The 57,671-nt window shown below is 71.2% G+C and carries 50 protein-coding genes and 1 tRNA gene (2 of these 51 only partly in view); 35 read left to right on the forward strand and 16 right to left on the reverse strand.

What is annotated here, in order from left to right:
- A protein-coding gene (locus FCH28_RS35080; protein ID WP_136744430.1) for a (Fe-S)-binding protein crosses the window boundary here: on the reverse strand, nt 1-1,208 show its 5' portion. The gene continues 1,069 nt to the left of window position 1, outside the view; the window shows 1,208 of its 2,277 coding nt (coding positions 1-1,208); it begins with the start codon at nt 1,206-1,208; its stop codon lies beyond the left edge, outside the window.
- Between the two features lie 309 nt (nt 1,209-1,517).
- Between FCH28_RS35080 and dnaK the strand changes: the two genes are divergently transcribed.
- Genes dnaK through FCH28_RS35100 form a run of 4 tightly spaced genes read left to right on the forward strand, consistent with a single transcriptional unit; the run spans nt 1,518 to nt 5,726 of the window.
- Entirely contained in the window at nt 1,518-3,368 is a 1,851-nt protein-coding gene (gene dnaK, locus FCH28_RS35085; protein WP_136744432.1) for a molecular chaperone DnaK, read from the forward strand.
- On the forward strand, nt 3,365-4,045 hold the full coding sequence (gene grpE, locus FCH28_RS35090; RefSeq protein ID WP_136744434.1) for a nucleotide exchange factor GrpE: 681 nt from the start codon (nt 3,365-3,367) through the stop codon (nt 4,043-4,045). The genes dnaK and grpE overlap by 4 nt, the downstream gene beginning before the upstream one ends.
- A gap of 45 nt (nt 4,046-4,090) precedes the next feature.
- Complete coding sequence (dnaJ, locus tag FCH28_RS35095) at nt 4,091-5,266, forward strand: molecular chaperone DnaJ (RefSeq protein ID WP_136744436.1); 1,176 nt, start codon at nt 4,091-4,093, stop codon at nt 5,264-5,266.
- 1 nt (nt 5,267) lies between these two features.
- On the forward strand, nt 5,268-5,726 hold the full coding sequence (locus FCH28_RS35100; protein WP_136744439.1) for a heat shock protein transcriptional repressor HspR: 459 nt from the start codon (nt 5,268-5,270) through the stop codon (nt 5,724-5,726).
- Nucleotides 5,727-5,813: 87 nt separating this feature from the next.
- On the opposite strand, the gene FCH28_RS35105 is transcribed toward FCH28_RS35100, so the two are convergent.
- The 3 genes from FCH28_RS35105 to FCH28_RS35120 all read right to left on the reverse strand — a co-directional run bounded on the left by FCH28_RS35105 (nt 5,814) and on the right by FCH28_RS35120 (nt 7,781).
- Nucleotides 5,814-6,218 carry a hypothetical protein gene (locus tag FCH28_RS35105; protein ID WP_136744440.1) on the reverse strand — a complete coding sequence of 135 codons (405 nt, stop codon included), beginning with the start codon at nt 6,216-6,218 and terminating at the stop codon, nt 5,814-5,816.
- Nucleotides 6,219-6,765: 547 nt separating this feature from the next.
- Nucleotides 6,766-7,170: a pyridoxamine 5'-phosphate oxidase family protein gene (locus FCH28_RS35115; RefSeq protein WP_136744444.1), complete on the reverse strand. Its 405-nt coding sequence runs from the start codon at nt 7,168-7,170 to the stop codon at nt 6,766-6,768.
- 29 nt (nt 7,171-7,199) lie between these two features.
- Nucleotides 7,200-7,781 carry a Uma2 family endonuclease gene (locus FCH28_RS35120; RefSeq protein WP_136744446.1) on the reverse strand — a complete coding sequence of 194 codons (582 nt, stop codon included), beginning with the start codon at nt 7,779-7,781 and terminating at the stop codon, nt 7,200-7,202.
- Nucleotides 7,782-7,962: 181 nt separating this feature from the next.
- Here FCH28_RS35120 and clpB point away from each other — a divergent pair, with 181 nt between their 5' ends.
- Complete coding sequence (clpB, locus tag FCH28_RS35125; protein ID WP_136744448.1) at nt 7,963-10,608, forward strand: ATP-dependent chaperone ClpB; 2,646 nt, start codon at nt 7,963-7,965, stop codon at nt 10,606-10,608.
- A gap of 137 nt (nt 10,609-10,745) precedes the next feature.
- Entirely contained in the window at nt 10,746-11,282 is a 537-nt protein-coding gene (locus FCH28_RS35130) for a YbjN domain-containing protein (RefSeq protein WP_136744450.1), read from the forward strand.
- A gap of 181 nt (nt 11,283-11,463) precedes the next feature.
- Here FCH28_RS35130 and FCH28_RS35135 read toward each other — a convergent pair whose 3' ends face one another.
- Nucleotides 11,464-12,642: a pyridoxal phosphate-dependent aminotransferase gene (locus FCH28_RS35135; protein ID WP_136744452.1), complete on the reverse strand. Its 1,179-nt coding sequence runs from the start codon at nt 12,640-12,642 to the stop codon at nt 11,464-11,466.
- A gap of 176 nt (nt 12,643-12,818) precedes the next feature.
- On the opposite strand from FCH28_RS35135, the gene FCH28_RS35140 reads away from it, so the two are divergent.
- The 14 genes from FCH28_RS35140 to FCH28_RS35205 all read left to right on the forward strand — a co-directional run bounded on the left by FCH28_RS35140 (nt 12,819) and on the right by FCH28_RS35205 (nt 27,690).
- Nucleotides 12,819-13,091 carry a hypothetical protein gene (locus tag FCH28_RS35140; protein WP_136744454.1) on the forward strand — a complete coding sequence of 91 codons (273 nt, stop codon included), beginning with the start codon at nt 12,819-12,821 and terminating at the stop codon, nt 13,089-13,091.
- A gap of 493 nt (nt 13,092-13,584) precedes the next feature.
- Nucleotides 13,585-14,106: a DUF2617 family protein gene (locus FCH28_RS35145; protein WP_136744456.1), complete on the forward strand. Its 522-nt coding sequence runs from the start codon at nt 13,585-13,587 to the stop codon at nt 14,104-14,106.
- A 190-nt stretch (nt 14,107-14,296) separates the two neighbouring features.
- A complete protein-coding gene (locus tag FCH28_RS35150) occupies nt 14,297-16,084 on the forward strand; it encodes a polyamine aminopropyltransferase (protein ID WP_136744458.1) in 1,788 nt (595 codons plus the stop codon).
- Between the two features lie 155 nt (nt 16,085-16,239).
- Nucleotides 16,240-17,157: an SRPBCC family protein gene (locus FCH28_RS35155; RefSeq protein WP_136744460.1), complete on the forward strand. Its 918-nt coding sequence runs from the start codon at nt 16,240-16,242 to the stop codon at nt 17,155-17,157.
- A 158-nt stretch (nt 17,158-17,315) separates the two neighbouring features.
- Nucleotides 17,316-18,182: an aldose epimerase family protein gene (locus FCH28_RS35160; protein WP_136744462.1), complete on the forward strand. Its 867-nt coding sequence runs from the start codon at nt 17,316-17,318 to the stop codon at nt 18,180-18,182.
- Between the two features lie 10 nt (nt 18,183-18,192).
- Nucleotides 18,193-18,735 (forward strand): orotate phosphoribosyltransferase, encoded by a 543-nt coding sequence (gene pyrE, locus FCH28_RS35165; RefSeq protein ID WP_136744464.1) that lies wholly within the window; start codon nt 18,193-18,195, stop codon nt 18,733-18,735.
- Nucleotides 18,736-18,968: 233 nt separating this feature from the next.
- Nucleotides 18,969-20,066: a class II fructose-bisphosphate aldolase gene (gene fbaA / locus FCH28_RS35170; protein ID WP_281289782.1), complete on the forward strand. Its 1,098-nt coding sequence runs from the start codon at nt 18,969-18,971 to the stop codon at nt 20,064-20,066.
- A gap of 120 nt (nt 20,067-20,186) precedes the next feature.
- Nucleotides 20,187-21,701: an MFS transporter gene (locus FCH28_RS35175; protein WP_136744468.1), complete on the forward strand. Its 1,515-nt coding sequence runs from the start codon at nt 20,187-20,189 to the stop codon at nt 21,699-21,701.
- 94 nt (nt 21,702-21,795) lie between these two features.
- Nucleotides 21,796-22,209 (forward strand): DUF3151 domain-containing protein, encoded by a 414-nt coding sequence (locus FCH28_RS35180; protein WP_136744470.1) that lies wholly within the window; start codon nt 21,796-21,798, stop codon nt 22,207-22,209.
- 345 nt (nt 22,210-22,554) lie between these two features.
- Nucleotides 22,555-23,379, forward strand: a complete 825-nt coding sequence (locus tag FCH28_RS35185) for a tryptophan 2,3-dioxygenase family protein (RefSeq protein ID WP_136744548.1) — start codon at nt 22,555-22,557, stop codon at nt 23,377-23,379.
- Nucleotides 23,372-24,736: a kynureninase gene (gene kynU / locus FCH28_RS35190; RefSeq protein ID WP_136744472.1), complete on the forward strand. Its 1,365-nt coding sequence runs from the start codon at nt 23,372-23,374 to the stop codon at nt 24,734-24,736. Before FCH28_RS35185 ends, kynU begins: the two co-directional genes overlap by 8 nt.
- On the forward strand, nt 24,733-25,584 hold the full coding sequence (locus tag FCH28_RS35195) for an alpha/beta hydrolase family protein (RefSeq protein ID WP_136744474.1): 852 nt from the start codon (nt 24,733-24,735) through the stop codon (nt 25,582-25,584). The genes kynU and FCH28_RS35195 overlap by 4 nt, the downstream gene beginning before the upstream one ends.
- A 145-nt stretch (nt 25,585-25,729) precedes the next feature.
- A complete protein-coding gene (locus FCH28_RS35200) occupies nt 25,730-27,037 on the forward strand; it encodes a sensor histidine kinase (protein WP_136744549.1) in 1,308 nt (435 codons plus the stop codon).
- On the forward strand, nt 27,034-27,690 hold the full coding sequence (locus FCH28_RS35205; RefSeq protein ID WP_136744476.1) for a response regulator: 657 nt from the start codon (nt 27,034-27,036) through the stop codon (nt 27,688-27,690). Before FCH28_RS35200 ends, FCH28_RS35205 begins: the two co-directional genes overlap by 4 nt.
- A 40-nt stretch (nt 27,691-27,730) precedes the next feature.
- Here FCH28_RS35205 and FCH28_RS35210 read toward each other — a convergent pair whose 3' ends face one another.
- From FCH28_RS35210 to FCH28_RS35220, 3 genes are all read right to left on the reverse strand, one after another.
- Nucleotides 27,731-28,192: a BP74-related protein gene (locus FCH28_RS35210; RefSeq protein WP_136744478.1), complete on the reverse strand. Its 462-nt coding sequence runs from the start codon at nt 28,190-28,192 to the stop codon at nt 27,731-27,733.
- Between the two features lie 309 nt (nt 28,193-28,501).
- Nucleotides 28,502-30,142 (reverse strand): ABC transporter permease, encoded by a 1,641-nt coding sequence (locus FCH28_RS35215; protein ID WP_136744480.1) that lies wholly within the window; start codon nt 30,140-30,142, stop codon nt 28,502-28,504.
- Nucleotides 30,139-31,065 (reverse strand): ABC transporter ATP-binding protein, encoded by a 927-nt coding sequence (locus tag FCH28_RS35220; protein ID WP_136744482.1) that lies wholly within the window; start codon nt 31,063-31,065, stop codon nt 30,139-30,141. The genes FCH28_RS35215 and FCH28_RS35220 overlap by 4 nt, the downstream gene beginning before the upstream one ends.
- A 105-nt stretch (nt 31,066-31,170) precedes the next feature.
- Between FCH28_RS35220 and FCH28_RS35225 the strand changes: the two genes are divergently transcribed.
- Nucleotides 31,171-31,719: a GbsR/MarR family transcriptional regulator gene (locus FCH28_RS35225; RefSeq protein ID WP_187364002.1), complete on the forward strand. Its 549-nt coding sequence runs from the start codon at nt 31,171-31,173 to the stop codon at nt 31,717-31,719.
- 167 nt (nt 31,720-31,886) lie between these two features.
- Here the strand turns inward: FCH28_RS35225 and FCH28_RS35230 are convergent, their stop codons facing one another.
- The gene (locus FCH28_RS35230) at nt 31,887-32,930 is read right to left on the reverse strand and encodes a diacylglycerol kinase catalytic domain-containing protein (RefSeq protein WP_136744486.1); all 1,044 of its coding nucleotides are present in this window, start codon (nt 32,928-32,930) and stop codon (nt 31,887-31,889) included.
- Between the two features lie 230 nt (nt 32,931-33,160).
- Here FCH28_RS35230 and FCH28_RS35235 point away from each other — a divergent pair, with 230 nt between their 5' ends.
- From FCH28_RS35235 to FCH28_RS35250, 4 genes are all read left to right on the forward strand, one after another.
- A complete protein-coding gene (locus FCH28_RS35235) occupies nt 33,161-34,447 on the forward strand; it encodes an adenylosuccinate synthase (RefSeq protein WP_136744488.1) in 1,287 nt (428 codons plus the stop codon).
- A 105-nt stretch (nt 34,448-34,552) separates the two neighbouring features.
- Nucleotides 34,553-35,413, forward strand: a complete 861-nt coding sequence (locus FCH28_RS35240) for a helix-turn-helix domain-containing protein (RefSeq protein ID WP_136744490.1) — start codon at nt 34,553-34,555, stop codon at nt 35,411-35,413.
- Between the two features lie 4 nt (nt 35,414-35,417).
- Nucleotides 35,418-35,606, forward strand: coding sequence for a DUF397 domain-containing protein (locus FCH28_RS35245; protein WP_342781684.1), 189 nt, complete (start codon nt 35,418-35,420; stop codon nt 35,604-35,606).
- Between the two features lie 352 nt (nt 35,607-35,958).
- Nucleotides 35,959-36,237, forward strand: a complete 279-nt coding sequence (locus FCH28_RS35250; protein WP_136744492.1) for a hypothetical protein — start codon at nt 35,959-35,961, stop codon at nt 36,235-36,237.
- Nucleotide 36,238: 1 nt separating this feature from the next.
- On the opposite strand, the gene FCH28_RS35255 is transcribed toward FCH28_RS35250, so the two are convergent.
- The 3 genes from FCH28_RS35255 to FCH28_RS35265 all read right to left on the reverse strand — a co-directional run bounded on the left by FCH28_RS35255 (nt 36,239) and on the right by FCH28_RS35265 (nt 41,715).
- Entirely contained in the window at nt 36,239-37,801 is a 1,563-nt protein-coding gene (locus FCH28_RS35255; RefSeq protein WP_136744494.1) for a hypothetical protein, read from the reverse strand.
- Between the two features lie 223 nt (nt 37,802-38,024).
- Nucleotides 38,025-39,941: a serine/threonine-protein kinase gene (locus FCH28_RS35260; protein ID WP_187364000.1), complete on the reverse strand. Its 1,917-nt coding sequence runs from the start codon at nt 39,939-39,941 to the stop codon at nt 38,025-38,027.
- A 196-nt stretch (nt 39,942-40,137) separates the two neighbouring features.
- The gene (locus FCH28_RS35265) at nt 40,138-41,715 is read right to left on the reverse strand and encodes a serine/threonine-protein kinase (RefSeq protein ID WP_136744552.1); all 1,578 of its coding nucleotides are present in this window, start codon (nt 41,713-41,715) and stop codon (nt 40,138-40,140) included.
- 520 nt (nt 41,716-42,235) lie between these two features.
- Between FCH28_RS35265 and FCH28_RS35270 the strand changes: the two genes are divergently transcribed.
- Both FCH28_RS35270 and FCH28_RS35275 read left to right on the forward strand, forming a co-directional pair.
- Nucleotides 42,236-42,910 (forward strand): DUF4956 domain-containing protein, encoded by a 675-nt coding sequence (locus FCH28_RS35270; protein WP_425472066.1) that lies wholly within the window; start codon nt 42,236-42,238, stop codon nt 42,908-42,910.
- Nucleotides 42,907-43,701: a polyphosphate polymerase domain-containing protein gene (locus FCH28_RS35275; RefSeq protein ID WP_136744498.1), complete on the forward strand. Its 795-nt coding sequence runs from the start codon at nt 42,907-42,909 to the stop codon at nt 43,699-43,701. The genes FCH28_RS35270 and FCH28_RS35275 overlap by 4 nt, the downstream gene beginning before the upstream one ends.
- Here FCH28_RS35275 and FCH28_RS35280 read toward each other — a convergent pair.
- Nucleotides 43,698-45,026 carry a sensor histidine kinase gene (locus FCH28_RS35280; protein WP_136744500.1) on the reverse strand — a complete coding sequence of 443 codons (1,329 nt, stop codon included), beginning with the start codon at nt 45,024-45,026 and terminating at the stop codon, nt 43,698-43,700. The two genes, FCH28_RS35275 and FCH28_RS35280, sit on opposite strands and share 4 nt — an antisense overlap.
- Before the next feature lie 2 nt (nt 45,027-45,028).
- A complete protein-coding gene (locus FCH28_RS35285; RefSeq protein WP_136744502.1) occupies nt 45,029-45,784 on the reverse strand; it encodes a response regulator transcription factor in 756 nt (251 codons plus the stop codon).
- A 128-nt stretch (nt 45,785-45,912) separates the two neighbouring features.
- On the opposite strand from FCH28_RS35285, the gene FCH28_RS35290 reads away from it, so the two are divergent.
- The 4 genes from FCH28_RS35290 to FCH28_RS35305 all read left to right on the forward strand — a co-directional run bounded on the left by FCH28_RS35290 (nt 45,913) and on the right by FCH28_RS35305 (nt 49,733).
- The gene (locus tag FCH28_RS35290; protein WP_136744504.1) at nt 45,913-46,443 is read left to right on the forward strand and encodes a hypothetical protein; all 531 of its coding nucleotides are present in this window, start codon (nt 45,913-45,915) and stop codon (nt 46,441-46,443) included.
- 266 nt (nt 46,444-46,709) lie between these two features.
- Complete coding sequence (locus tag FCH28_RS35295) at nt 46,710-48,089, forward strand: aspartate aminotransferase family protein (protein WP_136744505.1); 1,380 nt, start codon at nt 46,710-46,712, stop codon at nt 48,087-48,089.
- 224 nt (nt 48,090-48,313) lie between these two features.
- Nucleotides 48,314-48,991, forward strand: coding sequence for a GntR family transcriptional regulator (locus FCH28_RS35300; RefSeq protein WP_136744506.1), 678 nt, complete (start codon nt 48,314-48,316; stop codon nt 48,989-48,991).
- A 91-nt stretch (nt 48,992-49,082) separates the two neighbouring features.
- Nucleotides 49,083-49,733 (forward strand): hypothetical protein, encoded by a 651-nt coding sequence (locus FCH28_RS35305; RefSeq protein ID WP_136744507.1) that lies wholly within the window; start codon nt 49,083-49,085, stop codon nt 49,731-49,733.
- 136 nt (nt 49,734-49,869) lie between these two features.
- On the opposite strand, the gene FCH28_RS35310 is transcribed toward FCH28_RS35305, so the two are convergent.
- The gene (locus tag FCH28_RS35310; RefSeq protein ID WP_136744508.1) at nt 49,870-50,634 is read right to left on the reverse strand and encodes an SLATT domain-containing protein; all 765 of its coding nucleotides are present in this window, start codon (nt 50,632-50,634) and stop codon (nt 49,870-49,872) included.
- A 297-nt stretch (nt 50,635-50,931) separates the two neighbouring features.
- Here FCH28_RS35310 and purD point away from each other — a divergent pair, with 297 nt between their 5' ends.
- From purD to FCH28_RS35330, 4 genes are all read left to right on the forward strand, one after another.
- The gene (gene purD, locus FCH28_RS35315) at nt 50,932-52,221 is read left to right on the forward strand and encodes a phosphoribosylamine--glycine ligase (protein ID WP_136744509.1); all 1,290 of its coding nucleotides are present in this window, start codon (nt 50,932-50,934) and stop codon (nt 52,219-52,221) included.
- Between the two features lie 533 nt (nt 52,222-52,754).
- Complete coding sequence (locus FCH28_RS35320; protein WP_169314334.1) at nt 52,755-54,797, forward strand: M48 family metalloprotease; 2,043 nt, start codon at nt 52,755-52,757, stop codon at nt 54,795-54,797.
- 208 nt (nt 54,798-55,005) lie between these two features.
- Complete coding sequence (locus FCH28_RS35325; RefSeq protein WP_136744510.1) at nt 55,006-56,484, forward strand: N,N-dimethylformamidase beta subunit family domain-containing protein; 1,479 nt, start codon at nt 55,006-55,008, stop codon at nt 56,482-56,484.
- 119 nt (nt 56,485-56,603) lie between these two features.
- Nucleotides 56,604-57,503, forward strand: a complete 900-nt coding sequence (locus FCH28_RS35330) for a phosphoribosylaminoimidazolesuccinocarboxamide synthase (protein ID WP_136744511.1) — start codon at nt 56,604-56,606, stop codon at nt 57,501-57,503.
- A gap of 101 nt (nt 57,504-57,604) precedes the next feature.
- Here the strand turns inward: FCH28_RS35330 and FCH28_RS35335 are convergent.
- A tRNA-Gly gene (locus FCH28_RS35335) sits at nt 57,605-57,671 on the reverse strand (it continues 6 nt past the right edge of the window).

The raw sequence follows: 57,671 nt of genomic DNA on the forward strand, positions 1-57,671 counted from the left end.
CACTGCTCGACGCAGGCACCGCAGGTGGTGCAGGACCACAGCACGTCCGGGTCGATGACACCGTTCTCTTCGAGGGTGCCGATCAGCGGGCGCTCGGCCTCGGCCAGTGCCGACGCGGGAACGTCCTTCAGCGCCTCGGCGGAGGCGGTCTCGTTGCCCTCGGCGTCCTTGCCACCGCCGGCCAGCAGGTACGGGGCCTTGGCGTGCGCATGGTCCCGCAGCGACATGATCAGCAGCTTCGGGGAGAGCGGCTTGCCGGTGTTCCACGCGGGGCACTGCGACTGGCAGCGGCCGCACTCGGTGCAGGTGGAGAAGTCCAGCAGGCCCTTCCACGAGAAGTGCTCGATCTGGGAGACGCCGAACTGGTCGTCCTCGCCCGGGTCCTCGAAGTCGATCGGCTTGCCGCCGGAGGTCATCGGCTGCAGCGCGCCGAGCGCCACATCGCCGTCCGCCTCACGCTTGAACCAGATGTTGGGGAAGGCCAGGAAGCGGTGCCAGGCCACGCCCATGTCGGTCTTGAGGGAGACCGTGATCATCCAGATGAACGACGTCGCGATCTTGATCATCGCGAAGAGGTAGGTGAGGTTCTGGAGGGTGCCGATGCTCAGGCCCTTGAAGGCGGCGACCAGCGGGTACGAGGCGAAGTAGGCGGCCTCGTAGTGGTCGACGCCGTGCTGGGCGCCCTCCAGGGCGTGCAGCGTCACGATGCAGATGCCGACGATGAGGATGACGGTCTCGACGAAGTACGCCTGGCCGATGTTGGAGCCCGCGAAGCGGGACTTGCGGCCCGCCTTGCCCGGCCGGCTCAGCTGCCGGATGACGATCAGGGCGAGGATGCCCACGGTCGTCATCGTGCCGATGCCCTCGACCCACAGCTCCCACGGCAGCCAGGTGCCGATGACCGGGATCAGCCAGTCGGCCTTGAAGAGCTGGCCGATGGCGTTGACGATCGTCAGCAGCAGGGAGAAGAAGCCCACCGCGACGAACCAGTGCGCCACGCCGACGACGCCCCAGCGGTTCATCCGGGTGTGGCCGAGGAATTCCTTGACCACGGTGACGGTGCGCTGCGCGGGATCGTCGGTCCTGGTGCCGGCGGGTACCGACTGGCCGAGCCGCATGAGGCGGTAGATCTGCAGGATGGCACGGCCGAACAGCGCGACGCCGACCGCGATTAGGACCAGCGACACAATGATCGCGGCGAGTTGCATTGGGGGCTCCTCGAACCTGCGAGAGCGGAAATCTAGGCGGAGCCGCTCATCGATCGAGCGGAACTACTAAGCGGTAACTTTTTGGGTCTGCGCTGAGGTTACCCAGTATCCCCGGCCCCATGAAGCCGCGCGGCCGGTGATCTGCGTCGCGCAGGCAACCCTCTCCGGAGCCGCGACGTCTACGGAAATGACCCGGTGAGGATAAGGCCGACATAAAAGTTGAGCGGCCCCGACTCAGCTCTGTTGACAGGTTTTCGGCGATGCTGCACTCTTGAGCCTGTTCCACTCAAGTCAGCTGGAGGAATTGAAATGGCACGTGCGGTCGGCATCGACCTGGGCACGACGAACTCCGTCGTCAGTGTTCTCGAAGGCGGTGAGCCCACCGTCATCACCAACGCCGAGGGCGCCAGGACCACGCCGTCCGTCGTCGCCTTCGCCAAGAACGGCGAGGTGCTGGTCGGCGAGGTAGCCAAGCGCCAGGCGGTCACCAACGTCGACAGGACCATCCGGTCGGTCAAGCGCCACATGGGCACCGACTGGAAGATCGACATCGACGGCAAGGGCTTCAACCCGCAGCAGATGAGCGCCTTCATCCTGCAGAAGCTCAAGCGTGACGCCGAGGCGTACCTGGGCGAGAAGGTCGTGGACGCGGTCATCACCGTCCCTGCCTACTTCAACGACTCCGAGCGCCAGGCCACCAAGGAGGCCGGTGAGATCGCGGGTCTGAACGTCCTGCGCATCGTCAACGAGCCCACCGCCGCCGCGCTGGCCTACGGCCTGGAGAAGGACGACCAGACCATTCTGGTCTTCGACCTCGGTGGCGGCACCTTCGACGTCTCGCTGCTGGAGATCGGCGACGGCGTCGTCGAGGTGAAGGCCACCAACGGCGACAACCACCTCGGTGGTGACGACTGGGACCAGCGCGTCGTCGACTACCTGGTCAAGCAGTTCCAGAACGGCCACGGCGTCGACCTCGCCAAGGACAAGATGGCGCTCCAGCGTCTGCGCGAGGCCGCCGAGAAGGCGAAGATCGAGCTGTCCTCGTCCACCGAGACGACGATCAACCTGCCGTACATCACGGCCTCCGCCGAGGGCCCGCTGCACCTGGACGAGAAGCTCACCCGGGCGCAGTTCCAGCAGCTCACCGCGGACCTCCTCGACCGCTGCAAGACCCCGTTCCACAACGTCATCAAGGACGCCGGCATCCAGCTGTCCGAGATCGACCACGTGGTCCTGGTCGGCGGCTCGACCCGTATGCCGGCCGTCGCCGAGCTCGTCAAGGAGCTGACCGGCGGCAAGGACGCCAACAAGGGCGTCAACCCGGACGAGGTCGTCGCCATCGGCGCGTCGCTGCAGGCCGGTGTCCTCAAGGGTGAGGTCAAGGACGTCCTGCTCCTCGACGTCACCCCGCTGTCCCTCGGTATCGAGACCAAGGGCGGCATCATGACGAAGCTCATCGAGCGGAACACGACGATCCCGACCAAGCGGTCCGAGATCTTCACCACCGCCGAGGACAACCAGCCCTCCGTGCAGATCCAGGTCTACCAGGGCGAGCGCGAGATCGCGGCGTACAACAAGAAGCTCGGGATGTTCGAGCTGACCGGTCTGCCGCCGGCCCCGCGCGGTGTCCCGCAGATCGAGGTCGCCTTCGACATCGACGCCAACGGCATCATGCACGTCGCGGCCAAGGACCTCGGCACCGGCAAGGAGCAGAAGATGACCGTCACCGGCGGCTCCTCGCTGCCGAAGGACGAGGTCGACCGCATGCGCCAGGAGGCCGAGCAGTACGCGGACGAGGACCACCGCCGCCGCGAGGCCGCCGAGGCCCGCAACCAGGGCGAGCAGCTCGTCTACCAGACCGAGAAGTTCCTCAAGGACAACGAGGACAAGGTTCCCGGCGAGGTGAAGACCGAGGTGGAGACCGCCGTCAACGAGCTGAAGGAGAAGCTCAAGGGCGACGACACCGCCGAGATCCGCACCGCCACGGAGAAGGTCGCGGCCGTCTCCCAGAAGCTGGGCCAGGCCATGTACGCCGACGCCCAGGCCGCGGGCGGCGCCGAGGGCGCTGCCGGTGCCGGTGAGCAGGCCAAGGCCGAGGACGACGTCGTGGACGCCGAGATCGTCGACGACGAGAAGCCCAAGAAGGATGGTGCCGCGTGACGGAGGAGACCCCGGGCTTCGACGAGAAGCCCGACGTCCCCGCCGACACCGAGTCCGCAGGAAGCCCTGACGACACGGCGCAGGGTGCCGAGTCCGCCGAAACGGCGGGCTCGGCCCCGGCCGGGGACGACAAGCAAGGAAGCCAGCAGGACGTGGCTCTCACGGCGCAGCTGGACCAGGTGCGTACGGCGCTCAACGAGCGCACGGCGGACCTCCAGCGGCTCCAGGCCGAGTACCAGAACTACCGCCGTCGGGTGGAGCGGGACCGGGTCACGGTCAAGGAGATCGCCGCGGCGAACCTCCTGTCCGAGCTCCTGCCCGTGCTCGACGACGTGGGCCGGGCCCGTGAGCACGGCGAACTGGTCGGCGGCTTCAAGTCGGTGGCCGAATCGCTGGAGACCGTGGTCGCCAAGCTCGGTCTGCAGCAGTTCGGCAAGGAGGGCGAGCCCTTCGACCCGACGATCCACGAAGCGCTGATGCATTCGTACGCACCGGACGTCACGGAAACCACGTGCGTTGCGATCCTCCAGCCCGGGTATCGCATCGGTGAACGGACCATCCGCCCCGCGCGGGTCGCCGTCGCCGAGCCGCAGCCGGGCGCGCAGAGCGCCAAGTCCGGATCCGAGGACGACGCCAAGGCTGCGGACGAGGAGAGCGGTGGCCCGGACGAGGGCTGACGTGACGACAGCAGAGAAAAAAGAGCGGAAGGAGGGACGTCGGGGATGAGCACCAAGGACTTCGTGGAGAAGGACTACTACAAGGTCCTCGGCGTCCCGAAGGACGCCACCGAGGCGGAGATCAAGAAGGCGTACCGCAAGCTGGCCCGGGAGAACCACCCGGACGCCAACAAGGGCGACGCCAAGGCCGAGGAGCGCTTCAAGGAGATCTCCGAGGCCAATGACGTCCTGGGTGACGCCAAGCGCCGCAAGGAGTACGACGAGGCGCGCGCGCTGTTCGGCAACGGCGGCTTCCGCCCGGGACCCGGCGGCCCCGGCGGCAGCTTCAACTTCGACCTGGGCGACCTCTTCGGGGGCGGCTCCCAGGGCGGCGGCGGAGCCGGCGGCTTCGGCGGCGGGCTCGGGGACGTCTTCGGCGGCCTGTTCAACCGTGGCGGCGCGGGGACGCGCAGCCACGCGCGGCGCGGTCAGGACATCGAGTCCGAGGTGACGCTCAGCTTCACCGAGGCGGTCGACGGGGCCACGGTCCCGCTGCGGATGTCCAGCCAGGCGCCGTGCAAGGCGTGTTCGGGCACCGGCGACAAAAACGGTACGCCTCGGGTCTGCCCGACGTGTGTCGGCACCGGACAGGTCAGCCGGGGCGCGGGCGGCGGCTTCTCGCTCACCGACCCGTGCGCCGACTGCAAGGGCCGCGGCCTGATCGCCCAGGACCCCTGCGAGGTCTGCAAGGGCAGCGGGCGCGCGACGAGTTCCCGCACCATGCAGGTCCGCATCCCCGCGGGCGTCTCCGACGGGCAGCGCATCCGGCTGCGCGGCAAGGGCGCCCCGGGCGAGCAGGGCGGCCCGGCCGGCGATCTGTATGTCGTGGTGCATGTCGACGCCCACCCGGTCTTCGGCCGCAAGGGCGACAACCTCACCGTCACGGTGCCGGTCACCTTCCCGGAGGCCGCGCTGGGCGGCGAGGTGAAGGTGCCGACGCTGGGCGGCCCGCCGGTCACGCTCAAACTGCCGGCCGGCACCCCCAACGGACGCACCATGCGGGCCCGAGGCAAGGGCGCGGCCCGCAAGGACGGCACCCGGGGAGACCTCCTGGTCACCATCGAGGTGGTCGTCCCCAAGGACCTCAGCGACAAGGCGAGGGAGTCGCTGGAGTCCTATCGCGAGGCGACCGCGGGGCAGGACCCGCGGGCGGAGCTGTTCCAGGCCGCGAAGGGAGCTTGAGATGGACAGCCGGGGCGGGCAGCGTCGTAACCCATATGAACTGACCGAAGAGTCGCCGGTGTACGTCATCTCCGTCGCGGCTCAGCTCTCCGGGCTGCATCCGCAGACCCTGCGGCAGTACGACCGGCTGGGCCTGGTCTCTCCCGACCGCACGGCCGGCCGGGGGCGTCGCTACTCGGCCCGCGACATCGAACTGCTGCGCACCGTCCAGCAGTTGTCGCAGGAAGAGGGCATCAACCTCGCCGGCATCAAGCGCATCATCGAGCTGGAGAACCAGGTCGCGGCCCTCCAGCAGCGGGTCGTCGAGCTGCAGGGCGCCCTGGAGGGCGCGGCCAGCGCGATGCAGCAGCGGGAGGCGGCGGTGCATGCCTCGTACCGCCGTGACCTGGTGCCGTATCAGGATGTGCAGCAGACCAGTGCGCTGGTGGTGTGGCGGCCCAAGCGGTCGTCGTCGGAGTAGGCGGGGCGCGCCGCTGCCGACAGGGACCTCTCATGCGGGGAAGGGCCGGGGAAACCCGGCCCTTTTCGTGTCCTGCCGGTGGTGGTCTCAGCAGCCGTTGTAGCCGGCGGTCGGCATCGAGAGCCGGCGGTGCACATGCGACTTCATCGCCAGGGTGTAGACGGGCTCGTCGAGATCGGCGGTCTCCAGGCGCACGCCGGCGGCGGCGCAGCGTGCGGTGAATTCGTCGGCCCCGTCGATGGCGTTCTCCAGCGCCCGGCGGTTGGGCGTCACGAACACATCGACCAGGCCTTCCTCCACATCGCTCCACAGCGCACTGTGGTCGGCGCGCAGCTGGTGCAGGCTGAGCTGGCAGGTCAGGTGGTAGTCACGGGCCGCCGCCCACTGTTTGCACATGTCGTGCTGGCTGCGGTCGTCGACCAGGAACGGATCCTCGTCCAGCTCGGACAGCGGCATCAGGCAGGCGATCGCCGTCACTCGGACCGAGTTCATCGTGCCCTCCGGGGCGTGGCGACTGTGGGGGCGACGATACCCCCGCAGACGGCCCGGGGTGGAGGGGCTGTACCGGGTGGCGAGGCGTAACCGCAGGCGTGGCAGATCTTCCATCCGTCCTGGTTGACCGCGAGCTGGCCGCCGCAGCGCGGGCAGAGCTCGGCGTGTGGCGGTGGCCATGGGGGTCCTCCCTGTTCATGGGGGTCCCCCCGCTCGAACGAAGTTGAGAGTGGGGGAGAAGTCGAGACCTTGGGGGAGGGTTCGGGGTGGCGGGGAACGGTCGTCGCGATGCGCAGTGCAGACGCCATGCGGCCTCCAGCTGCCGTGTATTGCCCGGGAGAGGTCCGAAGCGGTCCGCTGTCTGCGCGGGGCTGTTCGGTTTCCTACGGTCCTGGGTACCAGGCGGGGACCAACGGATGCGTAAGGAAGGGCGATTTCCAGCCAGGTCCGGACCGCGTACCGGCTGTGTACGAGCCGCCTACGGGCCGTGTGCGGGCCGGGCGCGGCGCATGTCTGGAACCCGGGACCCGCAGGCGTCGGCTCGGCGTCAGGCCCGCCCGAGCGCCTTGGTCACCGCGATCTCGATCATCACGCGATCGGGGTTGGGCGTCGGCGTCCGCCCGTAGCGCGCGGCGTACCGGTTCACCGCGTCCGCCACCGACTCCGCGTCCGTACGCACCCGCGCGACGCCCTCCAGCGTCGCCCAGCGGCCGCGGTCCACCTGGCAGACGGCGACGGCGGCCCCGTCCGGACCTGCGGCGAGGATGTTCTTGACCTTGGTGCTGTCCTTGCGGGTGATCACCCGCGCGATCCGCTGCCCGGCGTCGAAGGTGACACCGACCGGCACGACATGCGGGGTGCCGTCGGTACGCAGCGTGGTCAGCGTGCACATGAAGTACTCGTCCCAGAAGGCGAGGTACGCGGGGGCGAGGGCGGTGAGGTCGTGGGCCATGGGGGGGAGGGTAGTCGGGGCCCGGCAGATCAGAGGAAGTCGGAGGTCTCCAGGTCGAAGGAGAAGGGGGCGGGGAGGGGGACGGGTTTGCCGAAGGGCGTGGAATGGCTCTCGCGGTAGTCCCCGTCCTTCGGCTCGCTGAAGAGCGTGACCGTGGACTTGTCGCGGTCGACGAGGAGGTAGAGCGGAATGCCGGCGCGGGCGTATCCGTGCCGCTTGGCGACGCGGTCGTTGCGTGGTCTGGTCGACGTCACCTCGATGACCATGGCTACGCCGTCGCTGGCCATCCAGGGGCTGGCACCCCGGAAGAGGCGCAGAGCGCGCGGGGCAATGGTGGCATCGGGGATCACGTGGTCCGCGGGGTTGGGTTCCAGGCCGGGAAGCTTGAGTCCTTTGCCGCCGTACCAGCGCATGGCGGTCGCTGACGCGCTCACCACCTGCTCGTTCATCGCGGCCAGGTACTCCTCGTGATCGCCGTCCGTCGGCGGTGTCACAACAATGTCCCCCTCGATGAGCTCGGCCCGGAACCCCGTCGGGGTTTCCAGGGCCAGAAAGCCTTCCAGGAGGATGTCGTCGTGCGTGGGCATCGGCTCGTGTGCCATAGCCGTCATGCTGCACCTCCTTGTGGTCGAAGGCCAGTGTTGCCAGGGGATGCCAACGGCGAAGGCGCGTTCGGCGTCGTTCACCCGGAAGAGTCGCCTTGAGTGGAATAGACTCAACTTATCGCACGTTAGAACAAGCAAGACCCTTCAAGACCGTTGTCAGGCACCGCACGAGGAGGAGTACGGGCACGTGGACGCCGAGCTGACCAACAAGAGCCGGGAGGCGCTGAGCGCCGCCAACGAGCGGGCGGTCACCGCCGGGCATGCGGACATGACGTCCGCGCATCTGCTGCTCGCGCTGCTGGCCGGGCAGGACAACGACAACATCATGGATCTGCTGGCGGCCGTCGACGCGGACGCCGCCGCGCTGCGCGACGGCGCCGAGCGGCAGCTCGCCGCGCTGCCCAGCGTGCAGGGCTCGACCGTCGCGCCCCCGCAGCCGGACCGCGATCTGCTCGCCGTCATCGCGGACGCCTCGCAGCGCGCCAAGGAGCTCGGTGACGCGTACATCTCCACCGAGCACCTGCTGATCGGCATCGCGGCCAAGGGCGGCAGGACCGGTGAGCTGCTGGCGCAGCAGGGCGCCACCGCCAAGAAGCTGCTGGCCGCGTTCGAGGAGAGCCGGGGCGGGCAGCGGGTGACCACCGCGGACCCGGAGGGCACCTACAAGGCGCTGGAGAAGTTCGGTACGGACTTCACCGCCGCGGCCCGCGAGGGCCGGCTCGACCCGGTCATCGGCCGGGACCACGAGATCCGCCGCGTGGTGCAGGTCCTCTCGCGGCGTACGAAGAACAACCCGGTGCTGATCGGCGAGCCGGGCGTCGGCAAGACCGCCGTCGTCGAAGGGCTTGCGCAGCGCATCGTCAAGGGCGATGTGCCCGAGTCGCTGCGCAACAAGCGGCTCGTGGCGCTCGACCTGGGCGCGATGGTCGCCGGCGCGAAGTACCGCGGTGAGTTCGAGGAACGGCTGAAGACCGTCCTGGCGGAGATCAAGTCCAGCGACGGCCAGATCATCACCTTCATCGACGAACTGCACACGGTCGTCGGCGCGGGCGCCGGCGGCGACTCGTCCATGGACGCGGGCAACATGCTCAAGCCGATGCTGGCCCGCGGCGAGCTGCGGATGGTCGGCGCCACCACCCTCGACGAGTACCGCGAGCGGATCGAGAAGGACGCGGCGCTGGAGCGGCGCTTCCAGCAGGTGCTGGTCGCCGAGCCGACCGTCGAGGACACCGTGGCGATCCTGCGCGGCCTCAAGGGACGTTACGAGGCGCACCACAAGGTGCAGATCGCCGACTCGGCCCTGGTCGCCGCGGCCACCCTCTCCGACCGCTACATCACCTCCCGTTTCCTCCCGGACAAGGCCATCGACCTGGTCGACGAGGCCGCGTCCCGGCTCCGTATGGAGATCGACTCCTCGCCCGTCGAGATCGACGAGCTCCAGCGCGCCGTCGACCGCCTCAAGATGGAGGAACTGGCGCTCAAGAACGAGACCGACGCCGGCTCCGTCCAGCGGCTGGAGAAGCTGCGCAAGGACCTCGCCGACAAGGAGGAGGAGCTGCGCGGCCTGACCGCCCGTTGGGAGAAGGAGAAGGAGGGCCTCAACCGGGTCGGTGAGCTGAAGGAGCGGCTCGACGATCTGCGCGGCCAGGCCGAACGCGCCCAGCGGGACGGCGACTTCGACACCGCGTCCAAGCTGCTCTACGGCGAAATCCCCAGCCTGGAAAGGGAGTTGGCGGAGGCCGCCGAGGCCGAGGCGGAGCAGGAGGCGACCAAGGACGCCGCGGGCGGCAAGGGGCCCATGGTCAAGGAGGAGGTCGGCCCGGACGACATCGCCGACGTCGTCGGCTCCTGGACCGGTATCCCCGCCGGCCGTCTCCTCGAAGGCGAGACGCAGAAGTTGCTGCGTATGGAGGAGGAGCTCGGCAAGCGGCTGATCGGGCAGGACGAGGCGGTGCGCGCCGTGTCGGACGCGGTACGCCGTTCCCGCGCGGGCATCGCCGACCCCGACCGGCCCACCGGCTCGTTCGTCTTCCTGGGCCCGACCGGCGTCGGCAAGACCGAGCTGGCCAAGGCGCTCGCGGACTTCCTCTTCGACGACGAGCGGGCGATGGTCCGTATCGACATGAGTGAATACAGCGAGAAGCACAGCGTTGCCCGGCTGGTCGGCGCGCCGCCCGGCTATGTCGGCTACGAGGAGGGCGGCCAGCTGACGGAGGCGGTCCGCCGCCGCCCGTACAGCGTCATCCTGCTGGACGAGATCGAGAAGGCGCACCACGAGGTCTTCGACATCCTGCTCCAGGTCCTCGACGACGGCCGGCTCACCGACGGCCAGGGCCGCACCGTCGACTTCCGCAACACCATCCTGATCCTCACCTCCAACCTGGGCTCCAACGTCCTGATGGACCCGTTGCTCAAGGAGGACCAGAAGAAGGAGAAGGTCCTGGAGACGGTCCGCGCCTCGTTCCGCCCCGAATTCCTCAACCGCCTCGATGACCTGGTGGTCTTCCATCCGCTGGGCACCGAGCAGCTGCAGCGGATCGCCCGCATCCAGATCGATCATCTCCAGCGCCGGCTTGCCGACCGCCGCCTCGCCCTGGACGTCACCGACCGCGCCCTGACCTGGCTCGCCTGGCTCGGCCAGGAACCGGTCGTCGACGCCCCCGCCCCCGACCTCTCCTATGGGGCCCGCCCACTGCGCCGTCTGGTCCAGACGGCCATCGGCGATCAGCTCGCACGCGCCATTCTGGCCAGCGAGGTGCTGGACGGGGACACCGTGCGGGTGGACGTGGACGGCGACCATCTGTCGGTGGAGGCGGTGCGGGCGGCGGCCTGACCTGCCCGCCGAGGACCGGGCCGGGCCGCCGGCGTCCGCCGAAACGGCGGCGTGTCCCGTCCCGTCCGGCCGGGGCTTGCCAGAACGGGGCGGAGATGGTGGAGGATGGCAATTGACCATACGAAGGGAATTCCACGGTGAGCATCGACCCGTCCTCGATTCCGAATTTCGGGGGCCAGCCCGAGCCCGAACCGCAGCCGTCGGGTCCTGAGGGGCCCGTCGTGCCCGACCAGGACCTGGTCAAGCAGCTCCTCGACCAGATGGAGCTGAAGTACGTAGTCGACGAGGAGGGTGACCTCGCCGCCCCGTGGGAGCAGTTCCGCACGTACTTCATGTTCCGTGGCGAGGAGGAGCAGCAGATCTTCTCCGTCCGTACGTTCTATGACCGCGCCCACGGCATCGACGAGAAGTCGAAGCTGCTGGAGGCGATCGACGACTGGAACCGCCGGACGCTGTGGCCCAAGGCCTACACCCACACCCACGACGACGGCACCGTCCGTCTGATCGGTGAGGCATCGATGCTGATCGGCACCGGTGTCTCGCTCGAACACTTCGTTTCGAGCACGGTCAGCTGGGTCCGCGCCTCGATCGAGTTCGACAAGTGGCTCGTCGAGCAGCTGGGCCTGGAGGCCGAGATCGACCCGGACAGCAAGCCGGGCGACGACGAGGACTGATCCTCGGCCGTCCCGAACCCGGCTGCGCGGGCCCCTGGAGCGATCGGCTCCGGGGGCCCGTGTCTTTGGGTGAGCGGGTGGCAGCCGGGAGTGTCTGCGGCCCCGGGCGGCGAATTCTCCCGCCGCCTGCGCACCAGCCTCGAATGCCTCCGGTCACCGCCGCGGAGCGGCCCGGGGCCGTTCAGAGAGCCCGGAGTCGGCTGACGGCCTCCTCCAGCACCTTTTCCTGTTTGCAGAAAGCGAAGCGTACGAACGGCGCTCCCTGGTCCTTGTGGTCGTAGAAGACCGCGTTGGGAATCGCGACGACGCCGGCCCGTTCCGGCAGGGCGCGGCAGAAGGCGAAGCCGTCGTCGTAGCCGAGGGGCCTGATGTCGGTGGTGATGAAGTACGTGCCGGACGGCCGGAATACCCGGAATCCCGCCTCGGTCAGACCGCGCGCCAGGATGTCGCGTTTTCTGCGCAGGTCGTCCCGTAGCGCGGTGTAGTAGCTGTCGGGCAGTGCGAGGGCCTCGGCGACCGCGTATTGGAAAGGGCCCGCGGAGACATAGGTGAGGAATTGCTTGGCGGAGCGGACGGCGGTCACGAGTTCCGGGGACGACGTCACCCAGCCGACCTTCCAGCCCGTGAACGAGAACGTCTTGCCGGCCGAGCCGATGGTGACGGTGCGTTCGCGCATGCCGGGAAGCGAGGCGAGGGGGATGTGCTCGCCCTCGAAGACCAGGTGTTCGTAGACCTCGTCGGTGATGACGAGGAGGTCGCGTGCCACGGCCAGCTCGGCGATCGCGGTGAGTTCGTCGCGGGTGAGGACGGTGCCGGTCGGGTTGTGCGGGGTGTTGAGGAGGATGAGGCGGGTGCGGTCGGTGACGGCGTCCCGTAGTTCGTCCAGGTCGAGGGCGTACGCACCGGTCTCCGGGGCCGGGCGCAGGGTGACCGGGACGCGGGTGCCGCCCGCCATCGCGATGCAGGCGGCGTACGAGTCGTAGTACGGCTCCAGCGCGATGACCTCGTCGCCCGGTTCGAGGAGGGCGAGCAGTGCGGCGGCGATGGCCTCCGTGGCGCCGGCGGTGACCAGGACCTCGGTGTCGGGATCGGAGGCCAGGCCGAGGTGCCCGTAGAAGCGCTTCTGGTGCTCGGCGACGGCGGTACGGAGTTCGGGGATGCCGGGGCCGGGCGGGTACTGGTTGCCGAGGCCGTCGCGCAGGGCGCGTACGGCCGCCTCGCGGACTTCCTCGGGGCCGTCGGTGTCGGGGAATCCCTGGCCGAGGTTGATGGAGCCGGTGCGTACGGCGAGCGCCGACATCTCGGCGAAGATCGTGGTGCCGAACTCGGCGAGGCGGCGGTTGAGCAGCGGTCGGTCCATGTGCGCCATCCTCCGCCGAACCTCTGGACTTCCTCAACTGTGCTTTGAGCTGTTTCGGGCCAGGGCATCAGCCCCGCACGAAGGACAACGACGGCCGTCGACGACGGCCAGCGGCGCACGGGGCGCCGGACGGAGCGGATGCCTCGCTTCGGGGGAAGGAAAGGAGTGTGAGGCAGATGGGGATCGTGATTTTCCTGGGAATCTGCGTGGTGGTGATCGTCCTGGTGGCGGCGGCCTCGCGGAGCGGTTCTGGCACGGGGGGCAAGCGTGGCGGCCGGTACTCGGGATCGAGCGGCGGCAGCTGGTGGGCCGGCGGCGCCAGCTCCGGATCGAGTTGCTCGACCAGCGGGCACCACGGCTGCGGCGGTGGCTCCTCCTGCGGCGGTTCCTCCTCCTGTGGGGGCGGCGGTGGCGGTGGTGGCTGCGGTGGCGGCGGGGGCGGTTGCTGACGGAGCCGGGACGGTTCCACAGGGGACCACGTGGTTTCTGAGGGAATTGCGGCCTCTCGTGCGGGTCGTGCTCATGGTGCGCTTGATGCCGTGAGTACGACGGTGCGGGAGGCCTTTTCCGCGCCGGTAATCACCACCGTCCGCCGGTCTTCCGCACGGCGCTCACCCCCGCCGCGAAGCCCCTCCCGAGCTGCACACATGCACGCGGCTCATGCCCCTCCGCATATGCTCCCGGCGGGCGTCACAGGCAGCTCCAACGCCTTTTGTCAGATTGCCAGTTGAACAACTGAACTGCTTAGCCCTCTAGGGGATGGAAACCCGGCGAAGATGGGTAAAAACGCTGTGGGCGAGGCCCCTTTCATGATTCCCTCTCCTTTGAGAATCCCCCAGTTCTCGCATCCCACGTGGGCACGAGCCGGCAGGCAGTCATACATCCCTGATCCCTTTCGGGCGGGCCGGCCCACCATCCACTGCGTGTTTGCGGAGCCGACCCATGCTCACGACCCTGAAAACGGCTTACACCGATACCCGTGCATCTGATCTGGCCTGGGCTCTGGACAGGGAACCCCTGCCCGCCCTGGCCGTGCTCGACCTCCAACTAGACGACGCCCGGGTCCAGTTGAGACTCCTGGGGGCTTCTCATCAGGTGCTTCTCGAAGAGGAGCACGGCAGTTGTTCCGAGACGGTCGCCTGTATGCCGGGAAGCAGTACGCCGCTTCCGCTGGGCGTGGCGAAGCGGCTGGGCGACTGGGAATACGAATTCGCCGCGCATGTCGAGACGCTGTCGCGCGGCTCGTTCGCGGGGCGCGCACAGGAGTTGCTCGCGCTGGTCGCCGAACACCCGCACGGCCTCGCCGGTACGTTTCCCGGCTCGCCGCACGCCTTCACCGCGATGCTCGCGCAGCGCCAGCCCGGACAGGTGCACTGGCGGACCTGGCATGCGTACCCGCAGGAGGGCCGGTTGGTGGCCACGCGTACCCGCGTCGGCGTACGGGCGGCGGTCGCGGCGGTCTAGAGGTGCCGCAGTGGTGGTGGGGGCGGGTGTCCCGGGGGATGCCCCAAGTGGTGTGCGGCGGGAGTCCTACGGGGTGCGGGCGGCGTGTCTATCCGCGTCTCCAGGCGTGTCTCCATCCCGTGGTGTGGACCGCAGAGTGCACTCGTGTGGGTGACAAAGAGGTACCGAACCCTCACGTAGCGTTCATTTCATGATCGACCCGCCAGAGCCCGCTCTCACCGGCGCCCTCAGGCCGCCGGAAGCCATGGAACCGGCGCGGCTGCCCGTGTCGTCCGGGCTCGGCCGGCTGCTCGTCCTCGCCGTCGTCTTCGTCTGCGCCGCCTGCGGTCTGGTCTACGAGCTCGAACTGGTCGCCCTGGCCACGTACTTGGTCGGCGACTCCGTCACCCAGGCCTCCGTCGTGCTGTCCGTCATGGTCTTCGCGATGGGCGGCGGCGCGCTCCTGGCGAAGCGGCTGCGCTGCCGGGCCGCGGTCGGGTTCGGCACGGTCGAGGCCGCCCTCGCGCTCGTCGGCGGCACCTCGGCGATGGCGCTCTACGCCTGCTTCGCGTGGTTCGGCCAGTCCCGCTCCGCGCTCGTCGGCTTCTCCCTGGTCATCGGCGTACTGATCGGCGCCGAAGTGCCGTTGTTGATGACGCTGATCCAGCGGGTCCGACGCCAGGACGCGGGAGGCGCGGTCGCCGATCTCTTCGCCGCGGACTACGTCGGCGCGCTCGTCGGCGGCCTGGCCTTCCCCTTCCTTCTGCTGCCGTGCCTGGGGCAGTTGACCGGTGCGCTGGTCACCGGCGGCGTCAACGCGGTGGCCGGGGGCGCGCTCGTACTGTGGCTGTTCCGCCGCGATCTGACCGCCCGCGCACGCTGGACGCTGCTCGTCATCAACGCGCTGGTGCTCGCCCTGCTCGCCGCGGGCATGATGCTGGTCACGCCCTTCGAACAGGCCGCCCGGCGCGCGGTGTACGGCTCGGCGGCGCGGGTCGCGGTGCAGACCGACTTCCAGGAAGTGGTGATGACCGGCGGCACGGGCGGCGGAGCCGGTGCGGGACGGGGGAGGAAAGGTTCCGGCCGGCCGCTGGAGCTCTACCTCGACGGCCGGCTGCGGGTCAGCGCGAGCAACGAGTACCGCTACCACGAGGCGCTGGTGCATCCGGCGATGGCGGGCGGCCCGCGCGGCCGGGTGCTGGTCCTCGGCGGCGGCGACGGCCTCGCGGCGCGCGAGATCCTCCGCTACCGCTCGGTCCGCTCGGTGACCGTCGTCGAACTCGACCCCGGCGTCGTGCGGTTGGCGCGTACCGACCCCGGTCTGTCCGCCCTGAACCGGCGCTCGCTGAGCGATCCGCGGGTGCGGGTGGTGACGGCGGACGCCTTCGACTGGCTGCGGCAGCGGGGCGCGTCCCGCGGCGGCCGGCGCCCGGCGCCCTACGACGTCATCGTCTCCGACCTCCCCGATCCCGGGATCACCGCCAGCACCAAGCTCTATTCACAGGAGTTCTACGGCCTCGCGACGCGGCTCCTGGCCGACGACGGGCGACTGGTGGTGCACGCGGGGTCCCCGGTCACACGGCCGCGGACCTATTGGACGGTGGAGGCGACGCTGCGATCGGTGGGCCTGTCGACCGCCGCATACCGCATGACCGGCCGGCCCACGGACTTCTCCGGCGGCCCGGACCGCGAGCTCGGCTTCCCCACGCCCGGCGGTACGCCCAGTTCGCCCGGCCTCGTAGGCCCGGCCGAGCCGGACGAGCCGGACGCGCCCGTCGGCCCGGTGGGCCCGGGCGGCGCCCCGTCCCGGGACGGGGCGCACTACTGGGGCTTCGTGCTCGCCGCCCGTCAGCCGCCGCACCCGTCCCTGGCACCCGACGCACCCCCGCTCGCGGCCATCACCCACCACAGCCTGAACGCCAGCGTCCGCGCCTCCGACCGCGCCCGAATCCCGGGCCTGCCCGCATCGACACTGATGCATCCGCGCTATCGGGAGTAGGGGCGGGGGGCGGGCGAGACTGGAGACGCCTGTCGTAAGGGGCAGGTAGCGCCTTGCCGGGCCCGCGCTGTGCGCCAAGGCTCCTGAGACGCATGTGCAGAAAGTTGGGCGGGAGCGGGCACGGGTCTGGGGGGTGCTGGGTAGGCTCCCATGTCATGGAGCATGAGGTGTACGTTCCGTTTCCCGTCGGGACCGTGCGGCAGGCGCTCACCGAGCCCGAGCGGGTGGCGCGCTGTGTGCCGGGCGTCCAGCTCGACGCCGACGCTGCCCCGGAGATCCCCGAAGGCCGCCTGAGGCTTCGTATCGGCAGCTCCACCATCACCTATCGCGGCACGCTGATGGTCACCGACGCGGGCGCCGAGGGCGGCTCCGGTGACGGCGCCGCGGATGCCGCGGACGGCGCGGTGACGGTCGAGGCGCGGGGCAGCGAGGCGCGGGGTGACGGGTCGGTGGCGCTGACCCTGACCGTCCGGCTGTCCCCGGCCACCGATCCCGGTCCCGGTACGACGCTGGCCTGCACCGGCACGGTCAGCGGCGACGGCCGGTTCGCCGACGTCTCCGCTCAGTCCGCCGAGACCGCGGGCCGTCGCCTGCTGGACCGGTTCGCGGCGAACCTGGCCGTGGACCTGGAGAAGCGCCCTGTGGCCAGGCCGGACGCGGGCGAGGAGGCGGCCGAGGGGCGCGCCGAGCCGTCCGGCCACGGAGTCTTCGACACCGAGGTGCCGCCGCCGTCGCTCGATCCGTTCAGCGACATGGACGAGGCCGCGGATGCGTCGGAGGCCGTGGAAGCCGGCGATCTGGCCGAGGTGGGCGATACGGATGACGCGTACGACTACCGCTACGAAGACGAGCCGGCGAGTGCCGCGCCCGCCGAGGCCGCGCATGCCCGCCGCACGATGATCGGACGCAGCGCGGAGGAGGTCGACCATGCGCCGCCGCGCGGCCGGTACGCCCCGGTGCCCGCGCCCGAGACCAGCGGGACCTCGGCGGCGCTGCGCTGGGCGGCGCCCGCCGCCGCGGTGGTGCTGGCGTCCGCCGTGGTCGTCGGCCGGGTGCTGCGCCGCCGCCGTTGATGTGCGGCCGAGGCTGCAGGGGCCGTAGGGGCCGCCGTTGACGTTGCCTCTGAGGCCGCAGGGGCCGGAGAGGCCGCTGTTGACGCTGCGCCGCCGTTGACGAGCGACCGGCGCCCGAGACCGGGGGACACCGCGTCTCCTCGTCTAGGGTCGGTTCCGTGAGCACCGACAACATCGCGCAGAGCGCGTCGCAGACGCGGTCGGACGGCGTGCGGCTGGCCGCCGGAGATGCCGAACTGACCGTCCATCCGGACAACGGCTGCCGCATCGGCAGCCTGCGCGTCGGCGGGCTGGAACTGCTGCGGCAGGGCGCCAAGTACGGCTGTTTCCCGATGGTTCCGTGGTGCGGCCGGATCGACCACGGGCGGTTCCGCAGCGGCGCCGAGCTGCACCAGATGCCGGTGAACTCCCCGCCGCACGCCATCCACGGCACCGGCCGCAACCTCCGCTGGCACACCGCGCGTTCGAGCGCGACGGCGGCCGCCTTCACCTATGATCTCGCCGATCCGGCGGCCCCCTGGCCGTATCCGGGGACCGTCACCCAGCTCGTCGAGCTTGCCGAGGACGGCCGTTCGCTCACCCTCACCCTGGGCGTCGAGGCGAGCGGCGACTCCTTCCCGGCGCAGGCCGGCTGGCACCCCTGGTTCGTACGGAACCTCGCCGCGGCCGGGGCCGAGAGCGGCACCGGGGCATCGGCGCAGCTCGACTTCGCCGCCGAGTGGCAGGAGGAGCGCGGCGCCGACCACCTCCCGACCGGCCGGCGGCTCGTGCCGAAGCCCGGTCCCTGGGACGACTGCTTCGGCATGCCGCGCGGTGTGGACGTCACCCTGACCTGGCCGGGCCTGCTGGAGCTGAAGATCACCAGCCGCGCCGAGTGGGTCGTGGTCTACGACGAGCAGGACGCGGCGGTCTGTGTCGAGCCGCAGTCCGGCCCGCCGAACGGCCTCAACACGCTGCCGCGCCTGGTCACGCCCATCGACCCCCTGGAGATCTCCACGACGTGGAGCTGGAAGCCGCTGGCTTAAGCTCATGCGCATGAGCGAGGACGTACGTGGCGAGCTGCTGCAGCAGATCAAGGACAAGGCCGTGGTGCACGGCAAGGTGATTCTTTCCTCCGGCAAGGAGGCCGACTACTACATCGACCTGCGCCGGATCACTCTGGACGGCGAGGCGTCGCCGCTGGTCGGCCAGCTGATGCTGGATATCACCGCCGATCTCGACTACGACGCCGTCGGCGGGCTGACGCTCGGCGCCGACCCGGTCGCGACGTCGATGCTGCACGCCTCCGCCGCGCGCGGCCGCCGGCTGGACGCGTTCGTCGTCCGCAAGGCGCAGAAGGCGCACGGTATGCAGCGCCGTATCGAGGGGCCGGACATCAAGGGCCGCCGGGTCCTGGTCGTCGAGGACACCTCCACCACCGGTGGTTCGCCGCTGACCGCCGTCGAGGCCGCGCGCGAGGCGGGTGCCGAGGTCGTCGCGGTCGCCACGATCGTCGACCGCGGTGCCGCGTCGGCCATCGCCGAGGCCGGCGTGCCGTACATCACCGGCTACCAGCTCGGTGATCTTGACCTGGGCTGAGTGGCCTGACGTCCGGGCCGAGTGGCCCGACATGAGTCCGGGGCGGGCGCACATCGGCGCCGGTCGCCTTGTGAGGGAACGGCCGCTGAGTCGTGACATACTCCCCGGCAGTTTGCCCTGGTGGCTCTGACCTGCGACTTCCTCAAAGGGAGGTTGGTTTCACGTGAAACCGACCTCCCTTTGGGTGGGGCTGCAGTGTGGGCGATGTGGAGCAATCCGGTGAGTCTGGGAAGATGACCCCGGCGAAGTCGTCGCCCCCAAGGTCAGGGCCAAGCACGCACACCTCGCACATCACAAGGAGCGGACAGATGCCCATCGCAACTCCCGAGGTCTACAACGAGATGCTGGACCGGGCGAAGGCAGGCAAGTTCGCCTACCCGGCCATCAACGTCACGTCGACGCAGACGCTGCACGCCGCGCTGCGTGGCTTCGCCGAGGCCGAGAGCGACGGCATCATCCAGATCTCCACCGGTGGTGCGGAGTTCCTGGGTGGCCAGTACAACAAGGACATGGTGACCGGCGCCGTCGCGCTCGCCGAGTTCGCGCACGTCGTGGCCGCCAAGTACGACATCACCGTCGCGCTGCACACCGACCACTGCCCCAAGGACAAGCTCGACGGGTATGTCCGCCCGCTGCTGGACGTCTCCGCAGAGCGTGTCGCCAAGGGCCAGAACCCGCTGTTCCAGTCCCACATGTGGGACGGCTCGGCCGAGACCCTCGCGGACAACCTGTCCATCGGCCAGGAGCTGCTCGCCAAGGCCGCCGCCGCCAAGATCATCCTTGAGGTCGAGATCACCCCGACCGGTGGCGAGGAGGACGGCGTCACCCACGAGATCAACGACGAGCTCTACACCACGGTCGAGGACGCGCTGCGTACCGCCGAGGCGCTGGGCCTGGGCGAGAAGGGCCGCTACCTGCTCGCCGCCTCGTTCGGCAACGTCCACGGCGTCTACAAGCCGGGCAATGTCGTGCTCCGCCCCGAGCTCCTGAAGGACCTCCAGGAGGGCGTCGCCGCGAAGTACGGCAAGGCCGCTCCGTTCGACTTCGTCTTCCACGGCGGCTCCGGCTCCACCGAGGAGGAGATCGCCACCGCGCTGGAGAACGGCGTGGTCAAGATGAACCTGGACACGGACACCCAGTACGCCTTCACGCGCCCCGTCGCGGACCACATGTTCCGCAACTACGACGGTGTGCTGAAGGTCGACGGCGAGGTCGGCAACAAGAAGACCTACGACCCGCGCAGCTGGGGCAAGCTGGCCGAGGCGGGCATGGCCAAGCGCGTCACCGAGGCGTGCGCGAACCTGCGCTCCACGGGCACGAAGCTCAAGTAGTCACCAGGCTCACGTAGTACCGAACGGCGGCTCGGCCCCGTACGGCTTCAAGGCCCCGCATCTCCCGAGGTGCGGGGCCTTCGGCGTGCGCGCACCCGCGCCGAAGGGCAAGCTCGCCGTATGAGCGAACGGCTTGTGCCCGAGGTCCCCGGGGTCCGGCTGGCCTCGCGGCAGGGGCACTGGGTGCTGGCGACGACAGTGCTGGGCTCGGGCATGGCGATGCTGGACAGCACCGTCGTCAATGTCGCCCTGCCGAGGATCGGCGCCGACCTGGACGCGGATCTGGCGGTACTCCAGTGGACCGTCACCGCCTACATGCTCACCCTCGCCTCGCTGATCCTGCTGGGCGGGGCGCTCGGCGACCGGTACGGGCGGCGCCGGATCTTCGTGATCGGCGTGGTGTGGTTCGCGGTTGCCTCGCTGTTGTGCGGTCTCGCGCCGCATGCCGGGGTGCTGATCGCGGCCCGTGCGCTCCAGGGCGTCGGCGGGGCGCTGCTGACGCCGGGCTCGCTGGCGCTGATCCAGGCCGTGTTCCGTCCGGACGACCGGGCGCGGGCGGTCGGCGCCTGGTCGGGCCTCGGCGGGATGGCCGCGGCGGTCGGACCGTTCGTCGGCGGCTGGCTGGTGGACGGCCCTGGCTGGCGCTGGGTGTTCTTTCTGAACGTGCCGCTGGCGGCGGTGTGCGTCCCGGTGGCGCTGCGGTACGTCCCCGAGACCCGGGAGAGCATGGCGGACGGGCACCACGGCTTCGACGTACCGGGCGCGGTGTTGGGGGCGCTGTCGCTGGCCGGGGTGACCTATGCGCTGATTGCCGCGCCGGATCGGGGTGCCTCGGCGAGCGTGATCGTTCCGGCGGTGGTCGGGCTGCTGCTCGGCGCGGTCTTCGTGCGCGTCGAGCGGCAGCGGGCGGATCCGATGCTGCCACCGGCGATCTTCGCGATCCGGCAGTTCACGGCCGTCAACGCGGTGACGCTGTGCGTCTATGCGGCATTCAGCGGCTTCTTCTTCCTCTCCGTGCTCCAGCTCCAGGTCGTGGCGGGCTACTCGGCATTGGAGGCCGGTACGGCACTGCTGCCCACGACCGTGCTGATGCTGTTGTTGTCCGCCCGCTCCGGGGAGCTGGGCCAGCGCATCGGTCCGCGAATCCCGCTCACCGTCGGACCTGTGCTGTGTGCCGCGGGCATGCTGTTGATGATGCGGGTGGGTGTCGGCGCGTCGTATCCCGCCGATGTGCTGCCCGCGCTGGTGGTGCTCGGGGTGGGGATGGTGACGCTGGTCGCGCCGCTCACCTCCACCGTGCTGGCTTCGGTGGACGTGGACCGGGCGGGTCTGGCCAGCGGCATCAACAACGCGGCCGCGCGGGCCGCCGGCCTGGTGGCGGTGGCCGCGCTCCCGCTGTTGGTGGGCATGGGCCCGGACGCGTACCGCTCGGCCGACGAGTTCGCCGCGACGTTCCGCCGTGCGATGCCGCTGTGCGCGGCCGTGCTGCTGGTCGGTGCGGTGATCGCCTGGCTGACCGTACGCTCCGACGTACTGCGCGCCGCGAAGGCCGGTGCCGAGGAGCCGTGCCACCCGGAGTGCACGTACCACTGCGGGGTGAGCGCACCCCCGCTGGATCCGGGGGAGTCGGCGTAGTTCTTCGCCTCCACCGCAGGTCAGGCGGAGACGCGGCGGACGCGAGCGCAGCGGACCGACGGGAAAGCCTATGACGCGGGGGACAATAGGACGCATGGCCATTCACGAGAACCTGCTCGGGGGACCGCCCCCGACCCACCTGCCCGACGACCCGGAGCCCCGCGAGCTGCTCGCCGCCGGCACCGCCCCGTCCGATGTCGCCGCGAAGTACCCGACCTCCTCCCTGGCCTGGGCGCAGCTCGCGGACGACGCGTTCGAGGGCGGCCGGGTCGTCGAGTCGTACGCCTACGCCCGCACCGGCTACCACCGTGGCCTGGACGCGCTGCGCCGGGCCGGCTGGAAGGGCCACGGCCCGGTGCCCTTCGAGCACGAGCCCAATCGCGGCTTCCTGCGCGCACTGCACGCCCTCGCCCGCGCCGCGCAGGCGATCGGCGAACAGGAGGAGTACGAGCGCTGCACGACCTTCCTGCGCGACTCCTCCCCGACGGCGGCCGACACCCTCGGCTGACCCGCTTGGCCGCCCGGCGCCGGGGCTGATGCCCTGCCCGGCACCGGGCGGGAACGCCGGGCACGACCCCGCAGCACCGGCACGATCCAGGGGCCGGCCGCATGATCGCGGTCGGCCCTTGCGCGGTCCGGGTCGAGCACCGATGATTTCAATGGGCCGGGTCATCCCGCGCCCGAGGGGACCGGGGCTCCAAAGCCGACAAGGAAGGAGCGGACCGCTACCCGGTAGTTCGCACCTGAGGAGTCCCTCATGTCGCAGCCTTCACCCATTCCTTCCTCGTCCGGTTTGTCCGGTTCCAGCGGTTCGTCTCCCGGTTCGCCTCCCGGTTCCTCGTCTGGCGACACCATGGATCCGCCGTTCGCCCCCGATCTGAGCATCGGCAGCCGGACCACGACCCCGTACGAGGACTACGTCCAGGCGGGCGTGCTCACCCACCTCCAGCACCCGCTCTCCGACGACCCCGGCGAGATGGTCTTCCTGGTCACCACCCAGGTCATGGAGCTGTGGTTCACCGTCATCGTCCACGAGTGGCAGACCGCCGCCGACGCGCTGCGCCGGGACGATCTGGCCGTGGCGATGGACGCGCTCAAGCGCTCCACGTACGAGCTGGAGGCGCTGAACGCCGCGTGGAAGCCGCTGGCCAGGCTGACCCCGGCGCAGTTCAACGCGTACCGTGGCGCGCTCGGCGAGGGGTCCGGGTTCCAGTCCGCGATGTACCGCCGGCTGGAGTTCCTGCTCGGCGAGAAGTCCGCCTCGATGCTGGTGCCGCACCGTGGCGCGCCGCGTGAGTACGCCGAGCTGGAGAAGGCGCTCCAGGAGCCGAGCCTGTGGGACGAGGTGCTGCGGCTGCTCGCGCGCCGCGGGTACCCGATCCCGGATGCCGTGCTGCGGCGCGATCCCACCCTTCGTCATGAACCGGACCCGGCCGTGGAGGCCGTCTGGGCGGAGATCTTCGCCGGTCCGCAGGAGTCCGAACTGGTCCGGCTCGGTGAGGCGCTGACCGATGTCGGCGAGCTGGTCTGGCGCTGGCGCAACGACCATCTGGTGGCGACCCGGCGGGCGATGGGCGCGAAAATGGGCACCGGCGGTTCCGCGGGGGTGGCCTGGCTGGAGAAGCGGGCCCGCAAGAACGTCTTCCCCGAGCTGTGGACGGCGCGTAGCCATGTCTGAGACCCCCGAGACCCCCCAGAACCCTGCGAACGCCGAGACCCCCGAGAACCCTGAGACTCCCGGAGCTCTCGACGACGGGGAACACGCCGCGCACGCCCGCCAGTTGGACGCCGGCGATCCGCTCGCCGCGCTCCGCGACCGCTTCACCCTCGACACTGCGTCTGATCAGGCATCTGGCGATGCGGGCATCTACCTCGACGGCAACTCCCTCGGCGCGCTGCCCCGCGCCGTGCCCGGCCGGATCGCCGAGGTCATCGCCCGCGAATGGGGCGAGCTGCGCATCCGGTCCTGGACGGAGGCCGGCTGGTGGACCGCGCCCGAGCGGATCGGCGACAAGATCGCGCCGCTGGTCGGGGCGGCACCGGGCACCGTCGTGGTCGGCGACTCCACCAGCGTCAATGTCTTCAAGGCCGTGGTCGGCGGTATCCGGATGGCCGGAAAGGGCTGCACGGAAATCCTGGTCGACGCGACGACGTTCCCCACCGACGGCTACATAGCGCGCTCCGCGGCCCGGATGACCGGCCTCGCGGTGCGGCCCGTAGAGCCCGCACGGATCGCCGACGAGGTCACCGAGCGGACCGCGCTCGCGCTGGTCAACCATGTCGACTACCGCACCGGCCGGCTCAACGACCTGCCCGGCATCACCAACGCCCTGCACTCCGCCGGCGCCCTCGCCGTCTGGGACCTCTGCCACAGCGCCGGGGCCCTGCCGGTCGGCCTGGACGCGCACCACGTCGATCTCGCCGTCGGCTGCACCTACAAGTACCTGAACGGCGGCCCGGGTTCGCCCGCGTACCTCTATATACGCGAGGGCCTCCAGGACCGTTTCGAGTCACCCCTGCCCGGCTGGAACTCGCATGTCGCACCGTTCGGGATGGATCCCGCCTATGCCCCCGCCGAGGGCATCGTCCGCGGCAGGGTCGGCACCCCCGACATCCTGTCGCTGCTCGCGCTGGAGGCGGCGCTGGAGGTCTGGGACGGCGTATCCATCGAGGACATTCGCACCAAGAGCCTCGCCCTGACCGACTTCTTCCTCGACTGCGTGGCCGGCTACGCGCCGCCCGGCCGGGTCCGTTCGGTCACGCCGTACGACCACAGGTGGCGCGGCAGCCAGGTCTCGCTGGAGTGCGCGCGGGCCGGCGAGGTCATGAACGAGCTGATCAGGCGGGGTGTGGTCGGCGACTTCCGGGAGCCCGACGTGCTGCGTTTCGGCTTCACCCCGCTCTACACCTCCTTCGCGGACGCGGAGCGGGCGGCGCGGGTGCTCGGCGAGGTGCTCCGGGCGCTCCCGGAGGAGGGGCCGTCGACGGGCCCGGCGACGGACCCGGGCCCTGAGCCTGCCGGGGCCGGCGGGTGAGCGCACCGGACGAGGAGTCGGCGCTGCTGGGGCTCGCCCCGGTGGCGCCGGACCGGACGGTGGCCTACGGGCCGCATCCGGACCAGATCGTGGACCTGTACGGACCCGAGGGCACGTACAGACCCGGGGACATGTACGGGCCGAAGGGCGCGGGCCCTGGCCAGGGCGCCCGCCCGCTGGTCGTCCTGCTCCACGGCGGGTTCTGGCGCGCCGCCTACGACCGCCGACATCTGTCGCCGCTCGCCGCGGCGCTGGCCGGTCATGGTCTGCCGGTCGCGCTGGCCGAGTACCGCAGGGTCGGCGCGGGCGGCGGCGCGCCGCAGACGTTCGAGGATGTGGCGGCGGCGATCGGGGCGGCGGCGCACGAGGCCGGCGCGTCCCGCGGTCTCGTCCTCGTCGGGCACTCCGCGGGCGGCCATCTCGCGCTGCTCGCCGCCGCCCGGCCCGGCACCCCGGTCACGCGGATCATCGCCGTCGCGCCGGTCGCCGACCTCGCCCGCGCCCACGAGCTGGACCTGAGCGAGGGCGCGGTGGCCGAGCTGCTCGGCGCCGGGCGGGGCAAGAGCGCTGGTCAGGGGCTCGCGGACCGGATCGCCGCCGCCGACCCGATGCGTCAACCCCGGCTCTCCCACATCCCCGTCACGATCCTCCACGGCGCCGACGACCCTGACGTCCCACCGGAAATCTCCCGCCGCTACGCCGCCGCCCACCCCGCCGCCACGACGCTCCGCGAGCTCCCCGGCGTCGGCCACTACGCCCCCGTCACCCCCGGCACCCCCGCTTTCCGCACCCTCCTGACCACCTTGCTCGACCCCCGACCGTCGGCCGCCCTACTCCGTAGTACTTGAGACGGACGCTCCGAGATCCCCACTGGTGGGGACGCCTCCGCCGCCTTCTCTGCTTACCGTTGTCAGCGTGAGAGAGACCTCCCAGAAGCAGACCTCCCAGTCCCAGGGCGCCGCGTCGCACGGCGCGCTGGGCTCAGAGGCCCGGATAGCCCGCGGCGCGCTGCACCGACTGCGCCAGGACCTGTTCCTCGACGCCTTCGCCTTCCGCCCGATGCCGCCGTTGGAGGACGCCAAGGTGTCCCGGTGGGTGCCATGGCTGCCGGAGCGGCTGCGGCACTGGGCGCGCTGGCTGCCGCATTTCATCGTCGGCGGCTTCTCGGTGCTGGTCTTCCTCGCGGCCTTCACCATCAGCTACGAGATCGGCCCGGTGCGCGGCGTCCTGGTGGGCGGCTACTGCCTGCTGGTCGCCGCCGGGCCGGCGATCACCCTCTTCCGCCCGGTGGGCGCCTACTGGATTTCGCTGTTCGCGCTGATCGTGGGCTGGTTCGCCACCGTCAGCTTCTCCTCGTACGCCACCCCCTTCGGGGGCGCGGCCTTCCCCACCCACCTCGCCGTGATGACCCTCGTGGTGCTGCGCACCCGGCCGCGGCTGGCGGTGGAGACCTGGCTGGTCACCTTCGGTGTGGCGGCCGTGCTCACGGCGCTGACCGGGGGCGACCCGGGTGAACTGCCGCCGGTGGCGTTCTTCTCCGCCCTGGTGCTGATCTCCGCCGCGGCGGTGCGCGCCTGGCGCGAGGAGCGCCGGCATGTCGTCGAGACGCAGACCGTCACCGCAGAGGAGCGATCCCGGCGCACACTCCTGGAGGAGCGCGCCACCATCGCCCGCGAGCTGCACGATGTCGTCGCGCACCATATGTCCGTGATCGCGATCCAGGCGGAAGCGGCGCCCTACCGCGTCGAGAACACCCCGCCCGAGCTGGCGACCTCCTTCGCGACGATCCGCGAGAACGCCGTCGCCGCGCTCACCGAACTGCGCCGCATCCTGGGCGTGGTCCGCTCCGAGGACCCGGACGCCTTCGTCGAGACCGACCCGGAAGCCCCGCAGCCGACGCTCGCCAGCCTCGATTCGCTGCTCGACAGCGTCCGCAGCGCGGGGCTGACCGTCGAGGCGGTGATCACCGGAGCGCCGCGGCCGCTGCCGCAGGGCGTCGAGCTGTCCGCGTACCGGATCGTGCAGGAGGCGCTGAGCAACGCGCTGCGGCACTCGCCGGGCGCCGATGCCCGCGTCGAGATCTCCTATGTGCTGGGCGGGCTGGGTCTGCGGATCGTCAACGGCGTGCCGAGCCGTCTCGCCAAGCCGTCCCCGGGCGCCGGCCATGGCGTCCTGGGCATGCGTGAGCGGGTACAAATGCTGGGCGGCGAGATGACGGCCGACCACACCGAGGACGGCGGCTTCGAGGTCGCGGCGTTCATCCCGGTGAACAGCACGGCGACGGGGGAGACCACAGCATGATCCGCGTACTGATCGTCGACGACCAGGTCATGGTCCGCGAGGGCTTCTCCGTGCTCCTCAACGCCATGCCGGACATCGAGGTCGTCGGTGAGGCCGTCGACGGGCGCCAGGCGGTGCAGAAGGTCGCGGTCCTCAAGCCCGATGTCGTCCTGATGGACATCCGGATGCCCGAGATGAACGGCCTGGAGGCGACCCGCGAGATCGTCGCCGCCGACGCGGACGCCAAGGTTCTCGTGCTCACCACCTTTGACCTGGACGAATACGTCTACCAAGCGCTGCGGGCCGGAGCCAGCGGCTTTCTCCTCAAGGACGCGTCGGCCGGTCAGCTCGCCGAGGGGGTACGCATCGTCGCCTCCGGCGAGGCGCTGCTCGCGCCCACCGTCACCAAGCGGCTGATCTCCGAGTTCTCCCGCCTCGGCACACCCCGCGCGCCCGCCCAGGAACGCATCGGCGATCTGACGGAGCGTGAGACGGAGGTTCTGGTGCTGGTCGCCCAGGGCCTGTCCAACGGCGAGATCGCCGAGCACCTCGTCGTCGCGGAGTCGACCGTGAAGACGCATGTCAGCCGCATTCTGGTGAAGCTGGGGCTGCGCGACCGGACACAGGCGGCGGTCTTCGCGTACGAGGCGCGGCTGGTGACGCCGGGGGGCTGACGCGGCTGCGCCGGGCCCCCGACGTGTGGCGTGTGGCCGACTACGGCGCGGGCACCTCGCGCACCAGGCGGGAGGACCAGGGGCACCAGAACAATCCGGGCAGGAACGCGCCACCCGCCTCGTCGAGGTGGTCCTCGACATACGGCGTCGAGGCGTCACAGACCTCGATGGCGACGTCGAAGAAGTCGATCGTGTCCTGGTTGTAGTGGAAGCTCCAGCGCGGGTTGTACGGGGCCTGGCGCTTGAGGATCCGGCCGACGACGTGCGGCCTGTCCGTGGTTTCCCCGTTCACGAGGTCCCGCGCGTGCTGGATCTTGGCGGGGTCGGTGAGCTGGATGACGAATTCTTCGTGAGTGATATCGGTCATGACGAAGTAGGCCGCTTCGGCCTTCGTGCGATGCGCGGCGCCGTTCGCCGGCTCCCCCTGGGCGGGCCCGGCCGCCGTGACGGCGAGCAGTGCCGCCGCCGCGAGCACGCCGATCTTGGTGGTGATGCGTCGCATGAACCCCTCCGGTGCGTCAGGTCGTGGTCACGACCTGTCGCCACGAAAAGTAACGTGATGACCACCCAGCGCTCCAGAGTTACTGAGGGTTATCGCACCATCAGGAGAAATGCCAGGGAGTAACTGGCGTGTGGGTGGCCGGCATGCTGCAACGCGTGATTGTCCACAGGCTGTGGATGAAGTGCGCGAAGAGGCAGGAGAGACAAGAGGGGGAGGGGAGGCGCAGGTGTACGCCACCGGAGTCCGCTACAGCTCCGGCGGCGTACGCGTGAGGGGGCGGCCCCGTGCCCTGTCGGGGCCGCCCCGGCGTCAGCCGATATCGCGGCGGCGGAAGCCCGCGAGGCCGGCGACCAGCAAGAGCGCCGAGAGGGCGAGCAGCCACAGGAACGGGGCGGCGGTGACATCCGAGCCGGGGAGCTTGGGCAGGTGGCCGTACGGGGAGAGGTCCAGCACCCAGTCGGGCAGCTTGAGCGCCGGGCCGATCCAGCCGATCGCCAGGCAGGCGCCGACCACGGCCCAGGCTGCGGCCGCCGCCTTGGGCAGCACGCCGAAGAGAAGGACGGTCAGGGACGTGAGGACCCAGACCGCGGGGATCTGGGCGACGGCGGCACCCAGCACCGGCCCGATCTGCGCCCCGACGTCCTCCACCGCGATGCCGTAACTGATGCCCAGGGCCAGGCCGCCCACGGTCAGCACCACGGCCGTACCGAGATAGGCGATCACCAAGTGGCTTGCCGCCCAGCGCAGTCGGCCGACCGCGCCCGCGAGGACCGGCTCGGCGCGGTCGCCGGTCTCCTCGCCGCGCAGCCGCAGCACGGATCCCGCGGCGTAGAGCGCGGCGACCATCCCGAGCATGCCGACCATGGTGGCCAGGAAAGCTTCCGCCAGGGCCTGTTGACCACCCATCCGCTCGAAGATCTCGCGGGTCTGCTCGTTGCCGCCGACCAGGTCGGCCGCGGCGTCCGCGATGCCGCCGAACACGGCGCCGGCGAAGGCGAAGCCGAACGCCCAGCCCAGGAGGGTGGTGCGCTGGAGTCGCCAGGCGAGGCCGAAGGCGCCGTTGAGGGACGCGGGGGCCCGCGCCGGTCCGGGGCGGGCGGGCAGGAAACTCATGCCCAGGTCGCGGCGGGCGGTGAGGGCGTACGCGGCCGAGACCGTCACGGCGAGCGCGGCGAGGAAGAGCAGCAGCACCCACCATCGTTCGTCGGCGAAGGCCCGCAGATTCTCCGCCCAGCCGACCGGCGAGATCCAGGTCAGCGGGGACGAGGCGTTCTGGGACGCGGCGTCGCCGGCCGCCCGCAGGACGAAGGCGAGACCGAGGACGGCCCCGGTCAGGCCCTTGGCCAGCCGCGCGCTCTCGGTGAGCTGCGCGATGATCGCGGCCAGCCCGGCGAAGAGCATGCCGGTCCCGCCCATGCCGAGGCCGAGGGCGAGCGAACCCCCCGCCGGCTGACCGGACGTGGCCATGCCGGCGGTGATGAGCAGGGCGAGCGCTGCATTGGCCACGAGCGCGGCCAACAGGGCGGCGGTCAGCGGGGCGCGACGGCCGACCATCGCGGCGGAGAGCAGCTCCTGACGGCCCGTCTCCTCTTCCTCGCGGGTGTGCCGTACGACGATGAGCAGGCTCATCACGGCGGCGAGGACGGCCGCCATACCGCCGATGCGCCAGGCGACCAGGCCGCCGATGGAGTCGCTGAAGACCGGCCCGTACATCGCGCGCAGCGAGCCGTTGGTGTTCATGGAGTGGGCGACGTCGGCCCGCTGGGCGGCGGTTTCGTACAGCGTCTCCATGGTGGATCCCAGGCTGACGACTGTCAGGCCCAGGGCCAGCACCCACACCGGGATCATGATCCGGTCGCGGCGCAGCGCCAGGCGCAACAGCGCGCCGGTGCCGGCCAGATCGCGGGATCCGCCCCGTCGGACGGCGGGGGCGGCGGTCACGGTGGTCATCGTCCGGTCGCCCCCTCGCGCGCGTCGTCCTGGTAGTGGCGGAGGAACAGCTCCTCCAGGGTCGGCGGGGTGCTGGTGAGGCTGCGGACGCCGGATTCGCTGAGCGAGCGCAGCACGGCGTCGAGCTTGTCGGTGTCCACCTGGAGCTTGACGCGGTGCCCCCGGCCCCCCTCGATCGACTGAGTGGCGAGGTCATGGACGCCGGGGAGGCGGGTCAGCCCGTTGGGCGGGCCCGCCAGTTCGGCGGTCACGCTCGTGCGCGTCAGGTGCCGCAGTTCACCGAGGGATCCGGACTCGACGGTCTGCCCCTTGCGGATGATGCTGACGCGGTCGCAGAGCGCCTCGACCTCGGAAAGGATGTGACTGGAGAGCAGGACCGTACGGCCGCGGTCGCGTTCCCGCTCCACGCAGTCGCGGAAGACCTCCTCCATCAGTGGATCCAGGCCCGAGGTCGGCTCGTCGAGGATCAGCAGATCGACCTCGGAGGCGAAGGCGGCGACCAGGGCGACCTTCTGGCGGTTGCCCTTGGAGTACGTGCGCCCCTTCTTGGTGGGGTCGAGCTCGAACCGCTCCAGGAGGTCGGCCCGGCGGGCGGTGTCCAGGCCGCCGCGCAGCCGCCCGTAGAGATCGATGACCTCGCCGCCGGAGAGGTTGCGCCACAGGGTCACGTCACCGGGGACGTAGGCGACGCGGCGGTGCAGCTCGACCGCGTCACGCCACGGGTCCTTGCCGAGGAGCTGTGCGGCGCCTCTGTCGGCGCGCAGCAGGCCCAGCAGGACCCGGATCGTCGTGGACTTCCCCGCGCCGTTGGGCCCGAGGAAGCCGTGCACCTCGCCGGCCTCGACGTCGAGGTCGAGGCCGTCCAGCGCGTGCGTCCGGCCGAATGACTTGTGGAGGCCAGCCACCGAGATTGCCTTGGTCATGGTTTCGAAGCTACGCTAGTTTCACAAATTTGTGAAGTTAGGAAACCGTATAAAGTTTGCTCGGGGGCTCTGATCTGGGGAGATGATGCGGAGATGGAAGCGGAGATGGACACGGAGACGACCGAGCAGCCACCGCAGGGCCGCGCCGCACGCGAGGGCGGGCGCGACGGCGAGGCGGTCATGACGTTCATCGAGCGGTTCGCCGCACAGCTCGTCGACGCCGGCATGCAGCGGATGCCCTCCCGCGTCTTCGCCTGTCTTCTGGCGTCCGACACCGGCGTCCTGACGTCGGCCGAGCTCGGCGAGCGCCTCCAGGTCAGCCCCGCCGCCGTCTCCGGCGCGGTCCGCTATCTCGCCCAGGTCGGCATGCTCAGCCGCGAGCGCGAGCCCGGCTCCCGCCGCGAGCGCTACCGGGTGCACAGCGACCAGTGGTACGAGGCCCTGACCCGCAGGGACAGCGTCCTGACCCGCTGGGAGGCCACGCTGCGCGACGGCGTCGAGAGCCTCGGCGAGGACTCACGCGCGGGTCAGCGGATAAGCGAGACCCTGGCCTTCATGGAGTTCATGCAGAAGGAACTCTCCGGGATGATGCAGCGCTGGCGCGACCACCTGGAGGAACTGCGCGCGGAGGAGGGCGGGACTTCGCGGGGCTGAGGGGATTGTTTTTTCCCCGCCGCCCACCCCCCTTCGGGGGGTGGGCGGGTGTAGTGAGCGGGTGTACGGGGTGAGCGGGTCGGCCGACGGGGCTGACCGGGCTTCGTCCCGACGGGGCCGCCTGGGGCCGTTGCCTTCGTCCGCCGGGGCCGCCCCGGCCCCACCCCTCACCCCCGAGGCAGCGTCAACCGCCAGGCCCCCGGCTGCACCGTCCACGTACGGGTCCGCACCGGCCCGCCCACCACCGCGTCCGCCCGGTAGTGGAAGTCCGGCCCGGACACCGTCACCGCCCGCGCCCTGGCCCGTACCGGCTGCTCGGAGCCCGGCCAGTGCACCACGACCTCGGCCAGACCGTCCGCACCGGCACCCCCCGCCGCCAGCCCGGCCCCGCCCAGCTCGTCCTCCCCGCCCGGCACCACCGAAACGCCCCGAACCGGCCGGTCCAGATCGGCCAGCAGCACACCGTCCGCCTCCACCCGCAGCCGCAGCCGCTGCGCCGGCACCCGGCCGCGCCGCCCGCCGAGCCCGCCGGCCGGCGACGACAGCAGCGCCAGCGCCGTACGCGCCGTCCTCGCAGCCGGCGCCCACCACGGCCGCCGCCCGTCGCCGTCCACCCCCGCCAGACCGCCCCCGCCCCCGGAGCCGGCCGTACCGCTCGCGCCCAGCGGATGAGCCGCCCCCGCGGCCCACGCTCCGGGCCCCGACCTCAGCGGATGCCCGTTCTGTCCGAGTCCCGCCCCCGAGGACGCCTCGGCGCCGAGCCCGTCCACCTCTCCGATCCTGTCCGCGTCCCCGCCCCCGCAAGGAATCCGCAGCCCGCCCAGCACAATCCCGTCGCTGTCGTCCGTGAGCAGATCCATCGACCGCTCCCCGCCGTCCAAAACGGTCCGCGCCGCGGCCACCGTGTCCGTGGGCACGCCCAGCGCGCCACTCAGCGCGACCGATCCCGGAGCGCCCACCGGGACCATCGACACCGGCACCCGGGCAAGCTCACGCTCCTTGTGCAGCAGGCTCACAGCCCGTAGCAGCGCACGGTCATCGCCGATCACCACCGGGCGCCGCTGCCCGCGTCGGGAAAGAGCCCGCGCGAATTCCTCCGGCCCCTCGGGAAGGCAGATTTTCGCTCCCGCGCCCGCGCACAGGACATCTTTCGCGATACGCACGGATTCGCCGTCCGTACTACGGGCGACCGGGTCGATGACTACGAGCAAGGGGCACCCCCGAACCGACTCCGCGGGAGAGTGCCCAGAAGGCTGCGCCGACACCTCGGTCCTTCCTCAGGTAGCATCTCGGTGCAAGAGCCCCTTGCGCTATTGCGCCAGGGGCTTCGTCTATTCCGGGGCACCGGTCCGACGGCACTAGCGATGACGTACGCGTGAACACGCACGCCGACGCCATCCACGCACGTTGGACATGCCCCGCCCGGAAGGGGTGTACGCCTGTGCCCGCACTTGTGCTGCTCGGTGCTCAGTGGGGTGATGAAGGCAAGGGAAAGGCCACCGATCTGCTCGGTGGATCCGTTGACTATGTGGTGCGCTACCAGGGCGGTAACAACGCCGGCCACACGGTCGTCGTCGGCGACCAGAAGTACGCGCTGCACCTTCTCCCTTCCGGAATCCTCTCGCCGGGGTGTACCCCGGTCATCGGCAACGGCGTCGTCGTCGACCCTGCGGTCCTGCTCTCCGAGCTGAGCGGACTCAACGACCGCGGCGTCGACACGTCCAAGCTGCTGATCAGCGGTAACGCGCATCTGATCACGCCGTACAACATCACCGTCGACAAGGTGACGGAACGCTTCCTCGGAAAGCGGAAGATCGGCACGACCGGCCGCGGCATCGGCCCGACCTACGCCGACAAGATCAACCGCACCGGTATCCGCGTCCAGGACCTCTACGACGAGTCGATCCTGACCCAGAAGGTCGAGGCTGCCCTCGACGTCAAGAACCAGCTCCTGACCAAGCTGTACAACCGGCGCGCCATCGAGGCGGGCCAGGTCGTCGAGGAGCTCCTGGGCTACGCCGACCAGATCAAGGGCTACGTCGCCGACACCACCCTGATCCTGAACGACGCCCTCGACCAGGACAAGGTCGTCCTCTTCGAAGGTGGGCAGGGCACGCTGCTCGACATCGATCACGGCACGTACCCCTTCGTCACGTCCTCGAACCCGACCGCGGGCGGCGCCTGCACCGGTGCGGGCGTCGGACCGACGAAGATCAACCGGGTCATCGGCATCCTCAAGGCGTACACGACGCGCGTCGGCGCCGGCCCCTTCCCGACCGAGCTGTTCGACAAGGACGGCGAGGCGCTGCGCACCATCGGCGGCGAGCGCGGTGTCACCACCGGCCGCGACCGCCGCTGCGGCTGGTTCGACGCCGTTATCGCACGCTACGCGACTCGCGTCAACGGTCTGACGGACTTCTTCCTCACCAAGCTCGACGTGCTCACGGGCTGGGAAGAGATCCCGGTTTGCGTCGCCTACGAGATCGACGGCAAGCGGGTCGAGGAACTCCCGTACAGCCAGAGCGACTTCCACCACGCGAAGCCGGTCTACGAGAATCTGCCGGGCTGGTCCGAGGACATCAGCAAGGCGAAGTCCTTCTCCGACCTGCCGAAGAACGCGCAGGCGTACGTGAAGGCGCTGGAGGAGATGTCGGGCGCGCCGATCTCCGCGATCGGGGTCGGCCCCGGCCGCAACGAGACGATCGAGATCAACTCGTTCCTGTCCTAATCGCGTAGTTCGCATGCTTATGTGCCGTGGTCGGCTGGCGTCATTGTCAGTCGGCCACGGCACAATTGCATTCGGATACGTGGAGTGACGGAGGAGGGGGAGCGGATGCCGGTACGGAAGCCTCCGACGGAGCGGCAGCGGCGGTTGGGTGCGGAGCTGCGCAAGATGCGTGAGCGTTTGGGATTGTCGCTGACCGAGGCCGCCGCGATGCACGGAACGGATCGGACCACCGTCAGCAACATTGAGTCAGGCCGCTTCGGTGTCAGTGCCGACCGGGTGCGGGTCTGGGCTGCCAACTATTCGTGCCCCGACCGTGATTACGTCGATGCGTTGGTCGAAATTGCGAGGGAACGGCGCAGCGCGTGGGCGGGCTGGTGGGACGACTACCGCGAAACACTCGCGGTCGGGAACCTGGACCTCGCCGAGATGGAACATCACGCGGTCGGATTCCGCGCCGTCCAGCTCGCGCACATGCCGGGGCTCCTTCAGCACGAGGACTACGCGCGTGCTGTCTTCGAGGAAGCTGTGCCGCCGCTGACGCCGGGGGATCTCGAACGGAAGGTTGCCTTCCGCGTCAGGCGCGGCACCATTCTCGACAGGGCGGAGCCACCGAAGTGCACATACCTCATCCATGAGGCAGCGCTGCGCATGCGGTTCGGCGGCAGGGATGTGACCAAGACCCAGTTGGATCACCTGCTGAAACAGTCTGATCGTGAGAACGTGACGATTCGCGTCCTACCGTTCGTGGCGGGCGGGGTCCCCAGCGCTGGCCACTCAACTCTCTACGCGTACGGCCCTGTTGGACAGCTGGACACGGTGCAGTCGGACACTCCTGCGGGGCCGAGGTTCCTGCACTCCGAAACACATCTTGCGAACTACCGTGCGGTTCTGGATCGTGTGGAGCAGCGCTCGCTCGACCCCGTCAGTTCGCGCGACTTCATTCGCGACGTGGCGCGACAACTCTGAAAGCGTGAGAACCGTGGATCTTCATTGGCGTAAATCCTCTTTCTCGGACGAACACGAAGGCAGCAACTGCCTTGAACTCGCCTCGCGCGACGGCGAGATCCTGGTCCGGGAGAGCGACAGCCCGGCCGTGGTCGTCAAGGCCACCCAGGAGGGGGTGCGCGCGTTCTTGGCATATGCCGATTACGCGTTTTGAAGTACAACGCGTTGTGAGTGCAGGGTCTTTGTCGCTACCGTAAACGCAAGGCGCCCCGGCGGTGTTGCAGCACCCCGGGGCCTGGCCAACGCCGCGTCAGGAGCGTCAGCATGCGCCAGAGTATCCGCTGTGCCCTCTTCCGGGCACTCGCCCTCCTCCTCACGCTCTTAGTTCCCGCCACCGGGCGGCGGCGCAAGAGCGAGCCCTCGGCGGCCGCAACTCCGGTGCCGCCGCCCCGGCCAGCCCGCCCGGCCCGCTGGTCCCCACGTCTCGACGACCGCCCGATCTTCGTCGACGACAGGCCCATCGTCCGGCCATATCTCCTCGCGTACGAGCGGGCGGTGGGGGCGGCGTGAACAGGAACAACCCCCGCGGGCTGCGCGTCAGCCGCGTCCCCGGCAAGCCCGTCCTGCGCGACGCGGACGGCGACTACGCCATCCACCTCTGGCTGCGACACGACGGCAAGTTCGACGGCGACATCACGCTCCAACTCTCCCCGACGGAAACCGAGTTGCTGCATGCGGAGCTCTGCTTCGCGCTCGACGGGGAGCCGGTGAGGACCTACCCCGACGACACACCGGACTGCCGCAAGGACCCCCGCGGCTTCGCCTCGCGGATGCGGTGGCCGTAGGTCAGCGGCGCGCCCCGGGCGCCGGGGTGTGGGTCGGCGGCGCCGGCGGTGCCGGCGGCTGCGGCGGCACCTGGGGCGGCTCCGGAACGTGGGTGGGCTCGCCCGGCGTGCCGGTCGGAGCCGGCGGCTCGTGCGTGGTCGGCTGCTTCGGGGTGGTCGGCTCCTGCGTGTCTTCCGGCGGCTGTCCCGGCGGGCGCTCGGGCTCGCGTTCCTGGGGCTCACCGGGCGGCTGCCCCGGGCGCTCGGGCGCTTCGGGGGCCGGCGGCCGCGCCGGGCACGACACTCGGCGGCCAGGTCGACTCTTCAGCCCAGTCACGGCCGGCTGCCCGCAGACATGGTCCTTGAGCTCGTTGAATGCCTTGATGACCTGCTGGCGAGAGTCGGTGCCGTCCTGAAGGTAGGTGTTCAGCAAGTGCAGTGTGACGGTGTCTCCCATGTTGGTCGACCAAGCTGAAGGCTGGTTCCCTGTCGGCTCTGCGGTGGGCCTGAGGCGAATGTCATTGATGAGGTTGATGAAATCGCCACGCAGCAGGACATATTTGCTGTCCTCAGTGTTCAGAGAGCTCGTGGTTTCATCTCCGAAAGGGGGTGCAATATAGAGCGCCCCGACGGGAGAGGGGGCGTCGGGTTGTCCATGGTCTTGGCGAAACTTGGCGACTTCCTTGTCCAGGTCCCTCTTGGCCTCTCGGACCGGAAATCCCCCCTCGCTATGGCTGATGAGGATGACCGGCTTCCCGGCGCCCAGCGCTGCGCGTCCCTGGGCCATCAGGGCAGCGTACGCAGTATTCTCCTGGGCCTTCCACGCCTGCCCCTCGTACTGAAGGAACAGGCTGGGCAACTTCTGGGCGAACACATCAACACCCATCGCCCCAGCAGACCCCTTTGCGGGAACTCCCTCTCTCTTGACCATCATGTCGACGTACTGCTTTACTTCCGGAATTTCCTGCTTTTCTCTTACCGCCCGACCCATTGCTTGGCCGTTAGCGAAACTCGTAGCGGCGTCTTTCGCGCTGACGTTGTACGCCTCTTCAATTTTTTGACCCAATGCACCACCCAGCGCGGTTGCGGCCTGGGTGGCTTCCTGGCTCGTGTTGAGGACCCCATTGCCAAAGATCCCCACGACGTCCTGTGGCTTGGTTGGAGTCAGTTGGGCTGCCGGTCCCCGTCCCGCTGCCCGATAACGGCCGACGCCACCGCGTGGCTTGTCGTTCTGACTGGCGGGAGCCGGGACCGTCACCACGTGACCAGCCCGAGCCTGATCGCCCAACGCCTGGTTGTTCGCCAGGGTCTCCTTGATGCCCGCAGGCCGTTTCCAATGGCGGACGTGTGAGGCGAGCACCTCGCCCAGCATTGCGTCCTGTCCCATGCCGGCGTCCCTGGCGGCGGCCATAGCATCGGCAAGAGCCTGGAACGTGGGTAGCACTTCATCGCGCGGCAGTCGCTTCTCGGTAGCGATGAGGCGTTCCTTGAGCACCTCCCTGGGAGACTTCTCCGACGGGGGTTTCTCCTCCGACCCGCACGCCGCAACCAGAGCTCCGGCGCAGACGGCCAGGACCGCGCTCACTGCCGCAGAGTTCCGGCCCCGTCTGCTCTGGGATTGGTGGCGTAGTTCCTGGACGTCCATGCCCGTCAAATTGCCACGCCCCGCAGAGCCGCGCCCGGCGGAATCCGCCGAATGGGCTTCACGGCCGCCAACGCCACTCCACGACACCACTCGGGTGAGGAATACGAACCAGCCCTGGACGACACGGCATTGAGGGTTCGCCAGGTGAAGCGGCCGATTCCGGCTACCCCACCCGCGAATACGTCCGCGGCTCCTTGTCGCCGCCCAGGAATTCGCGGTGCAGCGTGGCGTCGTCGGTGAGGTGGAAGACGGACGGGCTGCTCGGCTCGCAGCCGGGGGCTGCGATGTCGACGACCGAGGGGCCGATGGTCAGGTCGCCCTCCGCGGAGTACAGGTCGGCGTGGGCGGTGCAGCGGCCGTTGCCGTTCTCGACGACGGTGCTGAGGACCGTGCTGCCGACGGGAGCCTGCTTGATGGTGATGCTGTTGGTTCCGCCGTCGGCGGTCGGGCGCTGCCAGGTCCCGAGGTATTCGGCCGGGATCGTCTCGGTGGCCGGGTTCAGGCGGTGCAGCGTCGCGGTGCGGCCCGCCGCCGACCACTTCAGGGTGCCGCCGTCGCCCGGTTCGAGCGTGTGCTCGCCGAGCGCGGAGCAGCGGCCGGAGGGAAGGGAGCGTACGACCTCGGTGTCCAGGCGCAGCGCCGGGCGTCCGTCGTCCGCCGTGACGGAGACCAGCTTGGCGTCGCTCCTGCACTCGTACGTCGGGCCGAGACTGGTGCTGTTCGCGACCACCTCGCCGAGCTTGCCGCGCGAGATCACGAACCGGCGATGCTGCCCGGTGGGCGCGCCGTCCCGAAGGACGCTGCCGGACCAGGTGCCGACGTAGCGGGCGGGGATGTCGGAGGAGGCCTTGGATGTGTCGTCTGTGTCGTCCGCGCCGGTCAGGAGGGGGATGGCGACGGCGGTTGCCGCGGCGGCGACGACCGCCGCGGCGAGCACGGGCAGCCAGCGGCGCCGGGCAGGGGAGCCCACCGTGACCGGGGGCTGCGGTTCTTCGCCGACCGGTGCCCCCATTTCTGGTTTGCCCGGCCGCACCGTCTGCAGGGTCGCCACCCTCACGTCCGGACGCGCCGTGCGGAGGGTCGTGCCCGTGTCGTCGGCACCTCGGCCGTCCGTCGTGCGCGGCGTACGCGACTGGCCACCGGGCGGGGTGTCCGTGTCCAGCAGGCGTACGGCGTGCTGGCCCAGGCTCGCGATCAGCTCGGCCGGCAACCACGGCGGCGCCGCCCCGCCGCTGCTCACCGGCCCGAGCCGGTCCACGATCTCCTCGGGCGCGGGGCGCGCCGCCGGGTCCTTGGCCAGGCAGGACTCGACGAGAGCGCGGATTCCCTCCGGCACCTCGGCCAGGTCGGGCTCGTCCTGCGCGATCCGGAACATCACCGCATGCACGCCCGACGCGACGCTGCCGAACGGCATCTGCCCGGTCGCCGCATACGCAAGCACCGCGCCGACACAGAAGACGTCGCTGGCCGGGCCGATGCGATGGCCCTGGACCTGTTCGGGCGACATAAAGCTGGGTGAGCCGACGATCATGCCGGTACGGGTCTGGGTCTGGTCGCCGACCGCGTCCAGGGCGCGCGCGATACCGAAGTCGATGACCCGGGGGCCGTCGATGGTGAGCAGGACGTTGGACGGTTTGAGGTCGCGGTGCACCAGGCCGACGCCGTGGATGTCGAGCAGGGCGCAGGCGAGTCCGTAGGCGAGGCGCCGGAGCGAGTGCTCGGGGAGCGGGCCGTAGGTGCCGGCCCGGCCGAACGATCCGCCGACGACCTTGCTCAGCGCGGGACCGGCGATGTACCCGGTGGCGACCCAGGGGACGTCGGCCTCGGTGTCGGCGTCCAGAACCGGCGCGGTCCAGGTGCTGCCGACCCGGCGCGCGGCCGCGACCTCGGCCCGGAAGCGGTCCCGGAACTCCTCCTCGGCCGCCAGATCGGCCTTCACCAGCTTCACGGCGACGGTCCGGCCGCCCTCGGAACGGGCGAGGTAGACCCGGCCCATCCCGCCGCTGCCGAGGCGGCTGAGCAGCCGGTAGTCCCCGATCCACGCCGGATCGTCGGCCGTCAGCCCGCGCAGGCCGTCCATCCGAGCGTCCTCCCCCGTACCTGTGTCGTTCTCGTCGTCCAGGGGTTGCTCCCGTGGCTCCGCGGGTTGCTCCCGTGGCTTCGGGGAGCTTAGACATGCGCTGATCGCGCAATGGCAGACGGATCGTTACGAGGGGAGAACGATCGGGGGAGTGCAGTGGAAGGGGAGGTGAATTCCGGGCTGTGGCGAGCGCCCGTCACCCCGCCCTGCGGTACACCGACGGCGCCTTGCCCTTGTCGAAGTCGCGCCGCAGGTTGCCGTCCACCAGCTCCAGACTGCTCCGGGCGCCGGGGTGGCAGCTCGTGGCCGGGCCCGACACCACGGTGGAAGGGCCGAGGCGGACCGGCGGCCCCGCGCTCTCCAAGGTGGCCGCGAACTCGCATTGATACCCGGCCCCGGAGGCCGTCATCTTCAGCACGGTGTCGCCGGACTTGCCCTGTGTGAGCGTGAAGCGCCGGATGTTGTAGCCGTTGGGGTCGAGCGTTGTCTCCCAGGTGCCGAGGTAGGCGGCGGGTATCCCCCCGTTCGTCGTGGGCCGTGTCGACCCCTGCTCCTTCTCGTCCTTCGTGTCGTTTCCACCGTTGCCGGCCTGCTCGTTGCTCTTCTGGTTCAGCAGGACGTACGCGGTGGTCGCACCGGCCCCGGCCAGCAGGAGCGCGCCCGTGACCATCAGGATGGTGCCGATACCGCGACGGCGCGGGGCCGGGGCTGCGCTGCTGCCGGGCGGCGCAGGCGACAACGGCACGGTGGCAGGCGCGGACGCGGGCGAGAGCGTGGGCGGCATGGCGCGTGACCCCGGGCGGTCGGCCGACTGCGCCGCGTCCGGCGGGGCGAGCCGCGAACCGGCCCCGTCCGTATCGCCCTTGGGGTTCTCGGCCTCCAGCAGCTCCAGGGCACGCCGGCCGAGGCGGGCGATCAGCGCTCCCGGAAGCCAGGGCTCGTCGCCGTCGCCGTCCTCGCCGTCCCCCTCCGCGCGGGCCAGCAGCTGCGCCGGGGTGGGGCGTTGGGCGGGGTCCTTGGCCAGGCAGCCGGCGACCAGGTCGTGCAGCCCTTGGGGCAGCGCGGACAGGTCGGGGTCCTCGTGCGCGATGCGGTACATCACCGCGTGCACCCCGCTCTCGGCCGTCCCGAACGGCTGCCGCCCGGTGGCCGCGTACATGAGGACCGAGCCGAGGGAGAAGACGTCGCTGGCCGGGGTGAGCTTCTCGCCGCGCACCTGCTCGGGCGACATGAACCCGGGCGAGCCGACCGCCTCGCCCGTACGGGTCAGGCCGCTGCCGGTCACCGCGTCCAGGGCGCGCGCGATGCCGAAGTCGATGACTCGGGGGCCGTCGATGGTGAGCAGGACGTTGGACGGCTTGAGGTCGCGGTGGATGATCCCGGCGGCGTGGATCGACTCCAGGGCCAGGGCCAGCCCGGACGCCAGGATCCGTACGGTCCGCTCGGGCAGCGGTGTGCCCCCGGCGACGGCCTGTTGGAGCGAGGGGCCCGCTATGTAGCCGGTGGCGACCCAGGGCGTCTCGGCCTCGGTGTCCGCGTCCAGTACGGGCGCGGTCCACTCCCCGCCGACCCGGCGAGCGGCCTGCACCTCCCGCCGGAAGCGCGCCCGGAACTCCTCCTGGTCGGCCAGCTCGTCGCGTACGAGCTTGACGGCGACGGTACGCCCACGGTCCGAACGGGCCAGGAAAACCTGCCCCATGCCGCCCTCGCCGAGCCGGCCGATGATGCGGTAGTCGCCGATCCGCTGGGGGTCGCGGCCCTTGAGCGGGGCCAGCCCGCCGGGCCGCCCCGTTAGTCCGCCGGGCCGCCCCGCCTGCCCGGAACGTCCTGTCTGCCCCGTCCGGTCCCAGCGTCCTTGCTGCTCAGCACGTCCCGGCTGTTCCACGATCCGCCGCCCTTTTCCCGAATCCGCCCTGCGGGAGAGTAGGCGCAGGCGCGTACATTCTGGACGACGTTGGCCGTTCCGTTATGGGTTCCGCCATGGGTCTCCACCACAGGGATCCGCCACGGGGATCCGCCACGGGGATCCGCCATGGATCTGCGTCGGCCGTTACGGGCCGCCGGCACGCTTCTCTTCCGCCCAGAGGATAGCGAGGGGGGTTGGGGCGGGCGGCTGCGGTACGGGCGCGGGCGCGCCGGCGGGCGGCCCGGGGGCGTGGCCCCTTAACCCTGCGCGGGGGCGCGCTTAACCCGGCGGTTCCTAGCGTTCATGGCATATCGGAAATCGCCCACGACATTTCGGCGACGACACAGCGATGTCATGCGTCGTCATGCATCGCCGCAGCAGGGGAGTGGTGGACACCTTGGAAACCTACGGGCAGCTCGTGGCGCGCCTGGCGATCGATCTGACCGCGGTGAGTGTGCTGACCTTCGCCGTGTATTACCCGCGGCACCGGCGCCGCGACCTCGTACCGGCCTATCTGGCGCTGAACGTCGCACTGTTCTCCGTGGTCGCGGCCCTGTCGCAGGTCGGTGGGGGCGGCGGAATGGCGCTCGGGTTCGGGCTCTTCGGGGTGCTGTCGATCATCCGGCTGCGCTCGGACTCCATCCAGCACGAGGAGGTCGCGTACTACTTCACGACCCTGGTGCTGGGCCTGCTGTGCGCGCTGCCGCACCTCCCGCTCGCCGTGGCGGGAGCGCTGGCCGCCCTTCTGCTGCTGGTCATCCATGTCGCCGACCATCCGCGGCTGCTGTCCGGCACCCGCCGCGCCGTGATCACCCTGGACGTCGTGCACGCCGACGAGGCCGCGCTCCGCGCCGATCTCGCCCGCCGCCTCGGTGAGCCGCTCACCTGGACGGTGAAACAGGTCGATTTTGTCCGAGACCTGATGGTGGTGGATGTTCGCTTCCGCGTGCCGGAACTTTCCGGGCGGGTGGCGCGTACCACGCGGAGAACCGCACTGAGCGCTACCCGGTCCCGCACCAACGCCCTTCCCGTTCCCCGTCCGCCCGCCAAGGAGACCGTGTGATTCCCGCCGTACGCGCCATCGCGCGCGCCGCCATGGCCGCGCGTCCCGTACCGCTCGCCGACGTCCAGGCGCGCGCCGAACTCCTCGCCCGCTTCGACCACAGCTACCTCGTCCCCGTCGACGTCTTCGCCGCCTTCGCGGCCGAACTCACCGACCGGAGCCGGCCCGGCGGCCCGTTCGCCGCACTGTGCATCAACGGCCGCCGCTGGTTCAGCTATCACTCCGTCTACTACGACACCCCCGACCTGCGCTGCTTCCACGATCACCGGCAGGGCCGCCGGCTGCGGTACAAGATCCGCGAGCGGCTCTACGAGGACACCGGGGAGCGGCAGTTCGAGATCAAGCTCAAGGGGCGGCGCGGTGAAACGGTCAAGCACCGGCAGCCCCTGCTGCCCGGCGACCCGGCCCTCGGACCGGCCCCGCGCGGTTTCCTCGCCTCCGTACTGCACCGCACCTACGGCATCGAGGCCCCCGCCGAACTCGGGCTCTCCATAGAGACCGACTACCAGCGGACCACCTTCGTGGCGGACGGGCAGCGCATCACCTGTGACGCGGCCCTGGTCTGCCGCGACCTGGAGACCGGCCGCACCGTACGGGCCGACGGCGGCCTCGTCCTCGTCGAGACCAAGACCACCGGACATCTGACCGAGGCGGACCGGCTGCTGCACGGCTACGGTCTGCGCGCCGCCGAATTCACCAAGTACTGCGGGGCACTGTCGGCCCTGCGCCCGGAGCTGACGGCCAACCACTGGCGGCGGGCGGTGCGGACGGCGTTTCCCACGGCGGCCTAAGGGTGCTGGGCTTCGGCGCCCCCAACGGCCTCCGCGCCCCCGAACGACGCCGCGATCCGGGCCCCGCCCCCCGCCGCCGCCCCGAACTCCACCGCGCCGCCCGACTCCAGGGCGGCGCGCCGCACGATGTCCAGGCCCAGCCCGGTCGAGCCACCACCGCTGTTGCCGCGCCCGGGGACATGGCCGTCGGGAAAACCGGGCCCGTCATCCTCGATGACGAGCCGACCGCCGCTGTCCTCCCGTAGGACGCTCACCCGCATCCCCGCCCCCTCCGGCGTGTGGTCGAAGACATTGCCGATCAGCGCGTCGACGACGGCCGCCAGCTCGCCGCCCTCGGCCCGTACGAAGACGGGCGGCGGCGGGGCGACGAAGTCCAGGGCGCGCCCCTGGTCCTCCGCCAACGGCCGCCAGAAATCGGCCCGTTCGCGTGCGACGGCCGCCAGATCGGCGCGTACCGCCCGCGCCGCACCGTCCCGCAGCGGCTTGCGGGCCGTACGGATCACCTCGTCGACACCGCGCTCCAGCGCCGCCACGCCCGCCGCGATCCGCTCCGCCTCCGCCGGGTCGCGCAGCCCCTCCGCGTCCAGCCGCAGCGCGGCGACCGGAGTACGGAGCCGGTGCGCGAGATCGGCGGCGTTCTCGCGTTCGGCGGTCAGAAAGCCGTGGATGCGCTCGGCGAGATGGTTGAGCTGGCGGGCGACGAGGCGGAGTTCGGGCGGCCCGGAGGGCTCGGCGCGGGCCGTCAGATCGCCGCCGGAAAGGCGGTCGGCGACCGCGGCGAGACGGCGGGCGGAGCCGACGAGACGGGCACCGAGACGGTCGGCGAAGAGCAGCCCCAGCAGCATCAGCCCGGCACCGATCCCGGCGAAGGCCAGCGCGGAGGCGAGCGTTCCGGCGTACAACTGCTGGTCGGTGAGGGCGACCTGGACGACGGCGGTACCGCCCGCCACCCCCTGCACCGGGACCACGACGCCGCGGCCGCCCTCCGGCGGCTCGTACGCGAACGCCCGCCCGTAGCGCGCCAGCCGCACCGCGTCGGTGACCGGCGTCGCCGGGCCCAGGACCGCGCCGTCGGCCAGGATCACCGACGTACGGGGCAGGCCGGGGCCGTTGGCGGAGCGGACGATGGTGGCGGCGGCGCGGCGCCCGGAAGCCTCGGCGAGCGGCTGGCCGAGGCCGGCGGCCAGGGAGTGGGCGCGCGCGGTGGCGTCGGCGGTCGCCCGGTCGGCGGCGTGGCTGCGGGCCAACAGAGCCAGCGGGACGAGCAGCGCGGCGAGCACGAGCGCGGTGGTCGCGGCGGTCAGCAGCAGGATGCTCCGGCGCACGGCTAGCGCTCCGACCCGGCGGTCTTCGGCCTGGCGCGCTCCGGGGCGGCGGTCACCGGTCCGTCGAGCGCCTCCCGGTTCTCCGGGGCGGCCAGCTTCACGCCCACCGTACGGACCGTGTGCAGATAGCGCGGCCGCTGCGCAGTCTCGCCCAACTTCCGGCGCAGCCACGACAGATGGACGTCCACCGTCTTGTCGGCACCGCCCAACGGCTGCTGCCACACCTCCGCGAGCAGCTCACGCCGCGAGACCACCTGCCCGGCGCGGCGGGCCAGATACGCCAGCAGATCGAACTCCCGAGGGGTGAGGTCCAGCGACCGCCCCGCCAGCGTCACCTCGCGCGCGCCCGCGTCCAGCACCAACTCACCTACACACAGGGCTGGTTCGGGCTCATCGGGCCCCAGCCTGCGCAGCACCGCCTTGATCCGCGCGTCCAACTGGGCCGCCCCGAACGGCTTGACGATGTAGTCGTCCGCGCCGTCCCCCAGGGCCGCGACCATGTCCGGCTCGTCGTCCCGCGCGGTGGCGACGATCACCGGGACGTCGCTGACCGCGCGCAGCATCCGCAGCACCTGCGCACCGTCCACATCCGGCAGCCCCAGATCCAGGACGACCAGGTCGGGGCGGTCGGTGACGGCGGTGTCGAGGCCGGACATCCCGGTCGCGGCGGTGGCGACGGCATGGCCGCGGTCCCGCAGCGCCCGCACCAGCGCACCACGCAGCCGCGGATCGTCCTCGACGACGAGTAGATGGGGCATGCAGCCACCGTAGCCAGCGCCGGCGCACCAACGGGAGGGCGGGCGGCGGGCCTTGAGCGGGCCTTAACCGGACGTTAGGGAAGGGTGCGGGAGGCTGGCCCGGTCCGGGCGAGGGAGAGGCGACGGCCATGACATGGCGCATTCGGCGCATACGTGGGGTGGCGACGGTGCTGGCCTGGGTCACGGTGATGGCCGCGGCCGCCGGACTGGGCGCGTGGGCACTCGCCGGCACGGCGGACCGGCACGAGCGGGCCGCCCCCTTGGACGATGCCGCGGTACGGCGGAAACTCGCGGCCGCCCGGTCCGCCGCCCCGGACGCGCCGGCCACCCCGTCCGCCGAGCCTTCCCCCTCCGCATCCGCCACGCCTGCCCCTCCGGAGACGCCCCCCGTCGCGCCCACCCACCCCACCGGGACCGGCACCGTACGCGTCACCGGCGGCAGCCTCACCGCCGCATGTCTGGCCGACGGCCGGATCCACCTCACGGCCTGGAGCCCGGCCGCCGGCTTCCACGTCGACGACGATGTCGCCCGCGGTCCGGCCGCCACCGCCACCATCGAGTTCGAGCCATCGGACGACGACGCCGGCGACGACCGCCCGTACGAGATCCACTGCGCCGCCGGCCACCCGAAGGCGGTCCCGGCCCCGGACGACGACTGAGCGGCCACCCGGAACAGCCGGACCCGCCCCGGAACCGCCCCGCCCCGGAACCGCCCCGCCCTGGAGCTTCCTACAGCCCCGCCGCCATTCCGTCCGTGTCCGCCGACACTCTGTCCGCCCGCGTGGTGAGCGCCATACAGGTTGTCGGTACCGGGCAGCACACCGTGATCCTTAGTCTGGGAGCTCCCCCGTAGCCTCAAGGGCACGGGAGGTACCCCCATCGCCGTCCACATGGGGACCCGAGCGACCGATCCGAGGTACTGACCGTGACCACGACGCATCCCGCCTCCGCCTTCGCCGACCCCGCCGCCGGTGCGGCGGTGAAGGCCGACGACCGTGCGCATGTCTTCCACTCCTGGTCCGCGCAGGGCCTCATAGACCCGCTCGCGGTCGCCGGCGCGGAAGGCTCGTACTTCTGGGACTACGACGGCAACCGCTACCTCGACTTCTCCTCGCAGCTGGTCAACACCAACATCGGCCACCAGCACCCCAAGGTCGTCGCCGCCATCCAGGAGCAGGCCGGGAAGCTCTGCACCCTCGCGCCCGGCTTCGCCGTCGACGTACGGTCCGAGGCCGCCCGGCTGATCGCCGAGCGCACCCCCGGCGACCTGGACAAGATCTTCTTCACCAACGGCGGCGCGGAGGCCGTGGAGAACGCCGTCCGGATGGCCCGGCTGCACACCGGCCGCTCCAAGGTGCTCTCCACCTACCGCTCGTACCACGGCGCCACCGCCGCCGCGATCAACCTGACCGGCGACCCGCGCCGCTGGCCGTCCGACACCGCCTCGGCCGGCGTCGTCCACTTCTGGGGCCCGTTCCTCTACCGCTCGCCGTTCCACGCCGAGAACGAGGCGCAGGAGTGCGAGCGCGCGCTGGCCCACCTCGAGCAGACCATCGCCTTCGAGGGGCCGCAGTCGATCGCGGCGATCATCCTGGAGTCGGTCCCCGGCACCGCCGGGATCATGGTCCCGCCGCCCGGCTACCTCGCCGGCGTCCGGGAGATCTGCGACCGCTACGGCATCGTCTACATCCTCGACGAGGTCATGGCGGGCTTCGGCCGCACCGGCCGCTGGTTCGCCGCCGACCACTTCGACGTCACCCCCGACCTGCTGACCTTCGCCAAGGGAGTGAACTCCGGGTACGTGCCGCTCGGCGGCGTCGCGATCAGCGCCGAGATCGCCGCCACCTTCGACCAGCGGCCCTTCCCCGGCGGCCTGACCTACTCCGGCCACCCGCTGGCCTGCGCCTCCGCCGTCGCGACGATCAACGCGATGGCCGAGGAGCGGATCGTGGAGAACGCGGCGGAGATCGGCGAGAACGTCATCGGCCCGGCCCTCCGCGAGATCGCCGAGCGCCACCCGTCCGTCGGCGAGGTCCGCGGCCTGGGCGTCTTCTGGGCGCTGGACCTGGTCAAGAACAAGGAGACCCGCGAACCGCTGGTCGCGTACAACGCGTCCGGTGCCGCCAACGCCCCGATGGCCGAATTCGCCGCGGCCTGCAAGCGCGCCGGCCTGTGGCCGTTCGTGAACATGAACCGTACGCATGTCGTCCCGCCCTGCACGGTCACCGAGGCCGAGGCCAAGGAGGGCCTGGCCCTCCTGGACGAGGCCCTGACGGCCGCGGACGCGCACACGGACGCGGGCTGAGCCCCTCGTAGGCGGTCTGAGGTCCCACCACGCCCCCATGGACGTGGTCTGAGCCCCTCGGACGCGGCCTGAGGCTCCACGGACGCCAGACGGGCACCGGAAGTGACGCCGACGCTTCACCGCACCGGCAGACCGGCAGGACCCGGCCCCCGCGGCCCTCGCCTATCGTGGGCGAGGGCCGCTACCCATCCTGCGGCCATGGAGTGTCGAAGGAGACGCACACGATGGCCGCCGGCGCAGACAGCGGAGTCATACGGCGCAGCACCCTGCGCCAGCAGATCGCCGACGCGCTGCGCGACGAGGTCCTGGCCGGCCGGCTGCCCTGCGGCCACGCCTTCACCGTCAAGGAGATCGCCGACCAGTACGGCGTCTCCGCGACCCCGGTGCGCGAGGCACTGCTCGACCTGTGCGCCCAGGGCCTCCTCGACGTCGAACAGCACCGCGGCTACAAGGTGCACGCCTTCACCGCCGACGACTTCCGCGCCATGGTCGAGGCCCGCACCCTGATCATCGAGGGCATCTTCCGCGGCGGCGCCGACAAGGCGCTGCGCGAGACCCCCGGCGAGGTGCTGGTCTCCATCCGGCGCCGGGCCGAGGAGGCCGAGCGGGCCGCCCGCGCCGGCGACCTGGACGTCCTCATCGGCTACGACCTGCGGTTCTGGCGCGAACTCAGCGGCATCGTGGGCAACCCGTACATCAGCGACTTCCTGGACCGGGTCCGCGTACAGACCTGGATGTTCGCGGTGCCCCTGCTGCGCCGCGAGACCGACCTCAGGGGCCACCTGTGGCAGAGCCACGGCGCGCTGGCCGACGCCCTGGTCCGGCACGACCTGCGCGAGGCCCAGCGGCTGATCGCCGAGTACAACGAGCACTCCCTGGCTCTCGTGGGAACGCCCGGCTAGCACTACGCTGTCCCGACCATCGGCCGTAACGGGCCGTACCCGTAGCCTGTCCGTACGTGCCCCGTCCCCGACCGGAAGCGAGCTCTCACTCGTGGCATGTGACCTGTGGCTGGTACCCCTCGTCGATGTGCTGTGCCACAGCCCCGACAACCCGTTCTCCGAAGAGATCGCCGCCTACGACAAGGCCCTGACGGACGAGGGCCTGCCACCGGTCCCCGTCTTCAGCTATATGCCGGGCCTGTCCGGTGACGTCGCACCGGTCGCCGGCTTCGACTACGACGCGCTGCACTTCCTGCGCCGCGCCTACCTCCTGCACCTGTGCGGCCTGGAGGTCACCCCGGTGGACGAACTGGGCGGCGACTACGAGCAGTTGCTGGAGATGTTCGAGACGACCGCGCAGCAGTCCCACCTGGTGTGGCACTACGACCATGCGGGCGCCTACGTCCCGGTCGACTTCCCGCGGCCGCTCGCCAACGACGAACTGCTGGAGGGCGGCGGCCCGTTGGGCTCCGCGCACGGCCTGCTGCGCGAACTCGAACTGGTCGCGCCGTCCCTGGGCATCGATCCGGCCAATCCGCCGGCCGCGCCCGCCCCGCCGGCCGGTCCCACCTCCCTGGAGGAGCGGGCGGGCGGCATCCCCCTGGACGACAGCCCGTTCGCCAGGGAACGGCACGTCTGGCTGGGGCTGCACGCGGCGGCGACGCGGAGCCTCGGCCAAGGATCCATGATCGTCTTCAGCTGAGGCGCCGGGCGCTGAGCCGGCCGGTCTCGCCCTGGGGCACACCCGCACCACGGGCGCCGGCTCAGCGCACCCGCCACCCGCTCAGCGCACCCGCCACCCGCTCAGCGCACACCCTCCGTCCCCCGTCCGCCTCCGCTCAGCGCGGCGGCTCCGGCGGCCGCTGCCGCGGCATGTTCGGCCGGGCCCCCGGCGGCAGCGCGAACCGACCAGGCTGCCCCGCCCCCTCCTGCCGCGGCGCCGCCCACGGCACCAGCGCATACGTGGCCTGCGGCACCCGCCCGGCCCGGAAGTCCGCCATCCAGTGAGCCGTCTCGGACCGAACGAGCTCCCCGACGTCCTCGTTGAACCGCCGCAGCATCCCCAGACAGCGCTCCGCCGCCTCGCTCGCCGTCCCCTCCGTCGGCCCGAGCACCTCACGCACGCCCTCCACCGCCCAGTCGAACTGCAGCGCCTCCAGCCGCCGGTGCACCGCCTGCGCGGTCGCCACATCCCGCATCCACCCGGCCGTCACCCCGAAATACCGGTCGCAGCCGACACACACCGCCGCCACCAGCAGCGCCAGATAGCCCCACGGCGCCCCGCCGTGCCAGATCCCGGTCAGATCCAGCAGCGGCAACGCCCCGCCCGCCGCCACCCCCGCCGCCGTACCCAGCCGCAGCAGCCGCGCCCCGCGGCGCTTGCCCAGCCGGTCGTGCAGATACCAGTCGGCGGCGCGCAGCGCGCCCTCCTCGGTCCACAGATAGAGCGCGTCCAGGCGGTCGTCCGGCTCCCCCCAGTCGCCGAGCGGAAAGACCCGACCCGACAGATCCCCCCGGGCGCCACCCCGGCCACCGGCCCGTCTCCGGCCCCGCCCGCCCCCCTCCCGAGGGGGCCCCTCGGGCTGCATCTCCGGCTGACTCACCCGTGCACTCCCTCTATACGGATACGTGCGGCGCGCGCGTGACATACGGGACATACGAGACGGCCGTTGCGCGCAGCCCCTTCCTACCGCCGAACGGCTGGCATCAGCCCCAAGATCGCCCGAATTCCGCCCGTAAGTGGTGCGGGATCCGATAAGGGACCAGGAGGCATCTCACCCGAAAGAGTTGCCACCGCCGCGGCGGACCGAGCCCGGCGGCTTCCCGCCGCCGCGCCCCCTTGTGCGATCGGGGCATGCCCGCCGCTCGGCCCCTTGGTGCATTCGTCTAGGCTGCCCTGCGTGAAGGTCCTCGTCATCGGCGGCGGCGCCCGCGAACACGCCCTGTGCCGCTCTCTGTCCCTCGACCCCGACGTCAGCGCGCTGCACTGCGCTCCCGGCAACGCCGGCATCGCCGAGGTGGCCGAACTGCACGCCGTCGACGCCCTCGACGGCACGGCCGTAGCCGAACTGGCCGCCGCCCTGGAGGCCGACCTGGTCGTGGTCGGCCCCGAAGCGCCCCTGGTGGCGGGCGTCGCGGACGCCGTACGCGCCCGGGGCATCCCGGTCTTCGGCCCCTCCGCCGAGGCCGCCCGGCTGGAGGGCTCCAAAGCGTTCGCCAAGGACGTGATGGCCGCCGCCGGCGTACCCACCGCCCGCAGCTACGTCTGCACCACCGCCGCCGAGATCGACGAGGCCCTGGACGCGTTCGGCGCCCCGTACGTCGTCAAGGACGACGGCCTGGCCGCCGGCAAGGGCGTCGTGGTGACGGACGACGCCGAGCAGGCCCGCGCGCACGCCAACGCCTGCGACCGCGTCGTCATCGAGGAGTTCCTCGACGGCCCCGAGGTCTCCCTCTTCGCCGTCACCGACGGCGAGAGCGTCGTCCCCCTCCAGCCCGCCCAGGACTTCAAGCGCGCCTACGACGGAGACGCCGGCCCCAACACCGGCGGCATGGGCGCCTACAGCCCGCTGCCCTGGGCCGACCCCAAGCTGGTCGACGAGGTCATGGACACCGTCCTCCAGCCCACGGTCGACGAACTGCGCCGCCACGGCACCCCCTTCTCCGGGCTGCTCTACGCCGGCCTGGCGATCACCTCGCGCGGCGTCCGTGTGATCGAGTTCAACGCGCGCTTCGGCGACCCGGAGACCCAGGTCGTCCTCGCCCGCCTCAAGACCCCGCTGGCCGGCCTCCTGCACGCGGCCGCCACCGGCACCCTCGGCACCTTCCCGACGCTGCGCTGGAGCGACGGCGCCGCGGTCACCGTCGTCATCGCCTCCCACAACTACCCGGACACCCCGCGCACCGGCGACCCCATCGAGGGCCTCGCCGACGTCGCCGAGCACGACGCCCCCGAGGCGTACGTCCTGCACGCGGGCACCAAGCGCGACGGGTCCGGCGCGGTGCTCAGCGCGGGCGGCCGGGTGCTGTCCGTCACGGCCACCGGCTCCGACCTCACCACCGCCCGGCAGCGCGCCTACCGCGCCGTCGGCCGGATCTCGCTGGACGGCTCCCAGCACCGGACGGACATCGCCGCCAAGGTCGCGGAGGCCGCGGCGGGGGCGGGCGACGAGGCCGCTCCGCAGGCCTGACGCGGCCCGTAGGCAATCGGCGTAGGCCGTAGGGGTTCCACACAGGCAGGCCGCCGCCCCGGGTGCCCATTCCGATGGGACGGGCCACCGGGGCCGCGGTGTATCCGCCACCGCGGGGTATCCGCGAGCCTCCGCCCGCTTTGCGTCATACAGCCGTCATGCGGCTTACGTGCCCCCGTGACAGCGGGCCGCCCGCCACCCGTTCCCGCCTTTACCCAAAGCCATTCCATCGAGTGACCGCACCGGGTATCCGGCTGACGTGAGCCAGCCCCCCAACTAGGGTGCCGCGCAAGCGTCCTGCGGTCGCCGCGCCGGAATCCGGCACGGTTGCCGCGGCGGCGTCCGGCAAGTGGCTCACCGGCATTGCGATGTCAGTGGCCAGTGCGACAGTGGTGGGGGAGTGAGCAACGCCCACGGCGGCCGCCCGCATCCAGCAGGCCCGCAGCGGAGTTCCCACCTACCACTGTTCCGTTCCGTGTTCTCTCCGTCGTCTCCGTCCGGCTCCATCAGGACAGCAGGGGGTGTACAGGCTCGTGGCAGATCCGGAAACAGGCGTCCTGGCGGCGCGTGCCCGCGCCCTCGCGGTGCTGCGGATCCGCGGCACGGCACTCGCCGTGGCGCTGCTGCCGGCGGCCGTGGCCGTGGTGCTGATCGTCGGCGGCGCGACCGGACACATCGGCGGCCCCGGCGCCTCCTGGGGCGGCTGGCCCGCGGTCCGCTGGACCGTGAGCGGCCTCGCCGTGGCCGTCCTCCTCCTGACCGCACTGGTCGCCACGGTCGTCGCCCGCGCCAGACCCGCCCTCAGCCCCTCCGTCCCCATCGCCGAAAAATCGGCCCCCGACCTCTACCGCCTCGTACGCGACCTCGCCGACCGCCTCGAAGTCCCCCCGCCCTCCGCGATAGCCCTCACCCCCGACTGCGACAGCTGGCTCGAGGACCGTACGCACCGCGCCCACGCCCCGCCCCACCACGACCCCTCCCCGAGCTCCGCACCGAGTTCGAGCAGTGAAGAACCCCATCCCGCCCACCGAGCACGCCGAGAACCCGAAGCACCGGTCCTCGTCATCGGCTCACCCTTCCTGTGGTGGATGCGCGTCGCCGAACTACGCGCCCTGCTCGCCCCCGTCGTCGCCGGCACCGGCCCGTCCGCCCACCCCGACATAGCCGCCGCCCGCCGCTTCATCCGCGGCCTCGACGCCGCCGTCGCGGTCGCCGCCCGCGCCCGGAGCGGACCCCGCCGCCTCGCGCTCCGCCTCGTCGGCCAGGTGGCACGACTCCTCCTCCGCGCCTGCCGCGACCACGCCACGATCATGGAACGCGGCGTCGCCGCCGCCGCCTCCGAGCGCGCCCAGGGCGTCGACTACGGCCTGCGGATCGTCGCCCAGGAACAGGTCGGCCTCGCCTACGCCGGCTGGGACCGCCTGCTGACCCGGGTCGCACTGCCCGCCTGGCGAATGGGCCGCTGGCCCTCCCGCCTGGACGCCGGCGTCGTCTCCGCGCTCACCGAACTCTCCCGCCGCGACCGCCTCGCCGAAGGCTTCGCCTCCCGCCTCGGCGAACGCCCCGCCTGCGACCTCCTGGAAGAACCCGGCGACATCGACCGCGCCGCCTCCCTGCTGGCCGCCCGCCTCTTCCACGGCGGCCCGGCCGAACCCGGCCCCGACTGGTCACCCGTCGGCTGGAACCAATACCCGCAGGAAGTCGTGGACCGGAAATGGCGCCTGGAAGCCGCCCGCCTCCACCGCGTCCTCGACGACCTTTCCCCAAGCTCTCAACTGGGTTCGAGCAGGGGAGACCCCTATCCCACCGGCCTGTCCACCACGGACACCGCAACAGCCGCCGCAACAGCACCGACACCCGGCACCACCCCCGCCCCGGGCACCGCCCCCACAGCCAGCACCCCCGCCGGCACAAGCACCCCAACCGCCACCACCGACCCGGCGCCCGCACCCACCACCGCCCACACCACCGCCCGGCAACCCGCCACCCGCCCCCTCTCCTACGCCCACACCAGCGCCCGCACCCCCGCAGGCCACCACCCCGGAACCCACCACCCCACCGACCACCCGCCCGCCACCCTCCCCACCACCGAACCGTGCCCGCCGCCCACCGGCCCCACCCTCGCCCGCGTCATCGACCGACTCGCCCGCGACCACCACACCGGCGACCTCGTCGCCGCCCGCCTCGGCGCCGAAGTCGAACGCGAGGAACGCGAAGAAGCCGCCCGCCACGCCGCCCGCGGCACCTCCGCACACGACACCGCCGCCGGCGTCGCCTGGGGCGACGGCCTCGCCGAAGGCGGCCTCCCGCTCGTCCCGCTCCAACCCCCCCGCACCGGCCGTGAACTCCTCGCCGACCACGTCACCGCCATGGTCTGCTGCGCCGCCGTCGACACCGCCGGCGCCGCCCCCGGCCTCGACTGGCTCGACGGCCCCGCACTCCTCATCGACGGCACCCGCCGCTCCGACCTCGGCCGCCCCGTCCTCAGCCTCGTCGACGACGGCGACGCCGAACCCCTCCGCGGCTGGCTCACCACCGTCGGCGTACGCCCCGAAAAGCCAGTCCGGCTGGTGTGAACCCCGCCGCACCCGCTCACACCCCCCGACACCTCGGCCAGGTGTTCCCCTCCAGCTCATTTTTCGGGGTGAGCTCCCCCGAATTCACGACGAAGGGTGACGAAGTGAGTGCGTAATGTGATGTGCTGAGGAGGGCCGGGTTCATCCACCACGAACCACCAACGGCCGGTCGGCCGCGGCCATGGGGGACGCGGGAGGGGAGTGGAAGGTGGCGACGGAACAGATCAGGCGATGGGAATCGGGCGCCCTCGCCCACGCGGTCACGGACCCGTTCGGCCAAGGCCCCGTGCCCTGGCTGCGCGGCAGCGAGAACTACTTCGACAACGGCCAGGTCGTCCCCTGGTACGTCGACGCCGCCCTCGCCCAAGGCGACCTCCGCGTCCCCGCACCCCGCAACCACAACGGCCCACGCAGCGCCGACGACGTCCACCGCCAGATCAAAGGCTTCGCCAGCACCGGCGCCGTCGCCCCCGGCGAACCCATCGACTTCCGCGTCTCCGTCGACCCACCCCAGCCCTTCAGCATCGACATCTACCGCATCGGCCACTACGGAGGCGCCGGCGCCGCCAAAATCACCACCAGCCCCCGCCTCGCCGGCATCGTCCAACCCTCCCCGCTCACCGCCGACCGCACCGTCTCCTGCCACCACTGGTGGCTCTCCTGGCGCCTCCAGGTCCCCACCTACTGGAACCTCGGCGCCTACGTCGCCGTCCTCACCACCGCCGACGGCTACCGCAGCCACATCCCCTTCACCGTCCGCGACGACCACCCCGCCGATCTGCTCCTGCTCCTCCCCGACATCACCTGGCAGGCCTACAACCTCTACCCCGAAGACGGCCGCACCGGCGCCAGCCTCTACCACGCCTGGGACGAAAAAGGCGCCCTCCTCGGCGAACGCGACGCCGCCACCACCGTCTCCTTCGACCGCCCCTACGCCGGCGCCGGCCTCCCCCTCCACGTAGGCCACGCCTACGACTTCATCCGCTGGGCCGAACGCTACGGCTACGACCTCGCCTACGCCGACGCCCGCGACCTGCACGCCGGCCTAGTCGACCCCACCCGCTACCGCGGCCTGGTCTTCCCCGGCCACGACGAATACTGGTCGGTGCCCATGCGCCGCACCGTCGAAAGCGCCCGCGACACCGGCACCTCCCTCGTCTTCCTCTCCGCCAACACCATGTACTGGCAGGTCGAACTCTCCCCGTCCCCCTCCGGACCCCACTCCCTCCTCAGCTGCCGCAAACGCCAGGGCCCCGGCCGCCCCGCCCTCTGGCGCGAACTCGGCGACGCCGAACAGCGACTGATGGGCATCCAATACGCCGGCCGCGTCCCCGACCCCGCACCCCTCGTCGTCCGCAACGGCGACCACTGGCTCTGGGAAGCCACCGGCGCCCACGAAGGCGACGAACTCCCCGGCCTCGTCGCCGGCGAAGCCGACCGCTACTTCCCCCGCACCAGCCTCCCCGACCACACCCGCCGCATCCTGCTCGCCCACTCCCCCTACCGCGACAGCGACGGCACCCGCCGCCACCAGGAAACCTCCCTCTACCGAGCCCCCAGCGGCGCCCTCGTCTTCTCCTCCGGCACCTTCGCCTGGTCCCCAGCCCTCGACCGCCCCGGCCACGTCGACCAACGCATCCAACGCGCCACCGCCAACCTCCTCGACCGCATCTGCAAACGCGACTAGAGGCACCCGGACGCTCCCCCCGACGGGCCCCGCCGCGCCCCACCGACCCTGCGGCACCACCCCGCCCCCGCATACGGGAGAATCGGCACGACCCCTGGATCAACCTACGCGGAGGCAGCGTGTCCGGATTCGTAGAAAAGCCCGAGCCCGTACAGGTCCCGGGGCTTACCCACCTGCACACCGGCAAGGTGCGCGACCTCTACCAGAACGCCGCCGGCGAACTGATCATGGTCGCCAGCGACCGCACCTCCGCCTACGACTGGGTGCTGCCCACCGAGATCCCCGACAAGGGCCGCATCCTCACCCAGCTCTCCCTCTGGTGGTTCGAGCAGCTCTCCGACCTGGCCCCCAGCCATGTCATCTCCACCGACGTCCCGGCCGGCGCCCCCGCCGACTGGGCCGGCCGCACCCTCGTGTGCACCTCCCTCGCCATGGTCCCCGTCGAATGCGTGGCCCGCGGCTACCTCGCCGGCTCCGGCCTCGTCGAATACCAGCAGTCCCGCACCGTCTGCGGCCTGGCCCTCCCCGAAGGCCTGGTCAACGGCTCCGAACTGCCCGCGCCGATCTTCACCCCGGCCACCAAGGCCGCCGTCGGCGACCACGACGAAAACGTCTCCTACGAAGAGGCCGCCCGCCAGGTCGGAGCCGAGGTCGCCGCCCAGCTCCGCCAGACGACCCTCGCCATCTACGGCAGGGCCCGCGACATCGCCCGCGAACGCGGCGTCATCCTGGCCGACACCAAATTCGAGTTCGGCTTCGACGGCGACACCCTCACCCTGGCCGACGAGGTCCTGACACCCGACTCCTCGCGCTTCTGGCCCGCCGACCAGTGGCAGCCCGGCCGCGCCCAGCCGTCCTTCGACAAGCAGATCATCCGCGACTGGCTCACCTCGCCCGCCGCCGGCTGGGACCGTACGAGCGAGCAGCCGCCGCCCGCCCTCCCGCAGGACGTCCTCGACCGCACCCGCGCCAAATACATCGAGGCCTACGAGCGCCTCACCGGCCAGAACTGGTCGTAACCCGCGGGCGCGGACACACCAGCGGACACGCCAAGCGGACACACGAAAAAGCCCCGGCCGATATCCATCGGCCGGGGCTTTTCCTTCTCTGACTTTCGCTGAGCGGACGACGAGGCTCGAACTCGCGACCTCAACCTTGGCAAGGTTGCGCTCTACCAACTGAGCTAC

Origin of the sequence: Streptomyces piniterrae (genome assembly GCF_005048155.1) — a bacterium.
GTDB classification, from domain to species: Bacteria; Actinomycetota; Actinomycetes; order Streptomycetales; family Streptomycetaceae; genus Streptomyces; species Streptomyces piniterrae.

What these genes read in the sequence shown, in the direction of transcription:
- FCH28_RS35145 (WP_136744456.1), top strand. Translation starts at nt 13,585, where the DNA reads ATGCTCACGACCCTGAAAACGGCTTACACCGATACCCGTGCATCTGAT.
- FCH28_RS35240 (WP_136744490.1), top strand. Translation starts at nt 34,553, where the DNA reads ATGCCGGTACGGAAGCCTCCGACGGAGCGGCAGCGGCGGTTGGGTGCG.
- FCH28_RS35210 (WP_136744478.1), bottom strand. Translation starts at nt 28,192, where the DNA reads ATGCGACGCATCACCACCAAGATCGGCGTGCTCGCGGCGGCGGCACTG.
- FCH28_RS35205 (WP_136744476.1), top strand. Translation starts at nt 27,034, where the DNA reads ATGATCCGCGTACTGATCGTCGACGACCAGGTCATGGTCCGCGAGGGC.
- FCH28_RS35215 (WP_136744480.1), bottom strand. Translation starts at nt 30,142, where the DNA reads ATGACCACCGTGACCGCCGCCCCCGCCGTCCGACGGGGCGGATCCCGC.
- kynU (WP_136744472.1), top strand. Translation starts at nt 23,372, where the DNA reads ATGTCTGAGACCCCCGAGACCCCCCAGAACCCTGCGAACGCCGAGACC.
- FCH28_RS35260 (WP_187364000.1), bottom strand. Translation starts at nt 39,941, where the DNA reads ATGGACGGCCTGCGCGGGCTGACGGCCGACGATCCGGCGTGGATCGGG.
- FCH28_RS35115 (WP_136744444.1), bottom strand. Translation starts at nt 7,170, where the DNA reads ATGGCCCACGACCTCACCGCCCTCGCCCCCGCGTACCTCGCCTTCTGG.
- dnaJ (WP_136744436.1), top strand. Translation starts at nt 4,091, where the DNA reads ATGAGCACCAAGGACTTCGTGGAGAAGGACTACTACAAGGTCCTCGGC.
- FCH28_RS35220 (WP_136744482.1), bottom strand. Translation starts at nt 31,065, where the DNA reads ATGACCAAGGCAATCTCGGTGGCTGGCCTCCACAAGTCATTCGGCCGG.
- FCH28_RS35185 (WP_136744548.1), top strand. Translation starts at nt 22,555, where the DNA reads ATGGATCCGCCGTTCGCCCCCGATCTGAGCATCGGCAGCCGGACCACG.
- FCH28_RS35175 (WP_136744468.1), top strand. Translation starts at nt 20,187, where the DNA reads ATGAGCGAACGGCTTGTGCCCGAGGTCCCCGGGGTCCGGCTGGCCTCG.
- FCH28_RS35225 (WP_187364002.1), top strand. Translation starts at nt 31,171, where the DNA reads ATGGACACGGAGACGACCGAGCAGCCACCGCAGGGCCGCGCCGCACGC.
- FCH28_RS35180 (WP_136744470.1), top strand. Translation starts at nt 21,796, where the DNA reads ATGGCCATTCACGAGAACCTGCTCGGGGGACCGCCCCCGACCCACCTG.
- FCH28_RS35285 (WP_136744502.1), bottom strand. Translation starts at nt 45,784, where the DNA reads ATGCCCCATCTACTCGTCGTCGAGGACGATCCGCGGCTGCGTGGTGCG.
- FCH28_RS35300 (WP_136744506.1), top strand. Translation starts at nt 48,314, where the DNA reads ATGGCCGCCGGCGCAGACAGCGGAGTCATACGGCGCAGCACCCTGCGC.
- FCH28_RS35120 (WP_136744446.1), bottom strand. Translation starts at nt 7,781, where the DNA reads ATGACGGCTATGGCACACGAGCCGATGCCCACGCACGACGACATCCTC.
- FCH28_RS35155 (WP_136744460.1), top strand. Translation starts at nt 16,240, where the DNA reads ATGGAGCATGAGGTGTACGTTCCGTTTCCCGTCGGGACCGTGCGGCAG.
- fbaA (WP_281289782.1), top strand. Translation starts at nt 18,969, where the DNA reads ATGACCCCGGCGAAGTCGTCGCCCCCAAGGTCAGGGCCAAGCACGCAC.
- pyrE (WP_136744464.1), top strand. Translation starts at nt 18,193, where the DNA reads ATGAGCGAGGACGTACGTGGCGAGCTGCTGCAGCAGATCAAGGACAAG.
- dnaK (WP_136744432.1), top strand. Translation starts at nt 1,518, where the DNA reads ATGGCACGTGCGGTCGGCATCGACCTGGGCACGACGAACTCCGTCGTC.
- FCH28_RS35150 (WP_136744458.1), top strand. Translation starts at nt 14,297, where the DNA reads ATGATCGACCCGCCAGAGCCCGCTCTCACCGGCGCCCTCAGGCCGCCG.
- FCH28_RS35140 (WP_136744454.1), top strand. Translation starts at nt 12,819, where the DNA reads ATGGGGATCGTGATTTTCCTGGGAATCTGCGTGGTGGTGATCGTCCTG.
- FCH28_RS35105 (WP_136744440.1), bottom strand. Translation starts at nt 6,218, where the DNA reads ATGAACTCGGTCCGAGTGACGGCGATCGCCTGCCTGATGCCGCTGTCC.
- FCH28_RS35290 (WP_136744504.1), top strand. Translation starts at nt 45,913, where the DNA reads ATGACATGGCGCATTCGGCGCATACGTGGGGTGGCGACGGTGCTGGCC.
- FCH28_RS35135 (WP_136744452.1), bottom strand. Translation starts at nt 12,642, where the DNA reads ATGGACCGACCGCTGCTCAACCGCCGCCTCGCCGAGTTCGGCACCACG.
- FCH28_RS35100 (WP_136744439.1), top strand. Translation starts at nt 5,268, where the DNA reads ATGGACAGCCGGGGCGGGCAGCGTCGTAACCCATATGAACTGACCGAA.